The organism is Chromohalobacter sp. 296-RDG (assembly GCF_029889885.1).
Taxonomy (GTDB): domain Bacteria; phylum Pseudomonadota; class Gammaproteobacteria; order Pseudomonadales; family Halomonadaceae; genus Chromohalobacter.
Window position 1 is genome coordinate 1 of the sequence record NZ_JARANY010000004.1, and the last position, 57671, is coordinate 57671.

The following is a 57671-nucleotide window of genomic DNA, read 5'->3' on the forward strand; positions in this document are numbered from 1 at the left end:
GCTCGCGGTGGGCATCATTCCCATTCCTTTCCAGATCGCTATGCTCGCTGCCGGTTCCAGCGGCTACCCATTTCCGTTGTTCCTGTTGGCCGCCTTGCTGGCCCGGGGCGTACGTTATTTCGGCCTCGCCTTGCTGGTGCACCTTGCCGGAGACGCGGCCCTGTCATTGTGGCGGCGCCACGCACGCCCCATCGGCGTGCTGGGCATCGCGCTATTTGGTATCTGGGCATATCTACAAGTGACAACGTAAGCACTTACACAACCCCGCCACGCTCATCAACTTGTTAAGTAACCTTTAAGCCAAACGATGCACTCTATCCTCAACGTCCTTCGTCGAGGGTAGAGCGATGCATGAGCCACGCAGTCCTCATTCCATTACCGCAGCGCTGTCACCACTGACTTGGCGCGAAGCCCATACGGGCGAGCGCGCCGAGTTGGAAGCCTTCATCGTCAACGGTTACGCCCGCGAACACGGTGCCACCCTGAGCCACTTCCAGCCACGCCTATTCGGCCTGTGGCAGGGGCCAACCCTGCAGGCAGCGCTGGGGATACGCCATGCTGGGCGTGACACGCTGTTCCTCGAGCGCTATCTGGATGCACCGATCGAGCAGTGTCTGGCTGAAGTGCTCGACCATACGGTCTCGCGCGACCATGTCGTCGAGGTCGGCAGTCTCACCACGCTGCGCCGTGGCCTGTTGCGACCACTGATCGTGACGCTGATCGAGACCCTGGTCGACGAAGATATGCAATGGCTGACGTTTACCGCTACTACTCAGGTCCGTAACGCCTTCCGCCGACTGGGACTGGAAGCCTCACCGCTAGTCGAAGCCGATCCGACTCGCCTGGGCCAGGAAAGCGCCGACTGGGGACGCTACTATACCAACGCTCCGATAGTGATGGGCGGCGACATGCGTCTCGCCTGGCGGCACCTACAGACGGGCAATGCCGGAACATCGACCACGCTAGCCAGGCTTCCTGCGCTTGAACGAGCATCACTGGTGGCCCCGTCCAGGCACGGCGACCCTCTCGTGGGGTGCAGCAATGCCTGAGCGCTTATATCACCACCTCATCGACCTGGCACGGTCACAGCCAACGCTTATCGTGTTTGAGGATGACCAGCAACAACTGAGCTATGCCGCGCTGATTGACGAGGTCGACGGCCGCATCGCGCGGCTGAAAGCAGCCGGAGCCGAGCGTGTAGGCCTGGCGTTGGACAACGGCACCGACTGGGCGCTCTGGGATCTGGCGCTAATGTTCGCCGGCTGCGTCAACGTCCCATTGCCGGGCTTCTTCTCGGCCGCGCAACTCGCCCATGTGACCAAGCAGGCCGGACTCGATACGCTAATCGGGCCACCCGAACTCGTCGCGTCGCTGGGCTTTGCGCCAGGCATCGACACCACACTGCATCGGCGCCGGGTCGACGCCGTGTCAGCGGTACCCGACGGCACCATCAAGATCACCTTCACCTCGGGCACCAGCGGCACTCCCAAGGGCGTATGCCTAGACGCCGAGGCGCCGCTGCGCGTCGCCGAAAGCCTAGCCACTGTGGCTACCAGCTGTGGCGTGAAACGCCACCTCGCCATGCTGCCACTAGGCACACTGTTGGAGAATATTGGCGGCCTCTACGCACCCTTATGGATGGGAGCGACCAGCATCTTGCCCGGCCTCGCGTCGCTCGGCTGGCAAGGCGCCAGCGGCTTTGACATCGCACTCACTCGCCTTCAACTCGAAAAATACCGTCCTCATAGCCTAATTCTGGTGCCGCAACTACTCGAAGCCTTGCTTGGCGACTCGCCTTATCCAGCAGTTCATGACATGCGTTTCATTGCTGTGGGCGGCGCTCGGGTATCGCCAAGCCTGCTCGATGCCGCCCAAGCTAACGGCTGGCCGGTCTACGAGGGCTATGGCTTGTCCGAATGCGCCTCGGTGATGACCCTAAATCGCCCCGGCGACAACCATCCCGGCAGCGCGGGCCGCCCACTGCCTCACGCGGATGTTCGTCTAACCGACGACGGCGAAGTGCTGGCCGGCGGCAGCACGATGCTCGGCTATCTCGGCGATGACACGCCTCCACCAACGTTCTGGCCGACCGGCGACCTGGGACGCTGGGAAGACGGTCGGCTCGTGCTGGTCGGACGTCGCAAGCAGCTATTCATCACCGCTTACGGACGCAACGTCGACCCCGCTTGGGTCGAGGCCGAACTCACCGCCGAGCTGGTGATCGCACAAGCCTGGGTGCACGGTGAGGCGCTGCCCGCCAATCGCGCACTGCTGGTGCCGGCGCGCTCGGATATTGATGATACCCAACTCACCAAAGCTGTCGCTGCGGCCAACGCCCGGCTACCGGACTACGCACGCATCACCCACTGGCGACGTGCCCAACCGTTCAGTGCCGCTGAAGGCCTGACCACCGCCAACGGCCGACTGCGCCGCGACACGTTGGCTAGGCACTACCGCGACTGGCTCGATGCGCCTCTCGACACTATGTCCCCCACGACTACGTTCAATCACACCTTGGAGGATACGCCATGAGCGCCTATCAACACCTTCAGCAGGCCACTGCCGACAATCGTGCCTGGCTACTCGCCTCCCCGATCATCCAGCGTGCCCTGGACGGGCGCATCAGCCGCGACGAGTACCTAGCGTTCCTCGGACAGGCCTACCATCACGTCAAGTATACCGTACCGCTGATGATGACTTGCGGCGCGCGCCTCCCTGAGCGTCTCGAGTGGCTGCGTGGCGCATTGGTCGAGTATATCGAGGAGGAGTACGGCCATCAGCGCTGGATCCTCGACGACATCCGTGCCGCCGGCGGCGATCAGGATAGCGTGGCAACCAGTCGACCAGCACCGGCTACCGAGCTGATGGTGCGTTACGTGCGCGACATCATCACGCATGACAACCCGGTAGGCTTCTTCGGTATGGTCTTCGTTCTCGAGGGCACCAGCACCGCGTTGGCCACCAACGCCGCCGTCTCGATTCGCGAGAGCCTCGGTCTGCCCCAGGAAGCGTTCCACTACCTAGAGTCCCACGGCGATCTCGATATCGGCCATCTGGCCTTTTTCGAAGGTCTGATCGACCGCCTCGACGACGATGTCGATCTGCAGGCGGTTATCGATACCGCCAACATGGTCTACCGCCTATACGGCGCGATGTTCCGCGGACTCGACACTGACCACGACGCAGTCACGCAGGAGCTCGCTCATGCGTTGGTGTGATCGACGCGTCCTGCTCACTGGTGCCAGTGGCGGTATCGGCCGCGCCCTGGCCCTGTCACTGGCACGACGCGGCGCGCAGCTTTTACTGGTGGGCCGCAACGCGGTGGCCCTACAAGCGCTAGCCGATGAACTACCGATATCCGCCGAGTGGCGCGCCGTCGACTTGTGCGACGCCGAAGACCGCCAGTGCCTGCTCCAGGCCTCCCGTGAGCAGGATATCGACATGTTGATCAATGCCGCCGGCATCAATCATTTCGGTCTGTTCGCTCACCAGCCGCCGGAGAACGTGAGCGATCTGATTTCGCTCAACGTCACCGCCACGCTGCAGCTCACTCAGGCCATGCTGCCACTGCTCCAGTCCGCCGACGAGGCATGGGTCGTCAATCTCGGTTCGACGTTCGGTGCCATCGGCTATCCGGGCTATGCGAGCTACTGCGCCAGCAAGGCCGCGCTACGTAGCTTCTCGCAGGCCCTGCGTCGCGAGCTCGCCGACACCAAGATTCATATCCACTACGTCGCCCCACGGGCCACGCACACGGCGATGAACGACGCCACGGTGGATGCCCTCAACGCCGAGCTGGGGAACGCCATGGACAGCCCTGAGCAAGTCGCCGAGGAGATCATCCGCGCGGTCAATCAGCGCGCCACCGAACGCCATCTGGGCTGGCCCGAACGATTCTTCGTACGCCTTAATGCCATGCTGCCCGGGGTCGTCGACCGGACACTACGGCGCCAGCTCGGCACCATCCAACGCTTCGCCGGCCGTTCCTAAGCCACGGCCTCTTTCAGAGATCGGTCATGTCCATCACTTCCCGCCTTACCCATCATGCCCGGCGCTTCGCGGTCATCACTACTCTCGCCGGACTGGCACTAAGTCTTTCGCCCGTCGCCTTGGCAATGAGCGATACCGTCACCAGCGGTGTCCATGAGTTGCAGAGCCGCTGGGCACGCATACAGTACAAGACACCTAAAGAGCGTCGCGCCGACGGCTTCAATCAGCTCTATCAGCGCGCCCAAGCGTTGATTAACGACCAACCTGGTGCTGCCGAGCTTTACATCTGGGCCGGCATCATCCGCAGCAGCGAGGCTGGCGCCAAGGGCGGGCTGGGCGCGCTGCCACTGGTCAAGGAGGCCAAGAGCGACCTGGAGAAGGCCCTGTCGCTCGACGCCAATGCCCTGCACGGCTCGGCCTATACCAGTCTCGGCGCCCTCTACTATCAGGTGCCCGGCTGGCCTATCGGCTTCGGCGACGATGACAAAGCGAAAGCGATGCTGCAGAAAGGCCTAGGGCTCAATCCCAATGGCATCGACCCACTCTACTTCTGGGGCGATTTTTTGCATGATCAGGGCCAGGATGTCGCAGCGCGCCAGGCTTTGCAGAAGGCACTCAAGGCCCCACCGAGACCCACTCGCGACGTCGCCGATCAAGGCCGGCGCGAACAAATTCATCAATTACTCGATGAGCTGGACTGAGCGAGAAACGCACGGGTTGTGTTATCGATGGGCTGCCCCCAGAGTAAAGAAATATTGAGCCGACTAACGACTCATTCGATTTCTCTACCGAGGCCACCATGTCCCGACTCTCGCAAATTCCGCTATCCGTGCTCGATCTCGCCCCGATCGCGCATGACGGCACGCCCGCCGAGACCTTCGAACGCATAGTCGATCTCGCCCAGCTCACCGATACTCTGGGCTACAACCGCTATTGGCTGGCCGAGCATCACAACATCGACGGCATCGCCAGTGCCGCCACGTCCTTGCTCATCGGCCATGTCGCTGGCAAGACGCAACGTATCCGCGTGGGCAGTGGCGGCATCATGCTGCCCAATCATCCGCCGCTGGTGGTCGCCGAACAATTCGGCACCCTGGAAACGCTCTATCCCGGTCGCATCGATCTCGGCCTGGGACGCGCGCCCGGCTCCGACGGCGTGACCATGCAGGCCATGCGCCGCAATCCTCGCGCCGGCGTGAATGACTTCCCCGACCGCTTGGCCGAACTACGCGGCTATCTGGGCGACGTCCAGCCCGACCAGCGCGTCAAGGCGATCCCCGGTCAGGGCACGCATGTCCCGCTCTGGCTGCTGGGCTCCAGCGACTTCAGCGCGCGCCTCGCCGCACAGCTCGGCCTGCCGTTCGCCTTCGCCGGACAGTTCGCGCCGGGCTACATGCTCGAGGCCATCCAGCTCTATCGGCAGATGTTCCAGCCCTCCGACGTGCTGGACGCGCCGTACGTGATGCTGGGCATCCCGCTAGTCGCTGCCGACAGCGACGCACATGCGCAGTATCTCGCCACCACTCAGCAGCAAAAGTTCCTCAACCTGATTCGCGGCAAGAGCACGCGGACCCTGCCGCCTGTCGAAGCACTCGACTGGTCGCCGCAGGAACGCGCCATGGTCAGCCAGAACCTCGGCGCCTCCATCGTCGGCGGCCCCGATACGATCCGCGAGGAACTCGAGAATTTCCTGGCACATACCCAGGCCGACGAACTCATGATCAACGGTGATTTCTACAACCATGAGGACCGCCGTCGCTCGTACGAGATTCTCGCCGATGTCTGGAAAGGCTGAGTCTCACACTACTCATCCCTTCAAACGCAAAAGGCCGGCTGACGCCGGCCTTTTGCGTTCATGTAGTACGACTGCGCCTCACCCCAGCCGCGCGGCGAGTTTCTCCTCCAACGTTGCCTGATCGTCGGCGAAGCGGCGGATGCCCTCGGCGAGCTTCTCTGTCGCCATAGCATCCTGATTGAGCCCCCAACGAAATTCGGTTTCATTGATCGGTGTGAGTCGCTCGCTGGAATCTCCGACATCGCTGATCTTGCGCTCTATCGCGCCTTCCTGGCCCTCGAGTTCCTCGAGCAGCGCCGGCGAAATAGTCAGGCGGTTGCAGCCGGCCAGCCCCAGGATCTGGCCCTTGGTACGGAAGCTTGCGCCCATGACCACGGTGTCGTAGCGGTAGCGGCTGGCGATATCGCATACCTCGCGCACGAACACGACGCCCGGGTCTTCATCCGGCGCGTACTCCTGCCCGGTTTTCTGCTTGTACCAATCGGTGACGCGGCCCACGAAAGGCGAGATAAGATATACCCCGGCATCGAAGCAGGCACGGGCCTGCGCCTTGGAGAACAGCAGCGTCAGATTGCACTGAATGCCCTCTTTCTCGAGCTGTTCGGCGGCACGAATGCCTTCCCAGGTGGAGGCCAGCTTGATCAGCACGCGTTCACGGCCGATCCCACGCTGCTCGTAAAGCTCGATGAGACGATGCGCTTTCTTGATGCTCGCCTCGCGGTCGAAGGACAGCTTGGCAGCCACTTCCGTGGACACGCGCCCCGGAATCAGTTGCGTGATCTCACTGCCCATGGCGACGGACAAACGATCCACTGCTTCGTCGACCCGGGCCTGGGGATCGGCGATATCGGCCTTGACCTGCGCCAGCGTCTCGTCGATCAGCGCTTGATGGCCGGGCAGCTCGAAGGCCTTGAGGATCAGCGAAGGATTGGTCGTGGCATCGTGCGGCTGATAGCGCTTGATGGCCTCGAGATCGCCGGTATCGGCGACTACCATCGAAAGTTGCTTGAGAGCCTCGAGTTGCGTCATGGCAAATATCCTGTAACGAAAAGGGTCATCGCGCGTCTCATGGCGCGACGTCGTAGCGTTCGGCCAGCGCTTGACGGTAACGCTGGTAGAGTTCCTGATAACGGCGCACCGGTTCGCCACGCGGGCGGGTCAGGGTATCGAGATCCACCTCGACGAGGCGTTCGGTCAGTGCCGCCAACGACTCGCCCCGCCCACGCGTCTGAGTATCGCACCAGGCAGCCTGAATCGCCCCGCCCAGGGCAGCAGCCTCGGTAATGCGTGGACAGATCACATCGACATCCAGCACATCGGCAACGATTTGGCGCCAGACGGCACTCTTGGCGCCACCGCCGACCAGACGGACTTGGCTGGCCTGCGATGCCAGCTCGCCCAAGCGTTCGAACCCATAGCGTAGCCCGAACGTCGTCCCTTCGACTACCGCGCGACAGAGATTGTCCGCCGTCGTGTTGAGACTCGTCATGCCCTCGAAGCTGGCGGTGGCATGCGGCAGTGCCGGGACGCGCTCACCATTGAAAAAAGGCAACGCCATGACGCCCTCGGCGCCCAGCGGGGCTCTAGCCACCCGCTCGCCGAAGGTCTCCAGATCGAACCCGAACAGCTCACGAACCTTGGTTGTCGCCGAGGTCACGTTCATGGTGCAGATAAGCGGTAGCCACCCGCCGTGACTGGCGCAGAAATTGGCCACCTGGGCGTCCTCGGCTTCCATCGACGCGGCCGAATGCGCGTATACGGTTCCCGAGGTACCCAGGCTCAGGGTCACCATACCGGGGGCGATGTTGCCGGTGCCGATGGCCGCCATCATGTTGTCGCCGCCACCACTGGACACCAGAACGTCATCACCGAGGCCCAGCAGGCGCGCGACCTCGGGACGCACCGTTCCCACTGGGGCGTGCGAGTCGATCAAACGCGGTAGTACCGCGTCCGGCGACAGTTCGGGCGCCATGATTTGGAACACATCATGACGCCAGTTGCGCGTGCGGGTATCGAAATACCCGGTGCCGGAGGCATCGCCGCACTCAGCGACACGTTCGCCGGTCAGCCAGAAGTTCAGATAGTCGTGGGGCAACAGCAAGGTGGAGATACGCTGATAGGCGTCCGGATGCGTATCGCGCAGCCAGGCGACTTTCGAGGCCGTAAAGCCGGTTTGCAACACCAGCCCCAGCTTGTCCAGGCAGCCTTGCCGGCCACCCAAGCGCTCTATCAGCGTCTCGTTATGCAGCGCCGTTTCGGTATCGCACCACAGCTTCGCGGGATGCAGTGGCTGGCCATCGGCATCCAGCGCAACCATGCCGTGCTGCTGCCCCGAGACACCGATGGCGCGGATCTCGTGCGCATCGATCCGCGCCGCGCTCACCGCCTCTTGGAACGCCTCGGTCAAGGCCGCGATCCATTCGCTAACATCCTGTTCGCGCTTGCCGTTATCGCCTTCGGTCAGATGATGCGGACGACTCGCCTCGCCCAGAATCGCCGCACGCTCGATATCGACCACCACGACCTTGGTGCTCTGCGTTCCACAATCCACGCCCACGTACATGCTCTCTCCTTCGGCTGCATCGCATTCCCCGGTGGGGTATGGAGTATCCGCTCCTTGGCCGTGTTACGACATACGACCCTCGACCAAGGCGTGGAGCGTCGCGCGCGCTCCCTCGGCATGCAAGGACTCAAGCGCCTGAAGATAAGCGTCGCGGAAACGCGCGTCATTCGCCAGGTCGCCGAACAAAGTAGACTGCTCGATGAACGCCGTTGGCACGCCGCGAACGCGTCAGATGACGATCAGGACTCGGTACCGCTTGGCGCCACCGGTGACGTGGGCAGCCAGACACGTGCGGCGAGTCCGCCGAGCGAAGCGCGTGACAGCGAAAGCCGGCCACCGTACAAGGTCATCAAATCCTCGACGATGGCCAGGCCCAACCCGGAACCGGAGCGTCGCTCGTCAAGGCGGGAGCCTCGCGCCAGGGCGGCGTCACGCTGCTCTTCGCTCATGCCCGGCCCGTCGTCTTCGATCAACAGTTCGACACCAGCCGCCTGCGAATGAAAGCTCACGGTGACCTGGCTGTCGGCCCAGCGCAGCGCATTTTCCAGAAGATTGCCGACCAGCTCCTGTAGATCCTGGGCCTCCATGCGCACCTTGAGGTCATCGGCCAGCGATTGCGTCAACTGGATACCGCGCCGCTGCCCCATTCGCGTCAACCCCTCGAGCACTGGCGCCAGGGTTTGCGCAGAGTCTACCTTGCCGGCGAGAACGACCCCGCCGGCGGCAGAGGCCCGGGCGAGATGATGACGTACGGCGTCATTGATGCGCCCCAGCTCACCGTGCAGGCGGTCGCGCGTGTCAGGTGGGAAGCGTTCGGCAAGGGTCGTGAGCACACTGACCGGGGTCTTGAGCGCATGCGCCAGATTGCCAGCGGCATTACGACCGCGCTCGATCAGGCGCCTGTCTCGCTCTAGCACACCGTTCATGGCACGTGCCAGACGAGCCAGCTCGTCGGGCAGGAAATACGTCTCGAGGCTGTCGGCATCGCCTGATTCAACCGCGCGCAGGTTGGTATGCATGCGACGCAACGGCGCTAGTCCCCAGCGAACCTGCACCGCCAGCCCAACGAGCAGCAAGGCCCCCAGCGCCAGCAGCGACAAGCCCAGCAGCCACTCGAAACGCGCCACCTCGGTATCCAGCTCTTCGCGTGACGCCGCCACGCTGACATGCAGCGTCTCGGCATGCCCCGGCAGGCGGATATCACGCTCAATGACGCGCAGTATGTCGCCACGCGGGCCCTCGACTTCGGTGACCGCCATACCGTCGACATCATCGGTCGGCAACCGCTGATCCCACAACGAACGCGACGTCAGCGTTTGGTCCCCCTCATCGCTGATCTGCCAGTACCACCCCGAAAAGACCCGCTCGAACCGTGGATCGCCCAGCGAGCGTGTCATGTGCAGCTTTTCATTCTGAGCATCGACCTGCACGCCGGCCAACAACACGTTGAGCAGCGACTCGAGGCGGTCGTCGAAGGCGGTGGTGACGGAATCGCGGAAATTGTAGGCAAGCCCAGTACCCGCCAGGGGCAGCGCCACCATGACCAGTAATAGCGAGGCGATCAGCAACCGGGCGCGGATCGAAGTACGCGCGAGGCGTTGGCGCCAGGGGCGTCGTCTCATTGCTCATCCTCGGGTGCCACCAGACGATACCCCTGCCCGCGCAAGGTCACGATGCGCTGATTGCCGAGCTTGCGACGCAAGCGGCTAACCTGTACGTCGATGACATTGGAGTCGGGCTCATGATCACGATCATAGACATGTTCAGAGAGTTCTATACGGCTCACGATGCGCGGCGCGGCATGCAACAGATACGCCAGCAACCGCGATTCCTGGGCCGTCAAGGTGATCGGACGCCCCGCCAGAGTAACGCTGCCGGTATGCGTATCCAGCGCCAATTCGCCCAGCCTGAGTATAGGGTGTGCATGTCCGTGGCTGCGTCGCACCAAGGCACGCAGACGAAACAGCACCTCGGCGGTCTCGAAAGGTTTGGTGACGTAGTCATCGGCGCCGGCGGAAAAGCCTGCCGCCTTGTCCGACCAGCGCTCGCGGGCCGTGAGCACCAATACCGGCAAATCGATGCCATCCTCGCGCCACGCTGCAAGCCAGCGCGTGCCATCACCATCGGGGAGTCCCAGATCGAGAATCACGGCGTCATAGGATTCGACGCGCACGAGATAATCGGCCGCATGACCGGTCGCGGCATGTTCCCACAACAGTCCAGCCTCGACGAACGCTTCGCCGAGCGCCTGTGCCAACGCGGTATCATCCTCGACCAGCAACACCTTCATTGACGTGCCATCCCATCGATATTGACCCCTTCGATACCAATCATTTCCCCGCTCGTGGCATCGAACTCGAATTCAACTACCTGCCCCTGCGGACCGATCATGTCGATTTCATAGCGCGGCACATCATCGCCGCGGTCGAGCTCTACCTCCAGCACCTGACCGATATAGTGACGCTCGAGCCAGTCGAGCACCTTGGGCAGCGCCACCACACGCCCTTCCTCCACCTCGCGGTGCAGTGAGCGCCATTCGTCATCGTCGGCCGCGACCAGCGACTGGCAGGCCATGATGCCCACCGCCACCAGCATCAGCGCTTTGATACAGCGATTGAAGCGTTTCATAGACACGAGTTTGCCTCAGCCGACATGAATGCAGCATGAATATCCGCAGGGCTCGATGCCGGAGGCCTCATCAGCGCCGTGCATACTCGCTATCGTTAACATGAATGAAAGATGAACATCGTTTTCAGGTGACTGCAAGGTCGACGGCGTTAGCGTGCCTCTATCCGCAGTCGCGGTATGTCATACCAATCTCGAGGCACAAGCCAGGAGTAAATCATGAAGACGATGCATATGCTGATGATGCCGATGGTCCTCACAGGCGGACTGTCCACCGCCGCGCTTGCCGATGATGGCAGCCTATCACCCGGCAAGCTCGAGTCACTGCTCAACGATGCCAACACCTATGGCTTCACCCATTATGACGAAGTCGCTATCGATGACGGTAACCGTCTTGAGGTGGAAGGCTGGCGTGATGATGGCTGGCAACTCGATATCGACATGCTTATCGAGGATGGCAGCCTGGTGCACGAGAAACGCCACAAGGACACCATTCCTGACTGGAGCCTGACCAGCGACGAACTGCACCAGGCACTGAGCAACGCTCAGGAATCCGGCATGCAACGATTCTCTGAATTGGATGTCGATGAAAGAGGGCATGTGGATATAGAAGGCTACGACGCCCAGAATAGTGAGATCGACATTCGCCTCGAGCGCAATGACCTAACGGTCACCGGAGTGGAACATGACTGATCGACAGCAAAATGCCGCCTGGCAGGCGGCACAGCAATGGCGGGAACGGGCGCGTCAGGCGCGCCCGTCACAGGGCGCCGGCGGGCTCAAGCTACTCGCCACCTGGTTATTGTTCGGCGCCATGATGATCGTCGGCACCTTGCTCGGCCTGTTCTTCTTGATCGTCGGCTGGGCGATGCTGCCCTTCTTGCGCCACCGCATGAAGAAACGTGCCGAGGCGTTTCGCGCCGACCAGGCCCGCCCGGCTGGCGGCAATGGCGCCCAGGACGCACCGGCGCAAGACGCCACGCACGCGTCTCAGGTGCTCGAGGGCGACTACCGCGTCAAGTCAGGCGACTGATCAAGGAGTACGAAACGAAAAAATGGCACGCAAGGCGTGCCGGAAACGACTGCTTACCTGCAAATCACAGGTCTTGCCGTCAAGGAAGGGGAATCGTCGACACAGACGAAAAAGCCCGCCCCCGGAGGGACGGGCTTGATATCTGGTGCGCCCGGGAGGATTCGAACCTCCGACCACCTGATTCGTAGTCAGGTACTCTATCCAGCTGAGCTACGGGCGCTTTACACAACGCACGACCAGCTCTGCTGTGTTTCGCGCTGCCTCAAGAGCCAAGGCTCTCTCATGCATCATCACGTGACTGAATCACGTTGTTAAAGTGGTGCGCCCGGGAGGATTCGAACCTCCGACCACCTGATTCGTAGTCAGGTACTCTATCCAGCTGAGCTACGGGCGCAATACTTCATTCACTTCAATGCACTGCATTGGGTTGATTGGCGGAGAGAGAGGGATTCGAACCCTCGATGGGGCTACAAACCCCATACTCCCTTAGCAGGGGAGCGCCTTCAGCCACTCGGCCATCTCTCCCTCATCAACACGGCGCGTATGTTACCGATTATACTGGGGTCTTGTCTAGAGCGGATTGAAAATCTCTTGATATCAATCCCTACCGTCACTGTTTGACTAGCGGGAGACTCGCTTGCCGTACTGCGTTCGCGTCAAACTGCTCATCCCGGAAAGTATGCCTTATCCAAAAGCCCGAGCCGATAAAGGGGACGACTTCACCAGCCCAGACGGCCCCACGCATGCGTCACTTCAAACGTTTGAACCGCCGTCTTCGCTATCGGTCTTCTCGCGCTGAATACGCTGGTAGATCTCTTCGCGATGTACGGCTACGTCCTTAGGCGCATTGACACCGATACGGACCTGATTGCCTTTCACTCCCAGGACTGTAACGGTGATGTCGTCGCCGATCATCAGTGTTTCACCGACGCGACGGGTCAGGATGAGCATGTCTGATCTCCTTCTCAGGCTTTCTTCCAACGGGATGCATGCACCGCCAAGCGACAGTACGAAGGCGAATTATGCGTCATACAGGCCCCGAGAGCCAATGGCGCGTGCTTTGCAGCCACGGATACACTGAATGAAAGGCCACATCTGGCCTTCCAGCGTCGTCCTGACGCCACCCCTAGCGTAGAAGCCGATGGGGCAGGAAGGCCAAATTTCTGTGCTTATTCGCCTTGTATGCTGTCTTTATCGAGACCGAAGGCGGAGTGCAACGCACGTACGGCCAGCTCCATCTGCTTCTCGTCGATGACCACGGAGATCTTGATTTCCGAGGTGGAGACCATGCGAATGTTGATGTTTTCGTCGGCCAGCACGCGGAACATCTTGGATGCCACGCCGGCATGCGAACGCATACCCACACCGACCAGCGAGACTTTGGCGATATTCTCATCGCCACGCAGCTCACCACCACCCAGCGCCGGGATCACTTGATCCTGCAGGATACTTCGAGTCTGTGTGAAATCGCTTTTGGCAACGGTGAACGTGAAGTCGGTGTAGTCACCGGCGGGCGCCACGTTCTGTACGATCATGTCGATTTCGATGTTGGTATCGGCGATGGGCCCCAGTATCTTGGACGCCACGCCGGGCACATCGGGGGTGTTGAGCAACGTCAGCTTGGCTTCACTGGAGGTGAAGGCAATACCGGAGATCAGCGGTTCTTCCATGGAGGCCTCTTCTTCTTCAGCGACGATCAGGGTACCGGGGCCGTCCTCGAAACTGGACAGCACACGCAGCGGCACATTGTATTTACCTGCAAACTCGACGGCGCGAATCTGCAATACCTTGGAGCCCAGGCTGGCCAGCTCGAGCATTTCCTCGACGGTGATGGAAGACAGGCGTTGTGCCTTGGAGCAGACACGCGGGTCGGTGGTATAAACGCCGTCCACGTCGGTGTAAATCTGGCATTCATCGGCCTTGAGCGCCGCCGCCAGAGCGACACCGGTGGTATCCGAGCCGCCGCGTCCCAGCGTGGTGATGTTACCCTCGTCATCGACACCCTGGAAGCCGGCCACGACCACGACCTGGCCGTCGTCGAGATCTTCCTGAATGTCGTCGGTCTCGATACGCTGAATGCGCGCCTTGGTGTGAGCGCTGTCGGTCTGGATGCCGACCTGACCGCCGGTATAGGACGTCGCCGCCACATCCAGCTTGTGCAAGGCCATCGCCAGCAGCGAGCTGGTGACCTGCTCGCCGGTGGACACCAGCATATCCATTTCGCGTGGCGTGGGCTCATCGTTGATCTGGCTGGCCAGATCGATCAGCCGGTTGGTTTCCCCGCTCATTGCCGACACCACGACGACTACTTGATGGCCTTCGTCGCGGAATCGCTTCACTTTTTCGGCGACGGCCTTGATGCGCTCTACCGAGCCCACCGAGGTCCCCCCGAACTTCTGTACATATAGCGCCATAGCTGCCTGTCCGTGGTGGTTTTCCCAAGCATGAATGAAGAAAAGGGCCGGCGCCATGCGCACGACCCTCTTCACGATCTCACTCGCCGAGCCGAGCCTCGACCCAACTCGGTACACTCGCCAAGGCATCAGGCAACGCCTGCGGCCGCGATCCTCCCGCCTGCGCCATATCGGCCCGGCCGCCGCCTTTGCCGCCGACCTGCTCGGCGACATGCCTGACCAGGTCGCCGGCCTTGAGACGCGCGGTCAGATCATCGGTCACCCCGACGATCAGGCTGACTTTTTCGTCGCCGGCCACGCCCAGCACGATGATCCCCGAGCCCAGCTTATTCTTGAGCTGATCGAGCAGGCCACGCAGATCCTTGCCACCGATGCCCTCGACCTGCTTGGCGAGCAGCTTGACGCCCGCCACCTCGCGCACCTCGGCCAGCATGTCGCCACTCGCAGCACTCGCCAACTTGGCCTTGAGCCGTTCGAGCTCCTTCTCCAGGCTGCGATTGCGCTCAAGCGTTGCCTCGAGACGTGACTCCATCTGCTCGGGCTTGGCCTTGAGCTGCTCGGCGACACGCGTGACCTTGGCTTCCTGATCGCGGAAATACGCCAGGGCGCCTTCGCCGGTGACCGCCTCGACGCGGCGCACGCCCGCGGCGACTCCTGTCTCGCTGAGAATGTGGAAGCAACCGATATCGCCGCTACGTGCCACGTGTGTGCCGCCGCAGAGTTCGATGGAGAAGTCATCGGCGCCAATGGTCAGCACACGCACGCTATCGGCGTACTTGGCCTCAAAGAGCGCTGCGGCGCCTTTAGCCTTGGCCTCGTCGAGTGTCATTTGCTCGGTGCGCGTATCGGCGTTGGCCAGAATCTGCGCATTGACGATGCGCTCGACCTCCTCGAGCTGCGCCGGGGTCATCGCCTCGAAATGGCTGAAGTCGAAACGCAGGCGCTCCGCCGTCACCAACGAACCCTTCTGCTGTACGTGCTCACCCACTACTTGCTTGAGCGCCTCATGCAACAGGTGCGTCGCGGAGTGGTTGCGCATGGTCGCCGCCCGCAGACGGGCATCGACCTGTGGCGTGACACTGTCACCCACATCGAGCCGGCCCTCGATGAGCACGCCATGATGCAAGTGATGCCCACCCTGCTTCTGGGTATCGGTCACCTGGAAGCGCGTGCCATTGGCGTTCAAGTAACCGGTGTCACCGGCCTGCCCGCCCGATTCGCCATAGAACGGCGTACGATCCAGCACCACGACGCCCTGCTGACCCGCTTCTAGCGCCGTCAGCGCGTTGCCTTCGCGATCCACCAGGGCGGTGACATGGGCCTCATCTTCCAAACGGTCATAGCCGGTGAAGGCCGTTTCGCCGTCGAGTTCCAGGGCCGCCGTGTAATCGGCACCGAACTGGCTCGCTGCACGGGCACGCTCGCGTTGCGCCTCGAGCTCACGCTGGAAGCCGACCTCGTCCGGCGTCACGCCACGCTCGCGACAGACATCCGCCGTCAAATCGAACGGGAATCCATAGGTATCGTAGAGCTTGAAGACGGTCTCGCCTGGCAACACGTCACCCTCGAGTGTGTCCAGCGCTTCCGTCAGCAGCCCCATGCCATGATCCAGCGTGCGTGCGAACTGCTCTTCTTCCTTGAGCAGCACTTTCTCGATCTGAGTGCGTGTCTTGCGCAGCTCCGGATAGGCATCGCCCATTTCGGCATCCAGCGCCGCCACCAGTTTATGGAAGAATGGCTCGCGCGTACCGAGCTTATGGCCGTGGCGAATGGCGCGACGAATGATACGCCGCAGCACGTAACCGCGCCCTTCGTTGGACGGCAACACGTCGTCGGTGATCAAGAAAGCGCAGGAACGAATATGATCGGCGATCACGCACAGCGACGGTGCGCTGGTGTCCGCGTAGCCCGTGGCCTCTGCCGAGGCATCGAGCAGATTCTGGAACAGGTCGATCTCGTAGTTGGAATATACGCCCTGCATGACCGCCGCGACGCGCTCCAGGCCCATGCCGGTATCGATGGACGGCTTGGGCAGCGGGTTCAGCGTCCCGCCGCTGTCGCGATCGAACTGCATGAAGACCAGATTCCAGATCTCGATGTACCGATCGCCGTCCTCGTCGGGGCTTCCCGGTGGGCCGCCCGCGACCTCAGGTCCATGATCGTAGAAAATCTCGGATGACGGGCCACAGGGGCCGGTGTCGCCCATCTGCCAGAAGTTGTCTTCCTCCAACTTGGAGAAGCGCGCCGGGTCGACGCCTATCTCGTCTTTCCAGATACGTTCGGCTTCGTCGTCACTGACGTGAACGGTGACCCACAGCTTGTCGGCGGGCAGCCCCAGGCGTTCGGTCAGGAAGGTCCACGCGAACCCGATAGCGTCGCGCTTGAAATAATCGCCGAAGCTGAAATTGCCCAGCATCTCGAAGAACGTATGGTGCCGCGCGGTATACCCGACGTTATCCAGATCGTTGTGCTTGCCCCCGGCACGCACGCAACGTTGTGGGGAGGTGGCACGTACATAGGGGCGCGGATCGCGCCCCAGAAAGACGTCCTTGAACGGCACCATGCCGGCATTGGTGAACAGCAACGTTGGATCGTTGTCAGGCACAAGCGAGCTCGACGGCACGATGGTGTGGTCGTGCTCCTCGAAGAACGTCAGAAAGGCCTGTCTGATGTCTGCGCTTTTCATAGAAATTCCGTGGCGGTGTGCGTTAGGCGCTGCGGGCACGCGCGGCCCGACCGGACAAGCGGTGGGCGAGAAACGCGAAAGTCGGCGAATGACGGAAAACGAGTCGCCCCGAACCATCTCAAGGCGCACTAGTATAACGCGTTCGGCGGGGGACTAAAGAGGTGCCGCGACAGCGGCGGGAAGGGAGGCCGCATGGCATACGGCCCGCGCAGGTCTAGCGAGTGTTCTCCCAGGCATGTGCCATGGCATGACGCACCTGGTCGAAATCGAACCCGCGTGAGGCCAGAAACCGCTCACGCTTGGCGCGCTCGCGAGGCTCGCGACCGGGGGAGTCGAAGCGCTTGGCCAAGGCCTCGCATGCCAGCCGATGCCAATCGGGGGATTCGCTTTCGAGCGCCTCGCGCGCCATCTCATCGGTGATACCACGCGAACTCAACTCGGCGCGAATCTTCATTTCCCCTTGCCCACGAAACAAACGCGAACGCACGAACTGCTCGGCGAAGCGCGCATCGGACTGCAAGCCTTCCTCGGCCAGGCCATCCAGCGCCAACGCAATATCGACGCGCTCATGCCCACGCGTCGTCAAACGCGACACCAGCTCAGTCCGCGAGTAATCGCGACGCGCCAGAAGGCGGATGGCATCGTCGCGAGGTGTCGTCTCTTGCTTATTCATGGTTACAGAGGGCTATCGTCGTCCTGGGTCGCCGCGGCCTTATCTTCGCTCGCACCTTCCCCCGACTCGCCTTCCTCCGCCTTGGGCGCGGCCAGCAATCGTGCACGAATCTCGCCTTCGATCTCCTCCATGATCGCCGGATTGTCCTCGAGGAACTGGGCGGCATTGGCCTTGCCCTGGCCGATTTTACTGCCCTGATAGCTGTACCAGGCACCCGCCTTGTCGACCAGACTTTGCTGTACCCCGAGATCGATGACCTCGCCGGCATGGTAGATGCCCTTGCCGTAGAGGATCTGGAACTCGGCCTGGCGGAACGGCGGTGCCACCTTGTTCTTGACGACCTTGACGCGAGTTTCGTTGCCAGTCACCTCGTCGCCCTGCTTCACCGAGCCGGTCCGGCGGATATCCAGGCGTACACTGGAATAGAACTTCAGCGCGTTGCCGCCAGTGGTGGTCTCGGGACTCCCGAACATCACACCGATCTTCATGCGGATCTGGTTGACGAACATCACCATGCAGTTGGCGTTCTTGATGTTGCCGGTCACCTTGCGCAGCGCTTGCGACATCAGCCTGGCCTGCAGACCGACGTGGGAATCGCCCATTTCGCCTTCGATCTCGGCTCGCGGTGTGAGGGCCGCCACCGAGTCGACGACGATGACGTCGACACCGCCGGAACGTACCAGCATGTCGCAGATTTCCAGCGCCTGCTCGCCGGTATCCGGCTGCGAGACCAGCAGATCATCGAGATTGATGCCCAGCTTTTCGGCATACGTCGGATCCAGGGCATGCTCGGCATCGATGAACGCACAGGTTTTGCCTTGTTTCTGTGCCTGGGCAAGCACCGATAGCGTCATCGTGGTCTTTCCTGAAGATTCGGGGCCGAAGATCTCGACCACGCGACCCAGTGGCAATCCGCCCATGCCAAGCGCGATATCCAGCCCCAGCGACCCGGTGGATATGGCCGGCGTCGCTACTCGGGGCGTATCGCCAAGACGCATCACGGCGCCCTTGCCGAACTGGCGCTCGATCTGGGAAAGCGCTGCGTTGAGCGCCTTGGAACGGTTGTCGTCCTGTGCCATGAAGGTCTCCTATCGAAGGACATCGAAGCTCGCACGGTGGCGCTGACACATGTCGGCACCAACCGCAAAACACTGTATGACTAGACAGTAGTATGACGAAAAAATTCCTCGCCGCCTACCTCTGTTTCCTACCCGATATCACGCTGACGACACCTTCTTCTCAAGCCTGTCGATCAGGCCGATCAGCGCCACGCGTACCGCTTGGCCCCGTACGACGTCACGCGTGCCCGGCAGATGGTGGCACTCGCGCTCTTGGGCTCGCACATCGCCCCAGGCGAACCATACCGTGCCCACGGGCTTTTCGGGGCTGCCGCCGCCGGGACCGGCGACCCCGCTGATCGCCACACCCAGCGTGGCACCACTGTCTCGACATGCGCCCGCTACCATCTCGCCCACGGTGTCGGCACTGACCGCTCCGTGTTCGGCAAGGGTCACGTCACGTACCCCAAGTAGGCGCTGCTTGGCACTATTGGCATAGGTCACGTAGCCGGTCTCGAAATACGCGGAGCTGCCCGCGATGTCGGTAATGGCACTGGCCACGCCGCCCCCAGTACAGGACTCCGCCGCCGTCACGCTGGCATTCGCCGCGAGACAGGCACGCCCCAGGCGCTCGGCCAATGCCTCGAGCGAAAAGGCTTGCCATGCCGTCAAATTCACCGCCATGTCGCGTCTCCCGATTGCCATCCTAAGCAGCGCCACTGACGCCGCCCACCCGAATGCGTAGAATAGAGGCTTTGGCGAACATTTGCAGGCTATCCAGCGCCGCGCTCCGTCGCCTTCTTCCATTTGGCAACATCAGCCACCGGCACGACAAGGATTCGCATGAGCCAGGCCTCTGCCCAGCATACCCCGATGATGGTCCAGTACCTGAAGGTCAAGCGCGAGCATCCCGAGGTGCTGCTCTTTTATCGCATGGGCGATTTCTACGAGCTGTTTTATGAAGACGCCAAGCGCGCCGCGCAACTGCTCGACATCACCCTGACCCAGCGCGGCCAATCGGCGGGCAAACCGATTCCCATGGCCGGTGTGCCGTATCATAGCGCCGAAGGCTATCTGGCGCGGCTGGTCAAATCCGGGGAATCGGTGGCCATCTGCGAGCAGATGAGCGACCCCAGCACGGCCAAGGGTCCCGTGGATCGGCAGGTCGTGCGCATCGTCACGCCCGGCACCCTGCACGATGAAGCCTTGCTCGACGCGCGCCGCGACAATCTCGTGCTTGCTGTGCATCCTCACGGCGAACGCTGGGGCATGGCCTGGCTGGAGCTCTCAAGCGGCCATTTCAGCGTGCTCGAAGTCGATGGCGAGAGCGACCTGCTGTCCGAGATCCAGCGCCTCGACCCCGCCGAACTGCTCGCCGCAGAGAGTCTTTCGCTACCACCTGCCCTCGCCGAGCGTCCCGGCTTTCGCCGCCAGGGCGACTGGCTGTTCGACCTGGAGAGCGCTCAGCGCTTGCTATGCGATCAATTCGGTGTAGCCGACTTGCGCGGCTTCGGCTGCGCGCATCTCACCACCGCGCTGACCGCCGCTGGCGTGCTCATCGACTACGCCCGCGACACCCAGCGCTCGCGCCTTCCCCACGTCACCGGGATCGCCGTGGAGAACCGCGACGAGGCAGTGGTAATCGACGCCGCCAGTCGTCGCAATCTCGAGATCGACATCAACCTCGGCGGCGGCTTCGAAAATACGCTGGCCAGCGTGTTGGACACCACCGCTACGGCCATGGGCTCGCGTCAGTTGAAGCGCTGGCTAAACCGGCCGCTGCGCGACACCCCCCAGGTCCAGGCACGTCAGGCGGCGGTACAGTGCCTCATCGACGACGACCGTTATGCGGCCCTGCGCGAGCCGCTCAAGGCAATCGGTGACATCGAGCGCATACTTGCCCGCGTGGCTCTCTACAGTGCTCGACCCCGCGACCTGGCACGCCTGCGCGATGCCCTCAACGCCTTACCTGCGCTGGAGCAGGATCTTGCTGAGCTCGACGACGGCAACGCCATCGACGAGCTCAAGCACCATATCCGACCGTACCCCGAGCTGGCTGAGACACTGACTCGTGCCCTGGTCGACAACCCGCCCGTAGTGATCCGCGACGGTGGAGTAATCGCCACAGGTTTCGACGAGGAGCTCGACGAATACCGTGGCCTGGCCGAGCATGCCGGCGACTACCTGGTCGAGCTCGAGACTCGCGAGCGCGAACGCACCGGTCTGGCCGGCCTCAAGGTCGGCTATAACCGCGTCCACGGTTACTTCATCGAGATTCCGCGCGCCCAGGCTCGCGAAGCGCCGGCCGAGTATATTCGTCGCCAAACGCTGAAAAACGCCGAACGCTTCATCATCCCCGAGCTCAAGGAATTCGAAGACAAGGCACTCTCGGCCAAGTCGCGCTCATTGGCCCGCGAAAAACTGCTCTACGACGGATTGCTGGAAACACTCAACGTCGACCTGCAAGCATTGCAGGACACGGCACGCGCTCTGGCGACCCTCGATGTGCTGGCATGTTTCGCCGAACGCGCCCTGGCGCTGGATTTCGTGCGCCCCCGGCTAAGCGATCAGCCCGGCCTGCGCATTCATGGAGGTCGCCATCCTGTGGTCGAGCATGTCAGCGATCATCCGTTCGTGCCCAATGACTTGATGCTCGACGAAACGCGACGCTTGCTGGTCATCACCGGGCCCAACATGGGCGGGAAATCTACCTACATGCGCCAGGCGGCCTTGATCGCTCTGCTCGCGCATACCGGAAGCTGCGTGCCCGCCGACGATGCCGAAATCGGCCCCGTGGATCGTATCTTCACGCGCATCGGCTCCAGCGACGATCTGGCCGGTGGCCGCTCGACTTTCATGGTGGAGATGACCGAAACCGCCACCATCCTGCACAATGCTACCGAGCACAGCCTGGTACTGATGGATGAGATCGGTCGCGGCACCAGCACCTTCGATGGTCTCTCGCTGGCCTGGGCCAGCGCCGAACATCTGGTCGAACGGCGCGCGTTCACGCTCTTTGCCACGCACTATTTCGAAATGACCGCTCTGACGGAACCCTACGACGGCGTGGTCAACGTGCATCTGACGGCCGCCGAACACCAGGACGGCATCGTCTTCATGCACCGTGTCGAGGAAGGGCCCGCGAGCCAGAGCTACGGCCTGCAGGTCGCGCAGCTCGCTGGCGTACCGCCGCGCGTAGTGGCCCGAGCACGCGAGAAGCTCGCCACCCTGGAGCAGCAGGAAGTCCATCAAGCCAACACACGTGGCGGGGTGTACGAGGGCGACGCGCCCAAACCGCAACAAGCAGATCTTTTCGCCAGTGCGCCGCATCCAGTCGTCGAGGCCCTGGAAAAGCTCGACCTTGATGACCTTTCCCCACGCCAGGCCATGGCCTTGCTCTATGAATGGCGTGAGCAATGCTGAAGATGCGTTTGGCTATGAGGCCATTCCAAAACGTTTATGGTGCCGGCTTGCCCGCGCGCCGGGCGCGCGACTAAAATGTAGCGCCATTAGAATACGCCATTATAAATCGCCGCCCGTTTATAACCGTACTGCCACTTTTGGGCACTGCCGCGACCGAGATCCAGGAGATCGTCATGACATTCGTCGTCACCGAAAACTGCATTCGCTGCAAATACACCGACTGCGTCGAAGTCTGTCCCGTGGACTGCTTCTACGAAGGGCCTAATTTCCTGGTGATTCATCCCGACGAGTGTATCGACTGCGCGCTGTGCGAGCCCGAATGTCCGGCCGAGGCGATATATTCAGAGGATGAGCTTCCGGAGAATCAGAAAGACTTTACCGAGCTCAACGCCGAGCTTTCCGAAGTCTGGCCCAATATCAGCGAGAAGAAGGATCCTCTGCCCGAAGCAGAGCAGTGGAACGGCAGCGCCGACAAGCTGCAACACCTCGAACGCTGACGCTGGTTGCCAACATCCTCGGCGCGCCACGTAATGCCGGCCTTTCGACAAGGCCGGCTTTTTTGGGTCGCAAGGGCAATGGCAAGACAAAAAAAGCGGCCCGAAGGCCGCTGCATCCCATTCATCCCTGAGCGGCTCCCTCCGCTCGACTCCCGAGGTGCGCTCCATGCCTGCCATGGACTCCCTCCACGACAGGCGCACCTTGCTGCATCCCAATCTGCCTCCAGGCAAGCAATGCTTTTGCTCATCCTGTGCATCCACATTGTTACCAAACCTTCTCGTCGCAACAAGCGGGTACATTGACTGCCATCTTTCTTCAGGCAGAGATCAACCCAAAAAATTATCTTTAAAAACATAAAGATAATTAATTAGAAAGCGTATCTATCGCATCGATCATCGGAATTTATCACACATTGAGGGCATTTTTTGTAGGAAATATATTACAAAAAATGGAGATGATGCTTACCCCAAAACACCCACGGCGGCCCTGAAGGCCGCCGCGGGTATCACAACCTAGCCGTCATAGACGTGCGTCAGTCTTGGCCCTTGATCGCAGACAAACCGGGGTAGGCAGCCTGGCCCTCCAGAGACTGCTCGATAACCAGCAAGCGGTTGTACTTGGCCACGCGATCGCTGCGGCACAGCGAGCCGGTCTTGATCTGGCCGGCGGACGTGCCCACGGCCAGATCGGCGATGGTGGTGTCCTCGGTCTCGCCGCTACGATGCGAGATGACCGCCGTGAAGCCGGCATTCTGCGCCATCTTGATGGCATCCAGCGTCTCGGAGAGCGAGCCGATCTGGTTGAACTTGATCAGGATGGAGTTACCGATATGCTCGTCGATCCCGCGCTTCAAGATCCGCGTGTTGGTGACGAACAAGTCATCGCCGACCAGTTGCACCTTGTTGCCCAGTTTATCGGTCAGGGCTTTCCAGCCCTCCCAATCGGACTCGTCCATGCCATCCTCGATGGAGACGACCGGGTATTGATCGCATAGCGCTGCGAGATAGTCGACGAAGTCTGCCGCGTCGTAGGACTTGCCTTCGCCCGAGAGGTTGTACTGACCATCCTGGTAGAACTCCGAGGAGGCACAATCCAGCGCCAGTGTCACGTCCTTGCCCAAGGTGTAGCCAGCCTTTTCCACGGCTTCCTGGATCACCGCCAACGCCTCGACATTGGAGGCCAGGTTCGGAGCGAAACCGCCTTCGTCGCCCACCGAGGTCGACAGACCGCGCGCGGCGAGCACCTTCTTCAGGGTATGGAAGGTTTCGGCACCCATGCGCAGCGCTTCACGGAAGTCGGGCGCGCCGACCGGCTGAATCATGAATTCCTGAATGTCGACGTTGTTGTCGGCATGCTCGCCACCATTGAGGATATTCATCATCGGCACCGGCATGCGGAACTGTCCCGGCTGGCCGTACAGCTCGGCGATGTGCGCGTAGAGCGGCACGCCCTTTTCGGTGGCAGCGGCCTTGGCGGCGGCAAGCGACACGGCGAGGATGGCGTTGGCGCCGAGCCCCTCCTTGTTATCGGTGCCATCCAACTCGAGCATGGCGTTATCCAGACCGCGCTGATCGAGCGCGTCCTTACCCACCAAGGCGTCGCGAATCTTGCCGTTGACGGCCTCGACCGCCTTGAGCACGCCCTTGCCAAGGTAGCGCGACTTGTCGCCGTCACGCAGCTCCAGTGCCTCGCGAGAGCCCGTGGAGGCGCCGCTCGGCGCGCACGCCGTGCCACGCACACCACTCGCCAGCACTACATCGGCCTGAACGGTTGGGTTGCCGCGGGAGTCCAGCACCTCGAGAGCGTGGATATCTTTGATCTCAGCCATTGCGAGTCATCCTCGTGTTAACGATGGGTCGTTTCAGCATATCGAGAGGGTAGCGGTCACGTTGACCGCTACGGGCGGCTCCGCTCGTCGTGTACTCGACTATTGCATTCGTCGGCGTCTCAGTCGATCTCCAGGGGTGTGAAACCCTTGACCATGTCGTCGATCGACTTGAGTTGGCTCAAGAAGCCTTCTAGGCGATTCAAGGGCAAGGCACAGGGGCCGTCACACTTGGCATTATCGGGATCGGGGTGCGCCTCGAGGAACAGCCCTGCCAGCCCCACGGCGGCACCTGCACGCGCCAGCTCGGCGATCTGCGTACGACGCCCGTCGGCGCTATCGGCGCGACCACCGGGTTGCTGCAGCGCATGGGTGACATCGAAGAACACCGGATAGCCCGTCTTTTTCATTTCACCCAAGCCCAGCATGTCGACCACCAGGTTGTTGTAGCCGAAGCTCGAGCCGCGCTCGCAGAGTATCAGCCGCGAGTTGCCGGCCTCCTCGCACTTGCGAATGATATGACGCATCTCGTGCGGGGCGATGAACTGCGGCTTCTTTATGTTGATCGCCGCACCGGTCTCTGCCAATGCCACCACCAGATCGGTCTGGCGGGCCAGGAAGGCCGGCAACTGAATGACATCCGCCACTTCGGCCACCGGCTTGGCCTGCCAGGGTTCGTGTACGTCGGTGATCACCGGCACGCCAAAGCGTGATTTGATCTCGTCTAGCCATTCGAGGCCTTTTTCCAGACCCGGGCCACGATAAGAGTGGATCGAGCTGCGATTGGCCTTGTCAAAGCTCGACTTGAAGACATAAGGAATGCCCAGGCGTCGCGTCACCTCGACATAGGCCTCAGCGACTTCCAGAGCCATCTCGCGGGACTCGAGCACGTTCATGCCGCCGAACAGCGTCAGCGGCAATGAATTGCCGGCACTCAGGCCGGCAAACTCGATCTGTTTGGATGTCTCGGCCATGGTGCCTCCTCAGCTCTGCTGTTGTGCACGCGCCCGGGCAACCGCAGCCTTGTTCTCCAGCGCGGCGTTGATGAAGCCGGAGAACAGCGGATGCCCATCGCGCGGGGTGGAGGTGAACTCGGGATGGAACTGGCACGCTACATACCACGGGTGATCGGATAGCTCGATCATCTCGACCAGAGAATGGTCGGCGCTCTTGCCGGAAATCACCAGGCCAGCGTCTTGCAGGGCCTCGACGAACTGGTTGTTGACCTCGAAGCGATGGCGATGGCGTTCGGTGATGTCTTCCAGACCATAGGCCGCGTGCGCCCGAGTCCCCTGTGTGAGGTGGCACACCTGGCCGCCGAGCCGCATGGTGCCGCCCAGGTCGGACGCCGCATCACGCAGTTCGATCTTGCCCTCGGGCGTGACCCATTCGGTAATCAGCCCCACCACCGGATGCTGCGTGTCGTGGGTGAACTCGGTGGAATTGGCATCCGCCCAACCCGCGACATGGCGCGCATATTCGATGACCGCTACTTGCATGCCCAGACAGATGCCCAGGTACGGCACTTTATTTTCGCGGGCATAACGGGCGGTGGCGACCTTGCCTTCCACGCCACGCTCGCCAAAGCCACCGGGTACCAGAATGGCGTCCTTGCCGGCGAGGCGTTCAGTACCGTGACGTTCGATGTCTTCGGAGTCGATATAGTCGATGTTGACCTTGACTCGTCCTTGAATACCAGCATGGATCAACGCCTCGTTGAGCGACTTGTAGGCGTCGAGCAGCTCCATGTACTTGCCGACCATGGCGATGTTAACCGACTTCAGCGGGTTCAGCTTGGCGTCCAGAACGTGCACCCATTCGCCAAGGTCGACGTCGTCGGCCTCGAGGCGTAGCTTGTCGCAGATGATGTCGTCCAGGCCATGCTCATGCAGCATCAGCGGGATGCGATAGATGGTATCGGCATCCTGCAGCGGTACCACCGCGCGCTCCTCGACGTTGGTGAACAACGCGATTTTGCGCCGCTCGCTTTCCTCGAGCTCGACTTCGCTACGGCAGATGAGGATATCCGGCTGGATACCGATGGAGCGCAGTTCCTTGACGCTGTGCTGGGTCGGCTTGGTCTTGGTCTCGCCAGCGGTCTTGATGTAAGGCACCAGCGTAAGGTGCATGAAGAGTGCCTGGCTGGCGCCCTTCTCGCTACGGATCTGACGCGTCGCCTCGAGAAACGGCAGTGATTCTATATCGCCCACCGTGCCGCCGATTTCCACCAGCGCGACATCGAATCCATCGCCGCCCTCATAGACTCGGCGCTTGATCTCGTCGGTGATATGCGGAATCACCTGCACGGTCCCACCCAGATAATCGCCGCGGCGCTCCTTGCGCAGTACGTGCTCGTAGACGCGCCCGGTGGTGAAGTTGTTGCTCTGGGTCATCTTGGTACGGATGAAACGCTCGTAGTGGCCCAAGTCGAGATCGGTTTCGGCGCCATCTTCGGTGACGAACACCTCGCCGTGCTGGAACGGGCTCATCGTGCCGGGATCGACATTGATGTACGGGTCCAGCTTGAGGATGGTGACCTTGAGGCCGCGCGCCTCGAGGATCGCCGCGAGGGAGGCGGAGGCGATGCCCTTGCCGAGTGAGGACACAACACCGCCGGTCACGAAGATATATCGCGTCATGGAAAACCTGTCGAAACGTGATCTGAAGGCCGTGGAGAAAACCGGGCCTGGATGGGACGCCAGAATAGCAGATTCGCCCAGAACGCTCAATTTGAGCTACGAGCTACGAGCTACGAGCTACGAGCTTCGGGCTTCGGGCTTCGGGCTTCGGGCTTCGGGCTTCGAGCAGAATGATGGCGCCACCCTGCTCGAGGCTCGCAGCCCGTAGCTCGAGGTTTCACACACCGAGGTAGTCGAGAATTCCCTCGCCGGCCTGACGGCCTTCATAGACGGCGGTGACCACCAGGTCGGAGCCACGCACCATGTCGCCACCGGCGAAGACCTTTTCATGGCTGGTCTGGAAGGCGAATCCACCCTGTGCCGGCGCCTTGACGCGACCGCGCTCGTCGAGATCGATGCCCACCGTGTCGAACCAATCGGCGGGATTGGGCTGGAAACCGAAGGCGATGAGCACCGCGTCAGCAGCGAACACTTCCTCCGACCCCGGGACCACCTCGGGGCGTTGGCGCCCATTGGTATCCGGCTCACCGAGACGCGTACGCACCAACTTGACGCCTTCGACCTTGTCCTCGCCGACGATGGCGACCGGCTGACGATTGAACAGGAATTCCACACCCTCCTCGCGGGCATTGGCCACTTCTTTGCGCGATCCCGGCATGTTGTCTTCATCGCGACGATAGGCACAGGTCACACTCGCCGTCCCCTGACGGATCGAGGTACGGTTGCAATCCATCGCCGTGTCACCACCGCCCAGTACTACCACGCGCTGGCCTTCGAGCGACACGTAATCATCGGGGTTCTTCTCGAAGCCCAGGCAGTGATTGACGTTGGCGACCAGGAAATCCAGCGCCTTGTGGACCCCGGGCAGATCTTCGCCGGGGAAGCCACCTTCCATGTACTTGTAGGTGCCCATGCCCATGAACACGGCATCGAATTCGTCGAGCAGCGCCTCATGAGACATATCGCTGCCAATTGCTACGCCCAGGCGGAATTCGATACCCATCTCCTCGAATACCGCGCGGCGACGCTTCATGACATTCTTCTCGAGCTTGAACTCGGGAATGCCGAAGGTCAGCAGCCCACCGATTTCGGGGTGCTTGTCGAATACCACCGGCTTGACGCCATTACGTACCAGAATATCGGCACAGCTCAATCCCGCCGGGCCGGCGCCGATCACCGCAACGCGTTTGCCGTTCCACTCGACCTTGGACATGTCCGGGCGCCAGCCCATGGCGAACGCCGTGTCGGTGATGTACTTCTCCACCGAGCCGATGGTCACCGCACCGAAACCGTCGTTCAGCGTGCAGTCACCCTCGCAGAGGCGATCCTGCGGGCACACGCGACCACAGACCTCGGGTAGTGAGTTGGTGCGGTGAGACATCTCCGCCGCCTCGAGGATGTTGCCCTCACTGACCAGCTTCAACCAGTTAGGGATGTAATTGTGGACTGGGCACTTCCACTCGCAATACGGATTGCCGCAATCCAGACAGCGATGCGCTTGGCTGGCTGCCTCGCTGGGCTTGTAAGGCTCGTAGATTTCAGCGAACTCGCGCGCTCGAGCGCTCGCTTCCTTTTTCTGGGGGTCCTGCCGGCCGACATCGATGAACTGGAAATCGTTATTCAGACGGTTTGCCATGATCGTCTCTCCTGTTATTCAGCGAGTAGCAGGCGCTACTCGGGCCGCCGACGGCTCTTGTTGCGGCCACCGACGGCTCTTAATCCGGCTGACGCCAGCTCTTATTCCGGCTGACGCCGCCTCTTATTCCGGCTGACGCCGGGACTGGGCCAGCAGACTGTTGAGGTTCGCCGCCTTGGGCTTAACCAGCCAGAAATGGCGGATGAAGTCGGAGAAGTCTTCGAGAATCGCCTGCCCCCGCGCGGAGCCGGTTTCGGTGACGTATTCCTCGATCATTTCCCGCAGGTGGCGCCGATAGGCTTCCATGACCTCGGTGTTGATGCGATGGATCTCGACCAGTTCGTGGTTGTACTTGTCGACGAAGGTGCGATCTTCGTCGAGTACATACGCGAACCCGCCGGTCATGCCTGCGCCGAAGTTGATGCCGGTCTCGCCGAGCACGGCGACCAGGCCGCCGGTCATGTATTCGCAGCAGTGATCGCCGGCGCCCTCGATGACCGCATGCACGCCGGAGTTGCGCACCGCGAAGCGCTCGCCCGCCGTGCCCGCCGCGAACAGCTTGCCGCCAGTCGCGCCGTACAGGCAGGTGTTGCCGATGATCGCCGTCTTGTGGCTTTCGAAGCGACTCTCGCGCGGCGGCACGATGACTACCTTGCCACCATTCATGCCCTTGCCGACATAATCGTTGGCATCACCTTCGAGATAGAGCTTCAGGCCACGCGCGTTCCACACCCCGAAGCTCTGCCCGGCCACGCCGGTGAAACGCGTGGTGATCGGCGCGTCTTCAAGCCCGCTCTCGCCGTAGCGTTTGGCGATCTCGCCGGACACCCGCGCCCCCACACTGCGGTCGCAGTTGGTGATCCGCAGGTGGAAATCGCCACCCGACTTGGCCTCGATGGCGGGCAACAGGGCATCCAGCATTTCTTGATTCTTGGCGCCCGGGTCGTGCGGCTCGTTGCGACCGAACTGGCAGAACTGCGGCGCCCCCTCGGGCACATGGTCATTCTGCAACAGCGGCATCAAATCGAGCTTGCGCTGGGACGACGTCTCACCCTCGAGGATCTCGAGCAGGTCAGTACGCCCGATCAGATCGGTCAACTGGCGCACGCCGAGCAACGCCATCAGCTCGCGGACCTCCTCGGCGATGAAGCGGAAATAGTGCTTGACCATGTCCACGGTGCCGCGGAAATGCTCGTCACGCAGATGCTGATGCTGGGTCGCAACGCCGGTGGCACAGTTATTGAGGTGACAGATACGCAGGTATTTGCACCCCAACGCCACCATCGGTGCCGTGCCGAAGCCGAAACTCTCGGCGCCGAAAATCGCCGCCTTGACCACATCGAGGCCGGTCTTGAGGCCGCCATCGGTCTGCAGACGAATCTTGTCACGCAGACTGTTGATGCGCAGCGCCTGATGCACCTCGGGCAGGCCCAGCTCCCACGGGCTGCCGGCATGCTTGATCGAGGTCAGCGGACTCGCCGCGGTGCCGCCGTCGTAGCCGGAGACAGTAATCAAATCGGCATAGGCCTTGGCCACGCCGGTGGCGATGGTGCCGATGCCCGGCTCGGAGACCAGCTTGACCGAGACCTGCGCCGCCGGGTTGACCTGCTTCAGGTCGAAGATCAACTGCGCCAGATCCTCGATGGAATAGATATCGTGATGCGGCGGCGGTGAGATCAGCGTCACGCCGGGCACCGCATAGCGCAGTCGGGCAATCAGTTCATTGACCTTGCCGCCGGGCAACTGCCCACCCTCGCCGGGCTTGGCGCCCTGCGCGACCTTGATCTGCAGCACCTCGGCATTGACCAGATAAGCCGGCGTCACGCCGAAGCGCCCAGAGGCGATCTGCTTGATCTTCGAGGAGCGAATGGTCCTGTAGCGTGCCGGATCCTCGCCGCCCTCACCGGAGTTGGAGCGGCCGCCGGTCTCGTTCATGGCTTGCGCCATCGCCTCATGGGCCTCGGGTGACAGCGCGCCGAGCGACATCCCAGCGCTGTCGAAGCGTGGCAGCAGATTCTCGACCGGCTCGACCTCGTCGAGGGGCAACGGCTCAGGGGCCGGCTTGAGCGTAAGCAGGTCGCGGATGGTGGCCACCGAGCGCTCATTGACGGTCTGTGCGAACTGCTTCCACTTGGCGTAGTCGCCACTTTGCACCGCGCTCTGCAACTGCATGACCACGTCCGGGTTGTAGGCGTGGTATTCATGATCATGCACGTACTTCACCAGACCGCCCTGGCGAATCCCCTTGCGCGGGATCCAGGCATCGCGGGCCAGCAGTTCCTGCTGCAGTTGCAGCTCGGCGAATCCGGCGCCTTCGATGCGCGACGCCATGCCGGTGAAGCACATGTCCATGACATCAGAAGACAGCCCCACCGCTTCGAACAACTGCGAACCGCGATAGGAAGCCAGCGTCGAGATCCCCATCTTGGAGAGGATCTTGTAGAGCCCCTTCTGCAGGCCCTTGCGGTAATTCTCGCGGGCGTCCGCCGGGTCGCCGGTCAACTCGCCGGTGTTGTGCATGTCGGCCATGACCTGATAGGCCAGATACGGATACACCGCCGTGGCCCCTACACCAAACAGAACCGCCATCTGGTGCGCGTCACGCGCATAGCCGGTCTCGACCACCAGATTGACGCGCGGCCGCAAGGCCTTGCGGCCCAGGTGATGGTGGATCGCCCCCACTGCCAGCACGGCATGAATCGGCAACTTGCCGCGTTCCAGGTCGGCATCCGAGAGCACCAGAATCACCTTACCCTCGCGAATCGCGTCCTCGGCCCGTTGACACAGCCCAAGCAACGCCTGCTTGAGCGTATCGCGCTCAGGATCGTAACTCAGACTCAGCTTATGGCTGGCGAATGCCGGGTCCTCCTGGGTCACCAAGGCGGTGAACTTGCGCGGCGAGAGCACCGGCGTGGTCAGGATCAGGCGATGCGCGTGTTCGGGGGTCGCCTCGAAGACGTTCAACTCGGCGCCGCAGCAGGTTTCCAGCGACATCACGATCGCTTCACGCAGCGGATCGATGGCCGGATTGGTGACTTGCGCGAACTTCTGACGGAAGTAATCGGTCAGCAAGCGTCCATGACGCGACAGCACCGCCATCGGCGTGTCGTCGCCCATCGAACCAACCGCCTCCTGGCCCCCTTCGGCCAACGGGCGCAACAACTGCTCGCGCTCCTCGAAAGTCACCTGGAACATCTTCTGAAAGACATTGAGTTCATCGTTGGCCATGGGCTGGAAACGCGCCAGCTCGGTCAGCGCCGACTCCAGGTAATGCGCATGCTGCTTCAGCCAGCGACGATAGGGATATGCCGAGCGCAGACGTTCGTCGACGTCAGGCGTATGCAGCACCTCGCCGGTCTGCGTGTCCACGGCGAGGATCTGCCCCGGGCCCACGCGGCCCTTGGCGACGACGTCCTCGGGCTTGTAGTCGTAGACACCAATCTCAGAGGACAAGGTAATGTAGCCGTTCTCGGTGATCACCCAGCGCGCCGGACGCAATCCGTTACGGTCGAGCATGCATACCGCATGGCGACCATCGGTCATCACCAGGCCAGCGGGGCCGTCCCACGGCTCCATGTGCATGGAATTGTATTCATAGAAGGCGCGTAGATCGCCATCCATCGTCTCGACGTTCTGCCACGCCGGCGGCACCATCATGCGAATGGCGTTATAAAGATCCATCCCGCCGGTCAGCAGCACCTCGAGCATGTTGTCCATGCTCGAGGAGTCGGAACCCGAGGTATTGACGATTTCGTCGAGTTCGGTGATTTCCGGCAGCAACGGCGACAGGAAGTTTTCCTTGCGCGCGTTGGCCCAGCCGCGATTGGCCTGGACCGTGTTGATCTCGCCGTTGTGCGCCAAAAAGCGGAAAGGCTGTGCCAGCGGCCAGCGCGGCGCGGTATTGGTGGAAAAACGCTGATGGAAGACGCAGATCGCCGTGTGCAGCCGTTCATCGCCCAGATCCCGATAAAAGGTGGGCAAGTCCGCAGGCATCATCAACCCTTTATAGGAGACCACCTCGGAGGACAACGAGCAGATGTAGAAGTCCTCTTCATCCTTCAACGCTTGCTCGGCATAACGCCGTGCCATGAACAGATCGACATTGAACGCCTGGGTGTCGCGCTCGCCCTCCCCTTCGACGAAGACCTGACGAATGCGCGGCAGGCACTCCAAGGCCATGGGGCCACACACCGAGGCGTCGGTAGGCACTTCACGCCAGCCACTGACACGCAGTCCGCGCGCCAGAAGCTGCGCATCAAGCACCTCCCGCGCATGCGCTTCTCGCGCATCGTCATCAGGCATGAACACACTGCCTACGGCAAAGCGCTCACCCAGCACCACACCGAGTTCTTCGCTTGCCACGGCACGCATGAAATCGCTGGGCATCTTGAATAGCAGACCGCAGCCATCGCCGGTCTTGCCGTCGGCGGCAATACCGCCACGGTGGGTCATGCAGGTCAGGGACTCGATCGCGGTCTTGAGCAGGTCATGACTGGCATGTCCTTCCATGTGGGCGATCAAGCCAAAACCGCAGTTGTCACGGAACTCGCCAGGCTGGTGAAGGCCTCTCATCATGGGCGTGCCTCACAAAATTTTGAAACTTGTGTCCAGAAATAATCGTGTTATGCTTATCAGTTATCTTTTATTCTTTTAAGGTCGAAAAGCATGTCATGCGATGACGCATAGGGCGTGAAAAAGGTCGACCAGCATAGCCCCTGCCCACCTCTCAAGCAATTCCACTACCTGCCGTGCTGCCTCAAAGCTGCGCAAAATCGCGGGGTTAGCCACAAAATCTCGCTAAAACCCCTGACATGTCAACGCGTTAGCAAGCTTGCAAGCTTGAGGCTCTAAATACGCGACTTTAGTCTAAGTTTTAACCTTATCTCATGCCGATCCTGCATGAGGCATGCGGATACAAGCATATTGTCGCGCGAAAAACGCCACTGCACAAACGCGGCGAGGCCCTACGCAAAACGCCTGCCGAGAAGGCAGGCGTCGCGGGGGCCGGGTCAGCGGGAGAAGCGAGAGCGTCAGGCGCGAGGGAACTCGCCGAGCAGCGCCTTGAGCATAGCCGGCGGGGTGTCGTCATAGACGCACGCCTCACCCAGGCCGGACAACAGCACCAGGCGCAAGCGGCCGTCGATGTTCTTCTTGTCCAAGCGCATGGCGGCGAGAAAATCATCGGCGCTCATCGCAACAGGCACTGTGACCGGCAAAACGGCATGCGCAATGAGCGTCTCGACACGCGCCACCTCGGCGGCCTCGAGCCACCCCAGACGCTGCGACAGCGTGGCAGCCATCAGCATGCCTGCACCCACGGCCTCACCATGCAGCCAGTTACCATACCCCTGATGCGCTTCGATGGCATGACCGAAGGTGTGCCCCAGATTGAGCAGCGCCCGCTGCCCCTGCTCCGTCTCGTCACGAGCGACGATCTCGGCCTTGATCGCGCAGCTTCTCAGGATTGCCTCGGTGAGCGCCTCGACATCAAGCCCGCGCAGCGCCGACATGTGCGCCTCCAGCCAGGCAAGGAAGTCGGCATCCTGGATCAAGCCATACTTGATGACCTCGGCGAGTCCTGCGGAGAGCTCGCGGTCCGGTAGCGTGGCCAGCGTATCGGTGTCTATCAAGACCGCACGCGGCTGCCAGAAGGCACCGATCATGTTCTTGCCACGCGGGTGGTTGACACCGGTCTTGCCGCCCACCGAGGAATCCACCTGCGACAGCAGGGTAGTGGGTATCTGCACGAAAGCTACACCGCGCTGATAGCACGCCGCTGCGTAACCTGCCATGTCGCCGATCACACCGCCCCCGAGCGCGACCAACGTGCAACGACGATTGAACCCCTCCGCCAACAGTGCATCCCAGATGCGCTCGACACTGGCCGACGTCTTGGTGTGCTCGCCATCGGGCAGAACCACCTCGTGCACGTCGTGGCCATCGCCGCTCAGCGTGCGCTTGAGGCGCTCGAGATACAGCGGCGCCACCGTCTCGTTGGTGACGATCATCACCTGACGCCCGGCCAGGTATGGCACCAGCATATCCGGCGCGTCGAGCAACCCCGGCCCCACATGGATGGGATAGCGCCGGGCGTCGAGTTCGACATGCAGACGTTGATACGGCAATGCGGATGAAGCGGTCATGATCAAGCCTTTAGATCGAGTGGATCGGACAAACGCTTGGTGCGACGAATGATCTCGTTGACCACCGTCTTGGGGCCGCGCCGATCGGTGCGTACCGTCAAGTCGGCGGTGGCGCGATAAAGCGGGTCACGCTTGGCGAATAGATCGCGTAGCACTTGCTCGGGATTGCCTTGGCGCAACAATGGGCGGTTACGGTCGCGGGCCGTGCGCCGAATCTGCTGTTCGACCGAGGTTGCCAGATACACCACCGCGCCCCGCTCGCGCAGCGCCTGGCGGTTATCCTCGCGCATCACTGCGCCGCCGCCGGTGGCGAGCACAATGGCCTCGCGGCCGGCCAACTCCCGCAGCATGAGAGTTTCACGATCACGAAAGCCGCGCTCGCCCTCGACATCGAAAATCCAGGCAATATTGGCACCGCAGCGCGCTTCGATTTCGTCATCGCTATCGAAAAACTCGCGCTTCAACTCGGCTGCCATCAGGCGTCCGATGGTGCTTTTCCCCGCGCCCATAGGGCCGACGAGAATGATCGTGGGCAGACCCTGCATCAGCGATTCGCCTATTTGTCTCCGATGATCTTGGGGGTAATGAAGATCAACAATTCTACCTTTTCGTTGGATTCCTGGGTATAGCGGAACAACGAACCGATGAACGGCAAATCACCGAGCAGCGGTGTCTTGTAGAGATTGCGCAATTGCTCGGAGGTCAGTATGCCGCCCAGCACCACCGTTTCGCCATCGTTCACCAGCACCTGGGTCTCGATGGAATTGGTATCGATCGCCGGCGCACCGTCGCCGTAACTAGTATCGGAAACGGTATCGTTGTTGATCAGCAAGTCCATGACGATACTGCCGTCGGGGGTGATCTGCGGCGTGGCCTCGAGCGACAGCACGGCCTCCTTGAATTCCACATTGGTCGCCCCGGAGGACGTCGACTCTTGGTAGGGAATCTCCTGGCCTTGCTTGATCACCGCCTTCTTCTGGTTGGCGGTGATGATCTTGGGCTGGGAAATGGTCTGGCTCTTGCCCTCGCTTTCCAGAGCGCGCAATTCCAGGTCGAGCAGCACATCGCCGGAAAGATAACCGAAACTGAATGCCGAGCCGCTGCCGTCGCTATCGCCCAAGTCGACGGACAGACCGGCGGAGGCGCGGTTGGCACCGCTGGGGTTGCGATCGACCACACTCCCCACGCCATCTTCATCGAAGGTGACACCCTGGCGTTGCGAAACACCCCAGTTGACGCCCAACTCCTGAGAGGCGGTGTCACGGGCAATGACGATACGCGCCTCGATCTGCACCTGGCGCACCGGCACATCGAGTTTGTCGAGCATGTCACGAATACCCGCCAGTTGATCAGGCGTGTCACGCACCAGCAAGGTATTGGTGCGCTCGTCGACCGTCACGCGGCCACGCTCGGAGAGCAGCCCGAACCCTTCGCTGCCACGCAACATCGTAGCCAGGTCGGTGGCCTTGGCGTAACGCACCTGCACGTATTCCATCTTCAACGGCGCCAACTGCTGGGACTGGGCACGATTCTCCAACGTCTGGCGCTCCATCTGCGCCAGCTCATCAGCAGGCGCGACCACGATCACATCCCCCTCGCGACGACTCGCAAGACCATGACTCTTGAGGATCAAATCGAGCGCCTGATCCCACGGCACCTGCGTGAGATTGAGCGTCACGCTGCCCTGGACGCTATCGCTGGCGACGATATTCACCCCACTGAAGTCGGAAAGCACCGATAGTACTTCGCGCACTTGTATGTTCTGGAAATTGAGGCTGACCGGCTCGCCGTCATATTCCTGCGTATCGCCCTCTAACGCACGTGCATCATCATCGCGTGGCTGCACCTCCACGATCAGTTGATCGCCGCGCTGCGTGACCAGATGCTGAAAAGCCTCGCGATTGTCGAGCGTCAGCGTCACACCCTCACCACTGGAGCGTGGCACGATGCGCGACACTGGCGTATCGAAATCGCTGACATCGAGAATACTGTTCAACTCTTTAGGCAGTCGGACACCGGACAACGTGACCGTCAAGGTGTCACCTTCGGTGTCCGTTTCGGGCGTCACGCCACCGTGGTCGAGCGTGACCACCAAGCGCCCACCGCCGTTCGTGCCGCGCCGAAAATCGAGATCGCGGATGCGCGTCAACGCAGCGGAGCGCTCAGCGGCATCTCCGCCCAAGCGCACGCGAAGCTGCTCTCCCTGACGCTGGGTCGAATAAGGCAAGGGCTCATCAAGACCGAATACCAGGCGCGTGCGCTCGCCCATCTCGGCCACGCGGACTTCCTGCAGGCCGTCACGATCGATACCGAAGCGACGCTGCTCGAGCTGGTTTTTCGTTTCCGGCAGGTCGACGACGAGCTGCGCCGGCGAATCGCTTCGGTAGCTATGCGGCTCGGGTGCCGGACCATCGAACGCCAGCCGTGCATCGATTCCGCCATCCCCGCGCTGGGCGAACTCGAGCGATGTCAACGTCGCCGCCTGTGCTTGAGCACAGACGACCAGCCCCACGAGGCAGAGCCCGCCCATCAGCCAGTCGCACAGCGTTCGCATCATGTGGTTCTCCAATACCTGTACATACCGCCATCACTCGGCGGCTTGCGATGAATCGTTGAATTCCAGGGTACGCTGTCGCTGACGCCAGGTGCCGCCCTCGCGCACCTGCTCGACCAGCTCGACGCCGGCGTCCTGAATCGCCGTGACACGTCCGAAATCGGTCCCCAGATAGTGACCTTCGAAAAGACGGTAGACGTTGCCGTCGGGCGCACGGATCAAAGCCGATGACTGACCGCCTACCGTCAAGGTTCCCACCAGCTCGAGTTGTTCCAGCGGAAAGCGTTCCAGGGGCTCACGCGGACGCTGACGGTCTGGGCCATCGCCCTGTGAGGCTGTCACGGCACCTTCCTGCGTGCGGTGCTCGGCCCTGAACGGACTACGCTGCTGGGCCTGCGAATAATGCGCCGTGCGATACACCGGCGCAGGAGGAAGCGACTCGATGCTACCCTCCGGCTGCTGGCGCAGGGCATCCAGGTGCGCGTCCAGGGCGGTCATCTGGGCATCGCGACAACCGCCCAGCAGCACCATTCCGACCAGCGCCGCAAGCAGGACATCCCAGCGCCTGGAGGTCGTCAGCCATTCAATCATCGTCACGCCCCTCGGCCTTGGGATCAGCATCTTCGCGATAACTGTAAGTACGTGCCAGTAGCGACAAACGCAGCGTATCGCCACCGTCCACCGGCGACAGCGAAAAATCATGCAGGGTGACGATACGTGGCAACGCCGCCACGCTGGCCAGGAAAGCGGCAATATCGTGATAGCCGCCCCGTACCTGGATATCGAAGGGCTGCTCGATGTAGAAGTCTTGCGGCACCGGCGAACGCAGCCGGATCGATTCGATGGCGAGCCGATGGTCCTGCGCCGCATCGCTAATGTCATCCAGCAGCGCCGGGATCTCAGTGTCGGCGGGCAGCATTTTCAGCAATGTCTGCATGCGCGAGTCGAGCTCCGCCATCTGCATGCGCATCTGCTCGAGATTGGCCGCCTGATAGGCACGAGTTTCGTATTCCTGGAGCAGCTTGCTTTCGCGTTCCTGCAAGCTGGCCAGGGTCTCCTGACGCGGCGCGGCGACGTACCACTGGGCTACCCAGAAGACGGCCAGAAATAGCGCCACCAGGCATATCGCCTGCAGCAACGCCGGCCATGTACCGGCTTCTTTGAGATCCAGGTCGCGCCACTCGACCTCGCGCAACTGTCGCCACTGTGCGCGCAGACTCATGGCGCCTCCTCGGCATCACGGCGAGGCGAACGCGCCTCGACACTGAGATTGAAGCGCTTCAACGTCGCATCGACGCCACCCGACTGCACATCGGAAAGCGCCGGCGTGCCGAACACAGATGAGGCATCGAGCCGCCGCAACAGCTCGGACACACGCCGATTGGAACGCGCCAGACCACTCAGCTCGAGTCGGTCACCCTCCCGCACCAGGCGGTCGTAATACACGCCGTCGACCAGTGTCGCCGCCAACTGATCGAAGATGCGCACCGTCTGTGGACGGCTGAATTGCAGCTCGCGGATCAGGCCGATCTGTTCGAGCATCCGTCCTCGCAATTCGCGATAGTCCTTGACCGTGTCGATGTCTTTTTCGAGTGCTTCCATGCGGCGCTCGATCAGGGCCAGGCGGCCACGTTCGGCATCGATCCCCGCCTGATACCAACGCGATACCCCCAAGGCGCACAGCAGTGCCAACACCGCTACGCCTACCAACGCCATGTAAAAGCGCCGCGTACGCCGCTGCCGATGCGCTTCACGCCACGGCAACAGGTTGATTTCGATACTCATCGCCGCCCCCTCATCGCCAGGCCGCACGCAGTGAGCATCGCCGGTGCATCGCTGGCAAGCGCCTGCACGTCGACGCGTGACGCCACCCGCATACGCTCGAACGGGTTGGCCATCACTACCTTCAGCCCGCTTTGCGCCTCGAGGCGTTCACGCAGCCCCGGAATGACACTCGAACCACCCGCCAGAATCAGGCGCTGGATATCACGCGGCTGTCCCGAGGTATGATAAAGCTGCAGCGAGCGGCCGATTTGCTGAATCAGCATGTCGATGAACGGCGTCACCACCTCATGCCCGTAGTCTTCGGGCAAACCACCGCGTTTCTTGGCCAGTCCCGCCTCTTCGAGGCTCAGGCCGTAGCGCTTTCGGATCTCCTCGGTCAAGTGACGACCGCCCAGCACGTTGTCGCGGGTATAGGCGATGCGCCCGTCGATGAGCACATGGAAGGCGTTCATGTTGGCGCCGATATCGACCAGCGCAGCACACTCTCCCGCCTGGCCAGACGGCGTCTCGTCACGCAGCAGCTCGCTGGCCGCACGCTCCATGGCAAAGGATTCCACGTCGACCGCGGCGGGCTCGAGGCCGGCACGGCGAAGAACGTCGGCAAGATGGTCGACGTCCTGCAGGCGACACGCCACCAGCAAGACATCTTGCTGGTCGGGGTAGCGAGCGTTGAGTCCCACGCGCTGGAAATCGAAGGCGACTTCATTGAGCGGAAACGGGATATGGCGCTCGGATTCGAGCTGAATGCGGGCCTCGACCTCATCGTCGCTGAGGGTCACCGGGTAGGTCAGCGTCTTGGTGATCGTGGCACTGGCGGGCACTGCCGCCACCGCGTGCCGTGAATACGGACGCGCATGCTCGACCGCACGCGTCAACGTCGCGGCCACCTCGTCGAGATCGCGGATGCGCCGCTCCACTACCGCGCCTTCACGCAATGGGCGCACGGCGTAACTGGCGATACGCTGGCCCGCCCCCGCATGATCGAGCTCGATCAATTTGACGGTGGCCGAGGTTATATCCACCCCCACCAGGCCCTGCTGGGATTTTTTAAACCGCCACACTGTCATACCCCTGCAATATTCTTCGGCATGGCGTGGCGCTCGGTATTGTCGTTCATCGAGCCAACCCGCTGCCCCTGTAACGGGCAAGCCGCTTTGTTATCAGCGTGCCACACTATCGTATGAGGCACGCCACATTGCGTAAGGTTACATTATGTATACTGCCGTGACAGTCGATTTGCATCAACGCTAGCCCCCATGCGGCTGCGTTCTTATAATGCCAATGGCAAAGGATTGCACCATTCATTGCGGCCAGACCGCCACCCGAGACGACGGAAAACGCCTTTTCATGAAGCTTTTCAAACGCTTGTTAACGTCCATCCTATGGCTAATTGTGTCTTTGGGGCTGGGCTGCGTACTGGCCATCATCGGCGCCGGTATCTATTTCGCCCCGGGCTTGCCCGATGTTCGTCAATTGCAGGACTTCGAACTGCAGACACCGCTACGCGTTTACACGCGTGACGACAAGCTGATCGGCGAGTTCGGCGATCAACGCCGCATGCCGGTCAGCTACGATGACATTCCCCAATCCTACATCGACGCGCTGTTGGCGGCCGAAGATGCCAGCTTCTTCGAACACCCCGGCATTGACCCCAAAGGGCTTGCTCGCGCGGCGATGGAGCTTGCCACCAGTGGCAACATTCAATCGGGGGGTAGCACCATCACCATGCAGGTAGCGCGTAACTACCTGTTGACGCTGGACCGTACTTTCACGCGCAAGATTCGCGAGATCCTGCTGTCGCTGCAGATGGAACAGGTACTCGACAAGCAGGAAATTCTCGAGCTCTACGTCAACAAGATCTATCTCGGGAATGCCGCCTACGGCATCGGGGCGGCCGCCGAAGGCTACTACGACAAACCGCTTGCTGAGCTCGACTTGCCGCAACTGGCCATGCTCGCCGGCCTGCCCAAGGCCCCCTCGGCGCTCAATCCCCTGAACAACCCCGAGCGCTCGTTGATTCGCCGCAACTGGGTATTGCTGCGCATGCGCGAACTCGGCTTCATCGACCCGATTCAGTACCAGGCCGCCGTCAAGGCCCCGGTCACGGCTCACCGAGCGCATTCGCAGTTCGAAGTCGAGGCTCCCTATGTCGCCGAAATGGCGCGCCAGTATGCCGTGGAACGCTTCGGTGACGATGCCTATACCGACAACTACCAGATCAAGACGACCATCGACAGCCGCATGCAGGCCGACGCGCGCGACGCGTTGGTCAATGGGCTCATCGATTACGATACTCGCCATGGCTGGCGTGGCCCCGAAAAAACCGACATTCCCTCCAGCTTGGTGGAAGCCCAGGACCGCACGGATTCTCAAGGGCTCGAAGAAGAGTTATCCGAATCTCCCGAGGTCATGGAAACCGCACGCCAGGCTGCCAAGAGCAGCGAAGAGTCGGTCGAGGGAATCGACGGGGATGTCAGCAACTGGGTCAAGGTGCTCGACCGCACCTCCCGGCATGGCCCACTGGAGCCGGGTATCGTCGTGGAAACCGAGGGTCGCCAGATGCGCGTCCTGACGCGCGAGGATGGCGTGGTAACACTCGGCTGGGACGGGCTTGACTGGGCGCGCACGTACCACAGCGCCGAGTGGCGCGGCAAGACACCGGACAACGCCGAAGCCATCGCCCAGCGTGGCGACCTGATTCGCGTCATGCACACCGAGGATGGCGACTGGCGTCTCTCCCAGGTACCAAGCGCCCAGGCCGCGATCGTCATCATGGATCCTCAAACCGGCGCTATTCGTGGCCTTCAGGGTGGTTTCAGCTTCTCGTCGAGCAAATTCAATCGCGCCATCCAGGCGCAACGCCAGGCAGGCTCGATCTTCAAACCCTTCATCTATCTCGCCGCACTACACAACGGGATGAACGCCGCCACGATCATCAACGATGCGCCTGTGGTCATGTCCGATGTCGGCGGCGACTGGCGTCCCGAAAACGCCGAGGGCAAATTCCGCGGCCCCACACGATTGCGTGTCGGCCTCTACCAGTCGCGCAACCTGGTCACGATTCGTGTGCTGCAGTCGCTAGGCCTGGATAACACGCTGGAATTCCTGACGAACTTTGGCTTCTCCAAGGACCGGCTGCCACATGGCCTTTCGCTCGCCCTGGGCAGCGCGTCGCTGACACCGCTGGAAATGGCCAATGCCTATGCCGTGCTGGCCAACGGCGGCTTCAAGGTCGCGCCGTGGTATATCCAGTCGGTTACTCATGGCAGCAAGAACGCGTTGGTTGAAGAGGCCAACCCCGTGGTGGCATGCCAGGAGTGCGACCCCGACCAGAAGACCGTCGCACTCGGCGGTGAAACCCGCCGCATCGCCGAGCGCGTAGCCACGCCCGAAGAGATGTACATCATCCGCGACATGATGCGTGACGTCATCGAAAAGGGCACGGGACGCGGCGCATTGGATCTCAACCGTCCTGATATCGTCGGCAAGACCGGCACCACCAACGATCAACGTGACGCCTGGTTCTCGGGCTTCAACGACGACCTGGTGGCCACCGTTTGGGTCGGCAAGGACGACAATTCCACGACCGGTGAATACGGCTCGCAAGCCGCCTTGCCGATCTGGAAGTCGTTCATGGGGCAGGCGCTTCAAGGCCAACCCGAAAGCATGCCCTCGCGCCCCGACGATATCGTCAAAGTCCGCATTGATCCCGAGACCGGACTGCGCCTGCATAACGACCAATCGGGCGGCATGCAGGAAATCTTCCGCAAGGACAATCTCCCCGACTACAAGCCGCGTTCGATCCAACCCGAACTCGAGGACAGCAGCGGCTCACAAGGCACCGGCACTTACGATGCCATTTTCTAGTCGACACTCCATGGGTGGCCTTGCAGGCCACCCCCATGAACGCGCCAGCTCCCACGCCACTGACCGACAACCGCTTTTGAAAGGGAGTCCATCATGCTCGTGTCGCGAGACTCGCGATGGCTATTGCTGATCATGCTGTTCGGTTGTGCCATTCCGGTGCACGCCGATCTGTTCTACGCACCGCCTGCACCGCAGGACGATGCCCCCAAGATGAGCGGCGAGGCCGAACTCGGCTATACGCACCTCTCCGGAAACAGTAACAGTCAAACATTGCTCGCCAAGGGACGCCTCACCTGGCTGACGGGTCGCCATACGCATACTCTGCGTGGCGAGACGCGCAGCGTTCAGGAAAACGATGAAACCAGCACCGAGCAGTACCTGCTGGGCGGCCGCGAGCGTTATGAGCTGGAGGGCCCTCACTACCTGTTCGGTTTCGGACGCTGGGAAAAAGATCGTTTCAGCGGTTACGACTTCCAGTTCACCACTATCGGTGGCTATGGCCGCCAGTGGCTCGACGGGCCGACGCACACACTGTCCACGGAATTCGGCCCAGGCTATCGTCACGATGCCTACCAGGACGGCGATGAAGACGATCTGGGCTTGGCCTATGCTGCACTCGACTATCGCTGGAACATCTCGGAAGGCGCCTACTTCGAGCAGGCAGTTTCTGTAGAGGCGGCCGAACCCAACACCACGACACGCTCGATTTCGTCGCTGACCTCCCAGCTCAATTCGCACCTGGCGCTCAAGATGTCTTTTGAGGTCAAGAACAACACGAATCCACCGGATGGCGCCGAAGCCAACACCGATCGCACTACCTCGATGTCACTGCTCTACAGCTGGTGACACCGACCAACGCAGCCCCACAACTACTAAGGGCCGCTCCCCTGAGCGGCCCTTAGCTATCATGCCTGTTCGGCGCGCGACTATAGCGGCCTGTAAACGTCCTTGATGCTGGTCAACGGATAATGTGCCGGATAGGGTTTGCGTGCCACGCCGCTATCTACCGCCGCTTGCGCCACTGCCGAGGCGACTCTGTCGAGCAGCCGGGAATCCAGCGGCGTGGGAATGATGTAACCGCGCCCGAACTCCAGCGATTCGATGCCATAGCCATCCAGCACCTCGCGGGTCAACGGCTCACGCGCCAGGTCCTTGAGGGCATGCACGGCCGCCACTTTCATTTCTTCATTGATACGCGTGGCGCGAACGTCCAACGCGCCACGGAAGATGAAGGGAAAGCCCAGCACGTTATTGACCTGGTTAGGGTAATCGGAACGTCCGGTGGCCATGATCACATCATCACGAGTCTCGTTGGCCACGTCCGGATGAATCTCGGGGTCGGGGTTGGAGCAAGCAAAAACCACCGGACTTACCGCCATTCGCTCGAGCTGCTCGGGCTTGAGCAGGTTGGGACCGGACAGCCCCACGAAGACGTCGGCGCCTTCGATGGCATCATCCAGCGTACGCCGCGACGTCTCGGTGGCGAACATCCCCTTGTACTGGTTGAGATCGTCACGCTCACTGTGCACCACGCCTTTGCGATCGAGCATATAGATATGCTCGGCGCGGGCACCACACGAGACCAGCAGATTCATGCAGGCGATGGCCGCCGCGCCCGCGCCCAGGCAAACGATCTTGGCATCTTCGAGGGGCTTGCCAGCAATATCCAGGGCATTGAGCAGCCCTGCGGCCGTGACGATGGCCGTGCCGTGCTGATCATCGTGGAAGACCGGAATGTTGCACTGCTCGATCAACGCTTGCTCGATCTCGAAGCACTCCGGCGCCTTGATATCCTCGAGATTGATGCCGCCCCAGGTATCGGCGATACGTGCCACGGTATCGATGAAGGCCTGCGGGCTCTCGGCATCGAGCTCGATGTCCACGGAGTTGATACCCGCGAAGCGCTTGAACAGCACGCCCTTGCCTTCCATGACCGGCTTGCTGGCCAAGGGGCCCAGATTGCCCAGACCAAGGATTGCGCTGCCGTCGGAGACCACGGCTACCAGATTGCCCTTGCCGGTATACAGATAGGCGTTTTCCACGTCCTTGGCGATTTCGCGACACGGCTCGGCCACCCCGGGGCTATACGCCAGGGCCAGATGTTTCGATGTCTCGGTGGGCTTGGTCAGTTCGACGGATAACTTGCCGGGAGTCGGCTTGGCGTGATACTCCAGCGCTGCCTGTCTTTTTTCGTCACTCATGAGCTTTTTCCAATCGTCTGCATGGAGGCATGATCGCCAGAATATAGAAAAAGACTTCGCCAAACAACTTGTGCCAAGTTCGCGACATTAAAGACTTTTAAGCGACCTTTTGAAGCAATTGCCATCCATTTATTGAAACTTATGCCCGACTAACCAGGCATAAAACAAACCTTATCGGAGCGTCGTTTTCGACTTTTCAAAAATAAAAAAACCCGCCATTTGGCGGGTTTCTCGAACGTCGGCGATAGCGCCTACATAACGGCTTCTTGAATCAGCCGCGCTTGATCGCTGCACCGAAACGCTTGTTGAAGCGCTCGACACGACCACCGGTGGTCGCCTGCTTCTGCTTGCCAGTGTAGAACGGGTGGCACTGCGAGCAGACATCCAGGTAGAAGTCGTCTTTGGCCGTGGAGCCCAGCTCGAAGGTCGCGCCACAGGAACAGGTGGCGGAGACCTTCTTGTATTCGGGATGAATCGCTTGTTTCATTTTGCTGCCTCACGCTATGGTGCGCCGCCACCTGGTCGATGCCAGGCACCGCACACGGGTTGATAAAGATGCAACCGATTGATTCGGCATGCGACCCTGACGATACTCGCCTTGGCCCACAGCCGAAGGGGCACATATTATAGCAGCGCCTTGACATCGCTGAAAAGGCACGTAGCGCCTGCAACGCCATGTGCCGCCATCCTTTCGGAGGACTCTTGTCGAGCACCGATCATACGCCGCGACTACTCAGAGTTGCCCTGCCCACGCCGTTGCGACGCCTCTTCGACTATCGCCCCTGTCGCGAGGCTCCCGCCTGTGGTTGGCGCCCAGGGCTTCGCGTCAAGGTGCCATTCGGACGTCGCCAGCTCATCGGCGTAGTGGTCGAGTGCCCCGAACGCAGCGACGTGCCGGACGCACAGCTCAAGGCCGTGCTGGCGTGTCTCGACGATGCTCCCCTGCCCGCTGACTGGTGGTGGTTGTGTCGCTTCACCGCACGCTACTACCAGCATCCGCTGGGCGACACCATCACCCAGGCACTCCCTGTCGCCTTGCGCCAGGGACGGCCACTGCAGGCCCGTCACCAGGAGCGCTGGATAGCGCGCGACGGCGATACCGGCACGCTCGAACGCGCGCCTCGCCAGGCCGAACTGCTGGCGATGCTGCGCCAGCACCCACGCGGCTTGATAACTCGCGCGGTCACCGCGCAAGGCTTCACCCGCGCACAGCTCGAAGGCCTGCAGGCCAAGCATCTCGTCGAGTGCCACGAAGAGCGACTGACGACCACCGAGGAAGAATCCAGCTCGCAGCTCGCCGAACCCTCGTTGCCACTGACCCGCGAACAGGCGGGCGCCCTTGCCGAGATTCACGAAGGTCTCGAGCGTTATCATCCGTGTCTGCTGTACGGCGTCACCGGCAGCGGCAAGACCGAGGTCTACCTGCAGCTCATCGAGGCGGTGCTCGCGCGAGGCCGCCAGGCGCTGGTGCTCGTGCCGGAGATCGGCCTGACACCGCAAACACTGACCCGTTTCCGGCAACGCTTTCGAGTCCCGGTGGTCGCTCTGCATTCGGGACTCACCGACCTCGAACGTCTGGATGCCTGGGATGCCGCGCGTACCGGCCGAGCCCCGATCGTCATCGGCACCCGCTCGGCGGTCTTCACTCCCCTGGCCGCTGCCGGGGTGATCATCATCGACGAGGAACACGACGGCTCCTTCAAACAACAGGAAGGCCTGCGCTACCACGCCCGTGACTTGGCCATCGCCCGCGCCCACCGCGAGAACATCCCCATCGTGCTGGGCAGCGCCACACCAGCACTGGAGACCCTCGCCCAGGCCCGTAGTGGCCGCTACCGCCATCTGCGTCTGTCGCAACGCGCCAACCGGCATGCCCCGGCACGTCTGGAGCTGACCGACCTACGCGGACGCCATCGTCAGGGCGGTTTGATAGCCCCCGCCATCGAGGCAATCCGCCAGACCCTTAACGCGGGCAACCAGGTGCTGGTTTTCATCAATCGGCGCGGTTTCGCTCCCTCTCTGGCATGCCACGCGTGCGGCTGGCTAGCCGAGTGCCCACATTGCGATGCTCGCATGACGCTGCACCGTCAGCCCCAGGAACTGGTCTGCCATCATTGCGACTTTCACCGCCCGCTGCCCGATGCCTGCCCGGAGTGCGGCAGTGGCGACCTGCGCCCACTGGGCAGCGGCACCGAACGCACCGAGGAAACGCTGGCCGCCTTATTTCCCGAGACGCCCGTGCACCGCATCGACCGTGACAGCACTCGGCGCAAGCAAGCCTTCGAGGAGATCCTGCGCGAGATTCGACGCGGCGAGCCCAGCCTGCTGGTCGGCACCCAGATGCTCGCCAAAGGCCATCACTTGCCGCATGTCACGCTGGTGGTCGTGGTCAACGCCGACGCTGGCCTCTACGCCAGCGACTTCCGCGCCCTCGAACACAGTACTCAACTGCTGGTGCAGGTCGCCGGTCGCGCTGGCCGCGCCGAGCATCCTGGACGCGTGCTGGTCCAGACCCTGCATCCCGACGACCCCAACCTGCGCCTGCTCGCCGACAGCGGCTATGAAGCGCTCGCCGGCCAACTGCTGGAAGAGCGTCGCCTGGCCGGCCTGCCCCCCTACCGCCATCTCGCCTTGGCACGTTTCGAGGCGGCACGCGAGACGCACGTCGCCGACGTCGCCGGCAACGCCGCCGAGGCGCTGCGTGAATGGCTGGCCGCCCAGGGATCGACCGTCACCTGCCTGGGCCCGGTACCTGCGCCCATGGAGCGCCGCCAGAACCGCTACCACATGCAAGTGATGCTCTCCGACACGCGACGCAGCAGCCTGCACCGCGCCTGCGCCTGGCTCGTGCAATGGCTGGAGAATCATCCCGATGGCCGACGCGTGCGCGCCTCGCTGGACATCGACCCGCAAACCTTGAGTTGAGCCACCCCCGACAGCGCGTCTGCCTCCGCCGGCGGGTATGGCGCGCTTGGGTTTAAAGGCGGCGGCCAATCGCCGATAATGACCGACCCAACGCTCTTAGCGCAGCCTGGCGCTCGCCGGCCTGTCGCGCGCCAGACACAGGACATCGGAATTTCATGAAAGAGACCATCATCGAGCTGCTCGAGGCCGCCGGCACGCAGCTCAAGCAGCAAGGCATTCTGCCCGCGGACACCCCGCTGACCGTCAAGGTCGAGCCTACCAAGGACAAGGCCCATGGCGACTACGCGAGCAACCTCGCGCTGACGCTGGCCAAGCCAGCCGGCCGCAAGCCACGCGAGCTGGCCGAGGCGCTGGTCGCAGCGCTGCCGGAAAGCACCGCCATACGCCAGGTCGACATCGCCGGCCCCGGATTCATCAACTTCTTCGCCGCCACCGAGGCCATCGCTCAGGTCGTGCCCAGCATTCTGGATGCTGGCGATACCTTCGGGCGCAGCCTGAGTGGCCAGGGCCAACAGGTGCAGGTGGAATTCGTCTCCGCCAACCCCACCGGGCCGCTACACGTCGGCCATGGGCGTGGTGCCGCCATCGGCGACTGTCTGTGCCGGCTTCTGGAAGCCACCGGCTTCGATGTCACTCGCGAGTTCTACTACAACGATGCGGGTGTCCAGATCCACAATCTCGCCCAATCGGTGCAGGCCCGCGTGAGAGGTCTCACGCCAGAGACCGCCGAGTGGCCCGAGAACGGCTATCGCGGCGCCTACATTGTCGATGTCGCCAAGGCGTATCTGGCCGGCGAGACAATTACTGCCGATGACCGAGAAGTCACCGGCAAAGGAGATGCCGACGATCTCGATGCCATCCAGGACTTCGCCGTTGCCTACCTACGTCGCGAGCAGGACCTCGACCTCAAGGCGTTCGGTGTCGCGTTCGATGTCTACTTCCTGGAGTCCTCGCTGTACAACGACGGCAAGGTGGACGCCACGGTGAAAGCGCTCGTTGACGGCGGCCATACATATGAAGAAGACGGCGCGACCTGGCTGCGCACCACCGACTTCGGTGACGACAAGGATCGGGTGATGCGCAAGAAAGACGGCGATTACACCTACTTCCTGCCGGACGTCGCCTACCACCACGACAAGTGGCAGCGTGGCTTCACCACCGTGATCAACGAGCAAGGCGCCGATCACCACTCCACGGTCACCCGGGTGCGGGCCGGCCTCCAGGCGCTGGAAACCGGCATCCCCCAAGTTTGGCCGGACTACGTGCTGCATCAGATGGTGCTGGTCACGCGCTCCGGGGTCGAGGTCAAGCTCTCCAAGCGTGCCGGCAGCTACGTGACCCTGCGCGATCTAATCGATGAGGTGGGCCGCGATGCCACCCGTTTCTTCCTCGCCGCACGGCGTGCCGATTCGCAGTTGACCTTCGATATCGATCTTGCCCGCTCACAGTCCAACGACAATCCGGTCTATTACATCCAGTACGCTCATGCGCGCGTGTGCAGCATGATGCGCCGCGCCGAATCCGACGCCAAGGCCTTCGATCATGCGCTGGGCATGCAGCATCTGAATCGGCTCGACACCGGGCAGGAGAAAGAGCTGATGAACCGCCTGGCACGCTACCCGGAAGTCGTCGAACGGGCCGCCCAGACCCGCGAGCCACAGCAGGTTGCCCAGTACCTGATGGACCTGGCCTCCGATTTCCACACCTGCTACAACGCGGTCAAAGTCATGGTCGACGACGATGAATTGCGCAATGCCCGATTGGCACTGGGCCTGGCCACGCGGCAAGTGCTGCGCAACGGCCTCGACCTGATGGGCGTCAGTGCACCCGAGGAGATGTAAGCATGGCTCGTCGCCCTGCCCAGAAAGGAAAAAGCAATTCTCGCGCTACGTCACGCGGCGCCACCAGTCGCAAGCGCCAGACCAAGTCATCGCGCGCGGGACTCCCTGGATGGCTATGGGGCGTAGTCGGCTTGATCGCCGGCTTCGCGCTCGCCCAATACTTCCAGCAGTCGGCCCCGGAACCGGTCGCCACGGTAATGCCCAAGTCCTCCAATAGCGCCTCGTCCGGCAGCGATTCGGCGGGTAATACAGGCGATGGCGCCTCATCAAGCGGTACTGCCAACGAGGACGCCGCCGAGTCGCGCATGCCGACCTTCGAGTTCTATACCTTGTTACCGGAATCGGAGGTCATCGCACCCAAGGTGGATAACACCGCAGTGCCCAGTCGCGATGGCGAGAGATCGCCGGACACCAGCGACGACCGTGCTGACGACCGTGCTGACGAGGTGGTGGCCGACCCTTCAGCCGATGGGCTCAAGTACATGCTGCAGGCGGCCTCGTTTCGCAAGGTTGCCGATGCCAAGCGTCTCGCAAGCCGGCTTCAGGATCTCGGACTGATCGCCAAGATCACCGAAGTGCAAACCTCCAACAACGAAACCTGGCATCGTGTTCAGGTCGGCCCCTACCAAGACACGAATGAGCTGACGCGCGCCCAGGATCTGATGGTGACACAAGGCATCGAGCCACTGCTGATCAAGCTGCAGAACTGAAGGAGTGACCGGGCGGCTTGATTTCCCTGTTTGCCGCCCGCATTACCGTAAGCACAATGGCATGCGTCGCCACCGTTTTATCGCCTGGGGGCCACAGGCGCCTCGGCAATCAAGTCATCGGGTGCCCGACACCCCACAAGGAGCTCCCATCCATGACCACGATCGTATCCGTACGTCGCGGCGAACATGTCGCCCTCGCCGGCGATGGTCAGGTTTCGCTCGGCAACACGGTGATGAAGGGCAACGCCAGCAAGGTACGCCGCATTCACCATGGCAAGGTGCTGGCCGGTTTCGCCGGCGGCACGGCCGACGCTTTCACCCTGTTCGAGCGCTTCGAGGCCCAGTTGGATAAGTACCAGGGACATCTGGTCAAGGCCGCCGTCGAGCTTTCCAAGGAGTGGCGCACCGACCGTGCCCTGCGGCGTCTGGAAGCGATGCTCGCCGTGGCCGACAAGAACGCTTCGCTAATCCTCACCGGCAATGGCGACGTCGTCGAACCCGAACGCGGAATCATCGCCATCGGCTCCGGCGGCCACTACGCCCAGGCCTCCGCACGCGCCCTGCTCGAGAACACCGAGCTCGACGCGCGCGCCATTACCGAGAAGTCGCTCGAAATCGCCGGCGATATCTGCGTCTTCACCAATCAAAACATTACCCTAGAGGAGCTGTGAGTCACGCTCACCGCTCCCGGGCAGCATAGGGCTTCGTCATGACACAGATGACTCCCCGCGAGATCGTCCACGCACTGGATCAGTACATCATCGGCCAGCAGGAAGCCAAGCGCTCGGTGGCCATCGCCCTGCGCAATCGCTGGCGCCGCATGCAGCTCGACGACAGTCTGCGCGGCGAGGTAGTGCCCAAGAACATCCTGATGATTGGCCCCACGGGGGTCGGCAAGACAGAGATCGCCCGCCGCCTGGCCAAGCTGGCCGGGGCGCCATTCATCAAGATCGAGGCGACCAAATTCACCGAAGTGGGCTATGTCGGCCGCGACGTCGAGTCGATCGTCCGTGACCTGGTCGAGATGGCCATGAAGATGGTCCGCGAGCAGGCCAAGGAAGAAGTCGCTCACAAGGCCGAGGACGCCACCGAAGAGCGCATTCTCGACGCACTTTTACCCCGGCCGCGCGGCAGTGAGTACGACCATGCCCACGACGACTCCTCGACGCGTCAGACCTTCCGCAAGAAACTTCGCGAAGGTCAGCTCGACGACAAGGAGATCGACATCGAGGTCACGCCTCAAGGCGGTAATGTCGATATCTCTGCGCCGCCGGGCATGGAAGAGATGACCAATCAGCTGCAAAGCATGTTCTCCAACATGGGCAAGCAGACGTCGGAGTCGCGTCGCGTGACCGTCGAGGAAGCAAGGCGGTTGCTGCACGACGAAGAAGCCGCCAAGCTTGTCAACGAAGAGCAAATCAAGAACCGCGCCATCGAGGCGGTCGAGCAGAACGGCATCGTCTTCCTCGACGAGATCGACAAGGTCGCCAAGGGGGGTGACTCAGGCAGCGGCGGCGATGTCTCCCGCGAAGGCGTACAGCGCGACCTGCTGCCGCTGATCGAGGGGTCGACGGTGTCCACCAAGCATGGCATGGTCAATACGGACCATATCCTGTTCATCGCCTCGGGAGCGTTCCACCTCTCCAAGCCATCGGACTTGATCCCCGAATTGCAGGGGCGCCTACCGATTCGTGTCGAGCTGCAAGCGCTGACGCCGGATGACTTCAAGCGCATCCTGACCGAGCCGTCTGCCGCACTGACCCGACAATACCAGGCGCTGCTGGCCACCGACGGCCTGGACGTGGACTTCACCGATGAAGGCATCACACGTATCGCCGAGATCGCCTGGCAGGTCAACGAAGGCACCGAAAACATCGGCGCCCGGCGCCTGCATACGGTGATGGAGCGCCTGCTCGAGGAGCCATCCTTCCAAGGAGGCGACATGGCAAGCCCGCTGACCATCGATGCCGCCTATGTCGACGAGCAACTCGGTGAACTAGCCACCGACGAAGACCTGTCGCGGTACATTCTCTAAGACGCGGCTACGCCGCTCGAAGTCGGAAGACCGGCGCTTCGCGCCTCGGAAGAAGGAAGAGGAACCTCTACCCTGACGTACCTCTTCCTTCTTGCTTCTTCCGTCTTCCTTCTCACCGGAGGTGTTCATGTCCGCACCCGTTCCCACACGCATCCATTACCACAAGCAGGCTCGCGAGCTAGAGCTCGGCTATGCCGATGACACATCCTACCGTCTGCCGACGGAGCTGTTGCGCGTGTTCTCGCCCTCCGCCGAGGTTCGCGGCCACGGCCCGGACACCGCTGTCCTGCAGGTTGGCAAGAAGGATGTCGGCCTCCAGAACATCACCCAGGTCGGGCGTTATGCCCTCAAGCTGCACTTCGATGATGGCCACGACAGCGGCCTGTACAGCTGGGACTACCTCTATGAAATGGCCCACCATCAAGAGCAATGGTGGGCCGATTACCTGCGCCGTCTCGAGGAAGCCGGTGCCTCACGCGAGCCTTCCACCATCACCATCAAGGAGTTATAAGACACCCCGGCGTGGCGACAAACGCCGGGGCCGACGTTACAATACAACTCTACTTCCACGCACCGCGCGGGCACTCCACGCCTGCCCAAGGAAAGGTCATGGACAAGCGCACGACCCACTTCGGTTATCAGGAAGTTCCGATTGAGGAGAAAGCCGACCGGGTGGCGCAAGTCTTCCATTCGGTCGCCGCCCGCTATGATGTCATGAACGATCTCATGTCGTTCGGCGTGCATCGCCTCTGGAAACGCCTGACGCTCGAGCGTGCCGGTGTCCGCCCCGGCCATCACGTGCTCGATATCGCTGGCGGTACCGGCGACCTTGCGCTCAAGTTCTCGCGCCTGGTCGGTCCTCGCGGTCGTGTGGTCCTCGCCGACATCAACGCCTCGATGCTGCATGTGGGCCGCGACAAGCTGCTCGATAACGGTGTCGGCGACAATGCCGAATACGTGCAGGCCAATGCCGAAGCGCTGCCCTTCGCCGACAACAGCTTCGACTGCATCACCATCGCCTTCGGCCTACGCAACGTCACCGACAAGGAGGCCGCGCTGCGTTCCATGGCGCGCGTGCTCAAGCCTGGCGGCCGCCTGTTGATACTGGAATTTTCCAAGCCGGCGAGCGCTGCGCTGTCGCGCCTCTACGACGAATATTCCTTCCGCGTCTTGCCGCGTATGGGCGAATGGGTCGCCCAGGACGGCGAGAGCTATCGCTACCTGGCCGAATCGATTCGCATGCATCCCGATCAGGAAACCCTCAAGGCGATGATGGAAGACGCCGGGCTCGAACGTGTCGAGTACACCAACATGACTGGGGGCGTCGTCGCCCTGCACCGTGGCATCAAACTATGAGGCCGTCATGCCGGTGATGCTCACTCCCCTGCTGGCCAGCGCGGAAACGTTGATCAACGGGCTGCTGGCACACGATCCCGCTTCGCCCTCGCGCTTGGAACAGCTTGCCGGACAGTGCATATCGCTGCGTCTGGAACGCCCGTCCCTGGCGGTGCTGGTGTGTTTCGACACCCACGGCATCACCCTGCTCGCCCAGCACGATCCCGACGAGGCCGATAGCGACGTGGTCGTCGAGCTGGATGTCGAGACCCTGGGCGCGCTGCTGAGTGGCGAACGTGTCGAGGCGCTGATGTTCGCCGGGCGGCTGTCGGTGCGCGGACGCACACATGTACTCGAACGCGCCAGTCAGTTGCTCAGTGATCTGGAAATCGACTGGGAAGCCGAGCTCGCAAACTGGCTAGGCGACATGCCCGCGCATAGCCTGTCGCAAGGCTTGCGACGCCTGAACCGCTTCGGCCTGCGCACACGCGGCGAGTTGCGACGCGACGTGCATGAATACCTGACCGAAGAAGCACGGCTACTGCCCAGTCGTACGCAATGGGAGATCGCCCGCGAGCATCTGACGCAACTAGGCCTGGCCACCGACCGACTCGAAGCGCGCCTGGACCGGCTGGTCCGCGAAATCGAACGTCGCCGACAGGAGGAGCACGCGTCGTGAGTTTGCGGTTGTTTCGTATCGGCTGGGTGATCGCGCGTTTCCGCCTCGACACCCTGATTCCCGCAGCGCGCCTCCCCGGCATACTGCGCGTGGCGATGAAGCTCTCGCCACTGCGCTTGCTGCCCACCGGAGCGCATACTCGGGGCAAGCGCCTACGCCTGGCGCTCGAAGACCTGGGCCCGATTTTCGTCAAGTTCGGCCAGATGCTATCCACCCGCCGTGATCTTCTACCGCCGGATATTGCTGACGAACTCAAACGTCTACAGGATCAGGTACCGCCGTTTCCCGGCGAGCAGGCCCGTGCGCTGGTAGAAGAAGAACTCGGCATGGACATCGATGCCGCCTTCGCCGAGTTTACTCGCGACCCGCTTGCCTCGGCCTCGATCGCCCAGGTGCACGGCGCGCGCCTGCACAGCGGCGAAGAGGTAGTGGTCAAGATCATTCGCCCCAACATCGATGGCGTGATACGTAAGGACATCGGCCTGCTGTATACCTTCGCGCACCTGCTCAAGCGTGTTCCCGAAGCCAAGCGTCTACGTCCCGTCGAGGTCGTTGCCGACTACGAGGCCACGCTGTTCGATGAACTGGATCTGCACAAGGAAGCGGCCAACACCTCGCAACTCAAGCGCAACTTCCGCGATTCGCCGCTGCTTTACGTGCCGGCGATTCACTGGTCGCTGACACGCAAGCAGGTAATGGTTCAGGAGCGTATCCACGGCATTCCGGTGGCCGACATGGACGCCCTGCAAGCGGCCGGCATCGACTTGCGCCGACTCGCCGAGCGCGGTGTGGAGATCTTCTTCACCCAGGTGTTTCGCGATAACTTCTTCCATGCCGACATGCACCCCGGCAATATCTTCGTGTCCGCCGACAATCCGCACGATCCGCAGTACATCGCCATCGATTGCGGGATCGTCGGCAGCCTGACCCGCGAGGACCAGGATTACCTGGCCCGCAACCTGCTCGCTTTCTTCCGCCAGGACTACTACGAAGTCGCCGTATTGCACATCGAATCGGGCTGGGTCGGCGAGGACACCCGCGCCAACGAGTTCGCCGCCGCCATTCGTGCGGTCTGCGAGCCGATTCTCGAGAAGCCGCTCAAGGACATTTCCTTCGGCCAGGTGCTGCTGGGGCTGTTTCAGACCGCGCGGCGCTTCAACATGGAAGTCCAGCCGCAGTTGGTGCTGTTGCAGAAAACGCTGCTCAACATCGAAGGGCTCGGTCGCCAGTTGTACCCGGACCTCGACTTGTGGAGCACCGCCAAGCCTTACCTGGAACAGTGGATGAAAGAGCGCGCCGGGCCACGCGGCTTCTGGGACGCCTTGACCAAGCACGCGCCCGAACTCTCGCGACAGTTGCCCGAGCTGCCCGTGCTAGCCCACCAGGCCCTCACCCGCAATGAAGACAGCCACCGCCAGCAGCGCCAGCAAACCGAGGCGCTCAATGCCTTGCGGCGGCGCTTGCGCGGTGCCGGAACGCGGGCGCGACGGCTACGCTTTGGAACGCTGTTGGTTGCCATCGCTTTAGCTTGGCAGCCTCTCTGGGAATGGGCGCATAATCAGCCCTGGCCAGTGCTCACCGCCGCCGCGCTCGGCCTGCTATTGATTGCCTGGCGTTAACATCCCCTCTCAGCGCGCAATGTTGCTGCTATCATCTACCCATCATCCTCTTTGTCTCGGAACCGTCACATCATGAGTGATACGCTTTCCCAGCTATCGGACGTCCTGGCCGCACGCCGCCATGCCGCCCCCGACAGCTCATACGTTGCCAAGCTCCATGCCCAGGGCCTCAACAAGATCCTGGAGAAAGTTGGTGAGGAGGCTACCGAAACCCTGCTTGCCGCCAAGGATGCCGAACACGGCGACGATAAAACGCGTCAGGCATTGGTCGCCGAAACCGCCGACCTGTGGTTTCATAGCCTGGTGATGCTGTCGCATCTGGACATCGATCACCAAGCCGTTCTGGACGAGCTGGCCCGTCGCTTCGGCGTCTCCGGCCTGGACGAGAAGGCGGCACGACAATCACGCTAATCGGCTCGGCCACATCCGAGCATGAAGGAGAGCTCCCATGTTAGGTGGAATCAGTATCTGGCAACTGCTGATCGTTCTCGGCATCGTCATCCTGATCTTCGGTACCAAGAAGCTCCGCAACCTCGGCAGCGACCTGGGAGGCGCCGTTAAAGGCTTCAAGAGCGCCGTCGGCGAAGAGGAACAGCAAAAAGCGCAAGACGACGAGGACACGACGCAGCAGCGTGTCGAGCATGAGGCAAACGACGAGACGCTCGACACCCAATCGAAAGCCTCTCCATCGTCCAAGGCCGACGAAACCTCCGAGCGGAAGTAACCGCCATGTTCGATATGGGCTTTCTCGAACTGATGATCATCGGTGTCGTGGCCCTGTTGGTGCTAGGGCCCGAGCGTCTGCCCACGGCGGCGCGCACCGTGGGCCTATGGATCGGCAAGATCAAGCGCACAGTGTCCGGCATGCAGCGTGAAATCAACGCACAGCTGGAAGCCGAGGATCTGCGCCAGAAGCTCAACGAGCAACAACGCAAGCTCGATGCCGGTCTGCACAAGGTCCGCGACGGGGTCGAACGCCACGCCGACGACACCGATACGCATCACGCCAGATCACGCCGGGACCCGGCGGCACCTGGACCGGATGATGACGCCTCGGCGGCACGTCCTGCCACCTCCCGTGAAACACCCGATGCCTCGTCCGCCAAGGATTCCAACACC

At 61.9% G+C, this 57671-nt stretch carries 50 protein-coding genes, 3 tRNA genes and 1 pseudogene (1 of these 54 running past the window's edge); 25 read left to right on the top strand and 29 right to left on the bottom strand.

Translation table 11 applies throughout. From position 1 onward, the window contains the following. The 7 genes and pseudogenes from OP495_RS02795 to OP495_RS02825 all read left to right on the top strand — a co-directional run. A pseudogene (locus tag OP495_RS02795) lies at positions 1–250 on the top strand (DedA family protein); the annotation flags it as partial. 97 nt (positions 251–347) lie between these two features. Next, positions 348–1049 (top strand): thermostable hemolysin, encoded by a 702-nt coding sequence (locus tag OP495_RS02800; protein ID WP_280565213.1) that lies wholly within the window; start codon positions 348–350, stop codon positions 1047–1049. After that, positions 1042–2532, top strand: coding sequence for an AMP-binding protein (locus OP495_RS02805; RefSeq protein WP_280567060.1), 1491 nt, complete (start codon positions 1042–1044; stop codon positions 2530–2532). The genes OP495_RS02800 and OP495_RS02805 overlap by 8 nt, the downstream gene beginning before the upstream one ends. Further along, positions 2529–3218 (top strand): iron-containing redox enzyme family protein, encoded by a 690-nt coding sequence (locus OP495_RS02810; protein ID WP_280567064.1) that lies wholly within the window; start codon positions 2529–2531, stop codon positions 3216–3218. The genes OP495_RS02805 and OP495_RS02810 overlap by 4 nt, the downstream gene beginning before the upstream one ends. Then, the gene (locus OP495_RS02815; RefSeq protein WP_280564967.1) at positions 3205–3990 is read left to right on the top strand and encodes an SDR family oxidoreductase; all 786 of its coding nucleotides are present in this window, start codon (positions 3205–3207) and stop codon (positions 3988–3990) included. The genes OP495_RS02810 and OP495_RS02815 overlap by 14 nt, the downstream gene beginning before the upstream one ends. A 26-nt stretch (positions 3991–4016) precedes the next feature. Further along, positions 4017–4691, top strand: a complete 675-nt coding sequence (locus tag OP495_RS02820; protein WP_280564966.1) for a hypothetical protein — start codon at positions 4017–4019, stop codon at positions 4689–4691. 98 nt (positions 4692–4789) lie between these two features. Further along, the gene (locus OP495_RS02825) at positions 4790–5785 is read left to right on the top strand and encodes an LLM class flavin-dependent oxidoreductase (RefSeq protein WP_280562779.1); all 996 of its coding nucleotides are present in this window, start codon (positions 4790–4792) and stop codon (positions 5783–5785) included. A 78-nt stretch (positions 5786–5863) separates the two neighbouring features. Here the strand turns inward: OP495_RS02825 and tal are convergent, their stop codons facing one another. The 6 genes from tal to OP495_RS02855 all read right to left on the bottom strand — a co-directional run bounded on the left by tal (position 5864) and on the right by OP495_RS02855 (position 10976). After that, complete coding sequence (tal, locus tag OP495_RS02830) at positions 5864–6814, bottom strand: transaldolase (RefSeq protein ID WP_280562778.1); 951 nt, start codon at positions 6812–6814, stop codon at positions 5864–5866. A 37-nt stretch (positions 6815–6851) separates the two neighbouring features. After that, positions 6852–8348: a xylulokinase gene (gene xylB / locus OP495_RS02835; RefSeq protein ID WP_280567067.1), complete on the bottom strand. Its 1497-nt coding sequence runs from the start codon at positions 8346–8348 to the stop codon at positions 6852–6854. A 63-nt stretch (positions 8349–8411) separates the two neighbouring features. Beyond that, complete coding sequence (locus OP495_RS02840) at positions 8412–8564, bottom strand: hypothetical protein (protein ID WP_280567070.1); 153 nt, start codon at positions 8562–8564, stop codon at positions 8412–8414. Positions 8565–8587: 23 nt separating this feature from the next. Further along, positions 8588–9970: a sensor histidine kinase gene (locus OP495_RS02845; protein ID WP_280567073.1), complete on the bottom strand. Its 1383-nt coding sequence runs from the start codon at positions 9968–9970 to the stop codon at positions 8588–8590. Next, positions 9967–10638 (bottom strand): response regulator transcription factor, encoded by a 672-nt coding sequence (locus OP495_RS02850; RefSeq protein ID WP_280562775.1) that lies wholly within the window; start codon positions 10636–10638, stop codon positions 9967–9969. Before OP495_RS02850 ends, OP495_RS02845 begins: the two co-directional genes overlap by 4 nt. After that, entirely contained in the window at positions 10635–10976 is a 342-nt protein-coding gene (locus OP495_RS02855; protein WP_280562774.1) for a PepSY domain-containing protein, read from the bottom strand. The genes OP495_RS02850 and OP495_RS02855 overlap by 4 nt, the downstream gene beginning before the upstream one ends. 216 nt (positions 10977–11192) lie before the next feature. On the opposite strand from OP495_RS02855, the gene OP495_RS02860 reads away from it, so the two are divergent. Together OP495_RS02860 and OP495_RS02865 are read left to right on the top strand one after the other, a co-directional pair. After that, a complete protein-coding gene (locus OP495_RS02860) occupies positions 11193–11666 on the top strand; it encodes a PepSY domain-containing protein (RefSeq protein WP_280567075.1) in 474 nt (157 codons plus the stop codon). Then, a complete protein-coding gene (locus tag OP495_RS02865) occupies positions 11659–12006 on the top strand; it encodes a hypothetical protein (protein ID WP_280562772.1) in 348 nt (115 codons plus the stop codon). The genes OP495_RS02860 and OP495_RS02865 overlap by 8 nt, the downstream gene beginning before the upstream one ends. A 143-nt stretch (positions 12007–12149) precedes the next feature. On the opposite strand, the gene OP495_RS02870 is transcribed toward OP495_RS02865, so the two are convergent. From OP495_RS02870 to OP495_RS02910, 9 genes are all read right to left on the bottom strand, one after another. Continuing rightward, positions 12150–12226: transfer RNA gene (locus OP495_RS02870), tRNA-Arg, on the bottom strand. A gap of 97 nt (positions 12227–12323) precedes the next feature. Then, positions 12324–12400, bottom strand: a tRNA-Arg gene (locus tag OP495_RS02875). A gap of 38 nt (positions 12401–12438) precedes the next feature. After that, positions 12439–12531 (bottom strand) — tRNA-Ser (locus OP495_RS02880). Positions 12532–12759: 228 nt separating this feature from the next. Next, complete coding sequence (gene csrA / locus OP495_RS02885) at positions 12760–12957, bottom strand: carbon storage regulator CsrA (RefSeq protein ID WP_040239634.1); 198 nt, start codon at positions 12955–12957, stop codon at positions 12760–12762. A gap of 218 nt (positions 12958–13175) precedes the next feature. Beyond that, positions 13176–14420, bottom strand: coding sequence for an aspartate kinase (locus tag OP495_RS02890; RefSeq protein ID WP_280562771.1), 1245 nt, complete (start codon positions 14418–14420; stop codon positions 13176–13178). 79 nt (positions 14421–14499) lie between these two features. After that, positions 14500–17106: an alanine--tRNA ligase gene (gene alaS / locus OP495_RS02895; protein ID WP_280567078.1), complete on the bottom strand. Its 2607-nt coding sequence runs from the start codon at positions 17104–17106 to the stop codon at positions 14500–14502. A 214-nt stretch (positions 17107–17320) separates the two neighbouring features. After that, positions 17321–17779 (bottom strand): regulatory protein RecX, encoded by a 459-nt coding sequence (locus OP495_RS02900; protein ID WP_280567081.1) that lies wholly within the window; start codon positions 17777–17779, stop codon positions 17321–17323. A gap of 2 nt (positions 17780–17781) precedes the next feature. Continuing rightward, positions 17782–18858, bottom strand: a complete 1077-nt coding sequence (gene recA / locus OP495_RS02905) for a recombinase RecA (protein WP_280562768.1) — start codon at positions 18856–18858, stop codon at positions 17782–17784. A 138-nt stretch (positions 18859–18996) separates the two neighbouring features. Continuing rightward, positions 18997–19521 (bottom strand): nicotinamide-nucleotide amidohydrolase family protein, encoded by a 525-nt coding sequence (locus OP495_RS02910; protein ID WP_280562767.1) that lies wholly within the window; start codon positions 19519–19521, stop codon positions 18997–18999. A gap of 159 nt (positions 19522–19680) precedes the next feature. Here OP495_RS02910 and mutS point away from each other — a divergent pair, with 159 nt between their 5' ends. Both mutS and fdxA read left to right on the top strand, forming a co-directional pair. After that, on the top strand, positions 19681–22260 hold the full coding sequence (gene mutS / locus OP495_RS02915; protein WP_280567084.1) for a DNA mismatch repair protein MutS: 2580 nt from the start codon (positions 19681–19683) through the stop codon (positions 22258–22260). Between the two features lie 173 nt (positions 22261–22433). Next, the gene (gene fdxA / locus OP495_RS02920) at positions 22434–22757 is read left to right on the top strand and encodes a ferredoxin FdxA (RefSeq protein ID WP_280562765.1); all 324 of its coding nucleotides are present in this window, start codon (positions 22434–22436) and stop codon (positions 22755–22757) included. Between the two features lie 533 nt (positions 22758–23290). Here the strand turns inward: fdxA and eno are convergent. The 12 genes from eno to pilM form a co-directional block, all read right to left on the bottom strand. Continuing rightward, positions 23291–24586 carry a phosphopyruvate hydratase gene (gene eno, locus OP495_RS02925; RefSeq protein ID WP_280567087.1) on the bottom strand — a complete coding sequence of 432 codons (1296 nt, stop codon included), beginning with the start codon at positions 24584–24586 and terminating at the stop codon, positions 23291–23293. Between the two features lie 119 nt (positions 24587–24705). Then, positions 24706–25557, bottom strand: a complete 852-nt coding sequence (gene kdsA, locus OP495_RS02930) for a 3-deoxy-8-phosphooctulonate synthase (protein WP_280562763.1) — start codon at positions 25555–25557, stop codon at positions 24706–24708. Between the two features lie 9 nt (positions 25558–25566). Beyond that, a complete protein-coding gene (locus OP495_RS02935) occupies positions 25567–27222 on the bottom strand; it encodes a CTP synthase (RefSeq protein WP_280562762.1) in 1656 nt (551 codons plus the stop codon). A 217-nt stretch (positions 27223–27439) separates the two neighbouring features. Beyond that, the gene (locus OP495_RS02940) at positions 27440–28858 is read right to left on the bottom strand and encodes an FAD-dependent oxidoreductase (RefSeq protein WP_280562761.1); all 1419 of its coding nucleotides are present in this window, start codon (positions 28856–28858) and stop codon (positions 27440–27442) included. A 123-nt stretch (positions 28859–28981) separates the two neighbouring features. After that, positions 28982–33433 carry a glutamate synthase large subunit gene (gene gltB, locus OP495_RS02945; protein ID WP_280567090.1) on the bottom strand — a complete coding sequence of 1484 codons (4452 nt, stop codon included), beginning with the start codon at positions 33431–33433 and terminating at the stop codon, positions 28982–28984. A gap of 455 nt (positions 33434–33888) precedes the next feature. After that, a complete protein-coding gene (gene aroB / locus OP495_RS02950) occupies positions 33889–35001 on the bottom strand; it encodes a 3-dehydroquinate synthase (protein ID WP_280562758.1) in 1113 nt (370 codons plus the stop codon). A gap of 2 nt (positions 35002–35003) precedes the next feature. Beyond that, on the bottom strand, positions 35004–35546 hold the full coding sequence (gene aroK, locus OP495_RS02955; RefSeq protein ID WP_280562757.1) for a shikimate kinase AroK: 543 nt from the start codon (positions 35544–35546) through the stop codon (positions 35004–35006). 11 nt (positions 35547–35557) lie between these two features. Further along, positions 35558–37558: a type IV pilus secretin PilQ gene (gene pilQ, locus OP495_RS02960; RefSeq protein WP_280567092.1), complete on the bottom strand. Its 2001-nt coding sequence runs from the start codon at positions 37556–37558 to the stop codon at positions 35558–35560. Positions 37559–37588: 30 nt separating this feature from the next. Then, positions 37589–38146, bottom strand: a complete 558-nt coding sequence (locus OP495_RS02965; protein ID WP_280567094.1) for a pilus assembly protein PilP — start codon at positions 38144–38146, stop codon at positions 37589–37591. Beyond that, the gene (locus tag OP495_RS02970) at positions 38139–38777 is read right to left on the bottom strand and encodes a type 4a pilus biogenesis protein PilO (protein WP_280567095.1); all 639 of its coding nucleotides are present in this window, start codon (positions 38775–38777) and stop codon (positions 38139–38141) included. The genes OP495_RS02965 and OP495_RS02970 overlap by 8 nt, the downstream gene beginning before the upstream one ends. Next, a complete protein-coding gene (locus tag OP495_RS02975; RefSeq protein WP_280567097.1) occupies positions 38774–39340 on the bottom strand; it encodes a PilN domain-containing protein in 567 nt (188 codons plus the stop codon). The genes OP495_RS02970 and OP495_RS02975 overlap by 4 nt, the downstream gene beginning before the upstream one ends. Further along, complete coding sequence (pilM, locus tag OP495_RS02980) at positions 39337–40407, bottom strand: type IV pilus assembly protein PilM (RefSeq protein WP_280562751.1); 1071 nt, start codon at positions 40405–40407, stop codon at positions 39337–39339. Before pilM ends, OP495_RS02975 begins: the two co-directional genes overlap by 4 nt. A 280-nt stretch (positions 40408–40687) precedes the next feature. Between pilM and OP495_RS02985 the strand changes: the two genes are divergently transcribed. Both OP495_RS02985 and OP495_RS02990 read left to right on the top strand, forming a co-directional pair. Continuing rightward, positions 40688–43207 (top strand): penicillin-binding protein 1A, encoded by a 2520-nt coding sequence (locus OP495_RS02985; protein ID WP_280567099.1) that lies wholly within the window; start codon positions 40688–40690, stop codon positions 43205–43207. Between the two features lie 93 nt (positions 43208–43300). Continuing rightward, positions 43301–44053, top strand: a complete 753-nt coding sequence (locus OP495_RS02990; RefSeq protein WP_280562749.1) for a DUF481 domain-containing protein — start codon at positions 43301–43303, stop codon at positions 44051–44053. 80 nt (positions 44054–44133) lie between these two features. On the opposite strand, the gene OP495_RS02995 is transcribed toward OP495_RS02990, so the two are convergent. Both OP495_RS02995 and rpmE read right to left on the bottom strand, forming a co-directional pair. Beyond that, on the bottom strand, positions 44134–45408 hold the full coding sequence (locus OP495_RS02995) for a malic enzyme-like NAD(P)-binding protein (RefSeq protein WP_280567101.1): 1275 nt from the start codon (positions 45406–45408) through the stop codon (positions 44134–44136). A gap of 271 nt (positions 45409–45679) precedes the next feature. Beyond that, complete coding sequence (gene rpmE / locus OP495_RS03000; protein ID WP_280562747.1) at positions 45680–45895, bottom strand: 50S ribosomal protein L31; 216 nt, start codon at positions 45893–45895, stop codon at positions 45680–45682. Between the two features lie 188 nt (positions 45896–46083). Here rpmE and OP495_RS03005 point away from each other — a divergent pair, with 188 nt between their 5' ends. The 12 genes from OP495_RS03005 to tatB all read left to right on the top strand — a co-directional run. Continuing rightward, positions 46084–48333, top strand: coding sequence for a primosomal protein N' (locus OP495_RS03005; RefSeq protein WP_280567103.1), 2250 nt, complete (start codon positions 46084–46086; stop codon positions 48331–48333). Between the two features lie 155 nt (positions 48334–48488). Continuing rightward, positions 48489–50174 (top strand): arginine--tRNA ligase, encoded by a 1686-nt coding sequence (gene argS / locus OP495_RS03010; protein WP_280562745.1) that lies wholly within the window; start codon positions 48489–48491, stop codon positions 50172–50174. Positions 50175–50176: 2 nt separating this feature from the next. After that, positions 50177–50884 (top strand): SPOR domain-containing protein, encoded by a 708-nt coding sequence (locus tag OP495_RS03015; protein ID WP_280562743.1) that lies wholly within the window; start codon positions 50177–50179, stop codon positions 50882–50884. Positions 50885–51036: 152 nt separating this feature from the next. Next, positions 51037–51555 carry an ATP-dependent protease subunit HslV gene (gene hslV / locus OP495_RS03020; protein WP_040239597.1) on the top strand — a complete coding sequence of 173 codons (519 nt, stop codon included), beginning with the start codon at positions 51037–51039 and terminating at the stop codon, positions 51553–51555. Between the two features lie 38 nt (positions 51556–51593). After that, positions 51594–52919, top strand: coding sequence for an ATP-dependent protease ATPase subunit HslU (gene hslU, locus OP495_RS03025; RefSeq protein ID WP_280567105.1), 1326 nt, complete (start codon positions 51594–51596; stop codon positions 52917–52919). A 127-nt stretch (positions 52920–53046) separates the two neighbouring features. Continuing rightward, positions 53047–53430 (top strand): DUF971 domain-containing protein, encoded by a 384-nt coding sequence (locus OP495_RS03030; protein ID WP_280562741.1) that lies wholly within the window; start codon positions 53047–53049, stop codon positions 53428–53430. Between the two features lie 98 nt (positions 53431–53528). Next, positions 53529–54275 (top strand): bifunctional demethylmenaquinone methyltransferase/2-methoxy-6-polyprenyl-1,4-benzoquinol methylase UbiE, encoded by a 747-nt coding sequence (ubiE, locus tag OP495_RS03035; RefSeq protein ID WP_280562740.1) that lies wholly within the window; start codon positions 53529–53531, stop codon positions 54273–54275. A 7-nt stretch (positions 54276–54282) separates the two neighbouring features. Continuing rightward, positions 54283–54933, top strand: coding sequence for an SCP2 sterol-binding domain-containing protein (locus tag OP495_RS03040; RefSeq protein ID WP_280567110.1), 651 nt, complete (start codon positions 54283–54285; stop codon positions 54931–54933). Next, entirely contained in the window at positions 54930–56552 is a 1623-nt protein-coding gene (gene ubiB, locus OP495_RS03045) for a ubiquinone biosynthesis regulatory protein kinase UbiB (RefSeq protein WP_280562738.1), read from the top strand. The genes OP495_RS03040 and ubiB overlap by 4 nt, the downstream gene beginning before the upstream one ends. 72 nt (positions 56553–56624) lie before the next feature. Continuing rightward, on the top strand, positions 56625–56963 hold the full coding sequence (locus OP495_RS03050) for a phosphoribosyl-ATP diphosphatase (RefSeq protein ID WP_280562737.1): 339 nt from the start codon (positions 56625–56627) through the stop codon (positions 56961–56963). A 37-nt stretch (positions 56964–57000) separates the two neighbouring features. Further along, positions 57001–57276 carry a Sec-independent protein translocase subunit TatA gene (gene tatA, locus OP495_RS03055; protein WP_280567112.1) on the top strand — a complete coding sequence of 92 codons (276 nt, stop codon included), beginning with the start codon at positions 57001–57003 and terminating at the stop codon, positions 57274–57276. 5 nt (positions 57277–57281) lie between these two features. Beyond that, positions 57282–57671, top strand: the 5' portion of a protein-coding gene (gene tatB / locus OP495_RS03060; protein ID WP_280562735.1) for a Sec-independent protein translocase protein TatB. Its footprint extends 6 nt past the window's final position; 390 of the gene's 396 nt are visible here — the first part of the coding sequence; its start codon is at positions 57282–57284; its stop codon lies off the right edge, out of view.

Excerpts from the sequence above, each read along its gene's own strand:
- OP495_RS02985 (WP_280567099.1), top strand. The coding sequence starts at position 40,688 with ATGAAGCTTTTCAAACGCTTGTTAACGTCCATCCTATGGCTAATTGTG.
- OP495_RS02850 (WP_280562775.1), bottom strand. The coding sequence starts at position 10,638 with ATGAAGGTGTTGCTGGTCGAGGATGATACCGCGTTGGCACAGGCGCTC.
- aroK (WP_280562757.1), bottom strand. The coding sequence starts at position 35,546 with ATGCAGGGTCTGCCCACGATCATTCTCGTCGGCCCTATGGGCGCGGGG.
- OP495_RS02990 (WP_280562749.1), top strand. The coding sequence starts at position 43,301 with ATGCTCGTGTCGCGAGACTCGCGATGGCTATTGCTGATCATGCTGTTC.
- OP495_RS02820 (WP_280564966.1), top strand. The coding sequence starts at position 4,017 with ATGTCCATCACTTCCCGCCTTACCCATCATGCCCGGCGCTTCGCGGTC.
- OP495_RS02815 (WP_280564967.1), top strand. The coding sequence starts at position 3,205 with ATGCGTTGGTGTGATCGACGCGTCCTGCTCACTGGTGCCAGTGGCGGT.
- OP495_RS02865 (WP_280562772.1), top strand. The coding sequence starts at position 11,659 with ATGACTGATCGACAGCAAAATGCCGCCTGGCAGGCGGCACAGCAATGG.
- OP495_RS02810 (WP_280567064.1), top strand. The coding sequence starts at position 2,529 with ATGAGCGCCTATCAACACCTTCAGCAGGCCACTGCCGACAATCGTGCC.
- pilM (WP_280562751.1), bottom strand. The coding sequence starts at position 40,407 with ATGACAGTGTGGCGGTTTAAAAAATCCCAGCAGGGCCTGGTGGGGGTG.
- rpmE (WP_280562747.1), bottom strand. The coding sequence starts at position 45,895 with ATGAAACAAGCGATTCATCCCGAATACAAGAAGGTCTCCGCCACCTGT.
- OP495_RS02965 (WP_280567094.1), bottom strand. The coding sequence starts at position 38,146 with ATGATTGAATGGCTGACGACCTCCAGGCGCTGGGATGTCCTGCTTGCG.
- OP495_RS02825 (WP_280562779.1), top strand. The coding sequence starts at position 4,790 with ATGTCCCGACTCTCGCAAATTCCGCTATCCGTGCTCGATCTCGCCCCG.
- OP495_RS02845 (WP_280567073.1), bottom strand. The coding sequence starts at position 9,970 with ATGAGACGACGCCCCTGGCGCCAACGCCTCGCGCGTACTTCGATCCGC.
- mutS (WP_280567084.1), top strand. The coding sequence starts at position 19,681 with ATGAGCCAGGCCTCTGCCCAGCATACCCCGATGATGGTCCAGTACCTG.
- tal (WP_280562778.1), bottom strand. The coding sequence starts at position 6,814 with ATGACGCAACTCGAGGCTCTCAAGCAACTTTCGATGGTAGTCGCCGAT.
- OP495_RS03005 (WP_280567103.1), top strand. The coding sequence starts at position 46,084 with ATGTGCCGCCATCCTTTCGGAGGACTCTTGTCGAGCACCGATCATACG.
- OP495_RS02970 (WP_280567095.1), bottom strand. The coding sequence starts at position 38,777 with ATGAGTCTGCGCGCACAGTGGCGACAGTTGCGCGAGGTCGAGTGGCGC.
- recA (WP_280562768.1), bottom strand. The coding sequence starts at position 18,858 with ATGGCACAGGACGACAACCGTTCCAAGGCGCTCAACGCAGCGCTTTCC.
- tatA (WP_280567112.1), top strand. The coding sequence starts at position 57,001 with ATGTTAGGTGGAATCAGTATCTGGCAACTGCTGATCGTTCTCGGCATC.
- eno (WP_280567087.1), bottom strand. The coding sequence starts at position 24,586 with ATGGCTGAGATCAAAGATATCCACGCTCTCGAGGTGCTGGACTCCCGC.
- pilQ (WP_280567092.1), bottom strand. The coding sequence starts at position 37,558 with ATGATGCGAACGCTGTGCGACTGGCTGATGGGCGGGCTCTGCCTCGTG.
- OP495_RS02900 (WP_280567081.1), bottom strand. The coding sequence starts at position 17,779 with ATGAATAAGCAAGAGACGACACCTCGCGACGATGCCATCCGCCTTCTG.
- alaS (WP_280567078.1), bottom strand. The coding sequence starts at position 17,106 with ATGAAAAGCGCAGACATCAGACAGGCCTTTCTGACGTTCTTCGAGGAG.
- gltB (WP_280567090.1), bottom strand. The coding sequence starts at position 33,433 with ATGATGAGAGGCCTTCACCAGCCTGGCGAGTTCCGTGACAACTGCGGT.
- OP495_RS02890 (WP_280562771.1), bottom strand. The coding sequence starts at position 14,420 with ATGGCGCTATATGTACAGAAGTTCGGGGGGACCTCGGTGGGCTCGGTA.
- hslU (WP_280567105.1), top strand. The coding sequence starts at position 51,594 with ATGACACAGATGACTCCCCGCGAGATCGTCCACGCACTGGATCAGTAC.
- OP495_RS02910 (WP_280562767.1), bottom strand. The coding sequence starts at position 19,521 with ATGGCGGTGAATTTGACGGCATGGCAAGCCTTTTCGCTCGAGGCATTG.
- xylB (WP_280567067.1), bottom strand. The coding sequence starts at position 8,348 with ATGTACGTGGGCGTGGATTGTGGAACGCAGAGCACCAAGGTCGTGGTG.
- hslV (WP_040239597.1), top strand. The coding sequence starts at position 51,037 with ATGACCACGATCGTATCCGTACGTCGCGGCGAACATGTCGCCCTCGCC.
- OP495_RS02855 (WP_280562774.1), bottom strand. The coding sequence starts at position 10,976 with ATGAAACGCTTCAATCGCTGTATCAAAGCGCTGATGCTGGTGGCGGTG.
- fdxA (WP_280562765.1), top strand. The coding sequence starts at position 22,434 with ATGACATTCGTCGTCACCGAAAACTGCATTCGCTGCAAATACACCGAC.
- OP495_RS02935 (WP_280562762.1), bottom strand. The coding sequence starts at position 27,222 with ATGACGCGATATATCTTCGTGACCGGCGGTGTTGTGTCCTCACTCGGC.
- OP495_RS02800 (WP_280565213.1), top strand. The coding sequence starts at position 348 with ATGCATGAGCCACGCAGTCCTCATTCCATTACCGCAGCGCTGTCACCA.
- kdsA (WP_280562763.1), bottom strand. The coding sequence starts at position 25,557 with ATGGCCGAGACATCCAAACAGATCGAGTTTGCCGGCCTGAGTGCCGGC.
- OP495_RS03015 (WP_280562743.1), top strand. The coding sequence starts at position 50,177 with ATGGCTCGTCGCCCTGCCCAGAAAGGAAAAAGCAATTCTCGCGCTACG.
- OP495_RS03030 (WP_280562741.1), top strand. The coding sequence starts at position 53,047 with ATGTCCGCACCCGTTCCCACACGCATCCATTACCACAAGCAGGCTCGC.
- ubiE (WP_280562740.1), top strand. The coding sequence starts at position 53,529 with ATGGACAAGCGCACGACCCACTTCGGTTATCAGGAAGTTCCGATTGAG.
- csrA (WP_040239634.1), bottom strand. The coding sequence starts at position 12,957 with ATGCTCATCCTGACCCGTCGCGTCGGTGAAACACTGATGATCGGCGAC.
- OP495_RS03040 (WP_280567110.1), top strand. The coding sequence starts at position 54,283 with ATGCCGGTGATGCTCACTCCCCTGCTGGCCAGCGCGGAAACGTTGATC.
- OP495_RS02805 (WP_280567060.1), top strand. The coding sequence starts at position 1,042 with ATGCCTGAGCGCTTATATCACCACCTCATCGACCTGGCACGGTCACAG.
- OP495_RS03050 (WP_280562737.1), top strand. The coding sequence starts at position 56,625 with ATGAGTGATACGCTTTCCCAGCTATCGGACGTCCTGGCCGCACGCCGC.
- OP495_RS02940 (WP_280562761.1), bottom strand. The coding sequence starts at position 28,858 with ATGGCAAACCGTCTGAATAACGATTTCCAGTTCATCGATGTCGGCCGG.
- OP495_RS02975 (WP_280567097.1), bottom strand. The coding sequence starts at position 39,340 with ATGAGTATCGAAATCAACCTGTTGCCGTGGCGTGAAGCGCATCGGCAG.
- OP495_RS02995 (WP_280567101.1), bottom strand. The coding sequence starts at position 45,408 with ATGAGTGACGAAAAAAGACAGGCAGCGCTGGAGTATCACGCCAAGCCG.
- argS (WP_280562745.1), top strand. The coding sequence starts at position 48,489 with ATGAAAGAGACCATCATCGAGCTGCTCGAGGCCGCCGGCACGCAGCTC.
- aroB (WP_280562758.1), bottom strand. The coding sequence starts at position 35,001 with ATGACCGCTTCATCCGCATTGCCGTATCAACGTCTGCATGTCGAACTC.
- OP495_RS02860 (WP_280567075.1), top strand. The coding sequence starts at position 11,193 with ATGAAGACGATGCATATGCTGATGATGCCGATGGTCCTCACAGGCGGA.